Annotated in this window: 53 protein-coding genes and 3 pseudogenes (1 of these 56 running past the window's edge); 38 read left to right on the forward strand and 18 right to left on the reverse strand. The window is 74.7% G+C overall.

The window, feature by feature from the left end; all coding sequences use genetic code 11:
- Positions 1 to 69: 69 nt before the first annotated feature.
- The 12 genes and pseudogenes from ABZ340_RS25015 to ABZ340_RS25070 all read left to right on the forward strand — a co-directional run.
- Positions 70 to 1,389 (forward strand): annotated as a pseudogene (locus ABZ340_RS25015) (aldehyde dehydrogenase); the annotation flags it as partial.
- A gap of 126 nt (positions 1,390 to 1,515) precedes the next feature.
- Positions 1,516 to 2,550, forward strand: coding sequence for a VOC family protein (locus tag ABZ340_RS25020; protein WP_358784057.1), 1,035 nt, complete (start codon positions 1,516 to 1,518; stop codon positions 2,548 to 2,550).
- Positions 2,547 to 3,350 carry an aspartate dehydrogenase domain-containing protein gene (locus tag ABZ340_RS25025; protein WP_358784058.1) on the forward strand — a complete coding sequence of 268 codons (804 nt, stop codon included), beginning with the start codon at positions 2,547 to 2,549 and terminating at the stop codon, positions 3,348 to 3,350. The genes ABZ340_RS25020 and ABZ340_RS25025 overlap by 4 nt, the downstream gene beginning before the upstream one ends.
- On the forward strand, positions 3,347 to 4,165 hold the full coding sequence (locus ABZ340_RS25030) for an alpha/beta fold hydrolase (RefSeq protein WP_358784059.1): 819 nt from the start codon (positions 3,347 to 3,349) through the stop codon (positions 4,163 to 4,165). The genes ABZ340_RS25025 and ABZ340_RS25030 overlap by 4 nt, the downstream gene beginning before the upstream one ends.
- Before the next feature lie 4 nt (positions 4,166 to 4,169).
- The gene (locus ABZ340_RS25035; protein WP_358784060.1) at positions 4,170 to 4,691 is read left to right on the forward strand and encodes a cupin domain-containing protein; all 522 of its coding nucleotides are present in this window, start codon (positions 4,170 to 4,172) and stop codon (positions 4,689 to 4,691) included.
- Complete coding sequence (locus ABZ340_RS25040) at positions 4,684 to 5,427, forward strand: SDR family oxidoreductase (RefSeq protein WP_358784061.1); 744 nt, start codon at positions 4,684 to 4,686, stop codon at positions 5,425 to 5,427. Before ABZ340_RS25035 ends, ABZ340_RS25040 begins: the two co-directional genes overlap by 8 nt.
- A 22-nt stretch (positions 5,428 to 5,449) precedes the next feature.
- Complete coding sequence (locus ABZ340_RS25045) at positions 5,450 to 6,235, forward strand: SDR family oxidoreductase (RefSeq protein ID WP_358784062.1); 786 nt, start codon at positions 5,450 to 5,452, stop codon at positions 6,233 to 6,235.
- 12 nt (positions 6,236 to 6,247) lie between these two features.
- Positions 6,248 to 7,873, forward strand: a complete 1,626-nt coding sequence (locus ABZ340_RS25050) for a thiamine pyrophosphate-binding protein (protein WP_358784063.1) — start codon at positions 6,248 to 6,250, stop codon at positions 7,871 to 7,873.
- Between the two features lie 12 nt (positions 7,874 to 7,885).
- Positions 7,886 to 8,842, forward strand: coding sequence for a PDR/VanB family oxidoreductase (locus ABZ340_RS25055; RefSeq protein ID WP_358784064.1), 957 nt, complete (start codon positions 7,886 to 7,888; stop codon positions 8,840 to 8,842).
- 61 nt (positions 8,843 to 8,903) lie between these two features.
- Entirely contained in the window at positions 8,904 to 9,131 is a 228-nt protein-coding gene (locus ABZ340_RS25060) for a recombinase-like helix-turn-helix domain-containing protein (RefSeq protein WP_358784065.1), read from the forward strand.
- 1 nt (position 9,132) lies between these two features.
- Positions 9,133 to 10,164: an aromatic ring-hydroxylating dioxygenase subunit alpha gene (locus ABZ340_RS25065; protein WP_358784066.1), complete on the forward strand. Its 1,032-nt coding sequence runs from the start codon at positions 9,133 to 9,135 to the stop codon at positions 10,162 to 10,164.
- The gene (locus ABZ340_RS25070) at positions 10,161 to 11,438 is read left to right on the forward strand and encodes an MFS transporter (protein ID WP_358784067.1); all 1,278 of its coding nucleotides are present in this window, start codon (positions 10,161 to 10,163) and stop codon (positions 11,436 to 11,438) included. The genes ABZ340_RS25065 and ABZ340_RS25070 overlap by 4 nt, the downstream gene beginning before the upstream one ends.
- On the opposite strand, the gene ABZ340_RS25075 is transcribed toward ABZ340_RS25070, so the two are convergent.
- Complete coding sequence (locus ABZ340_RS25075) at positions 11,360 to 11,902, reverse strand: MarR family transcriptional regulator (protein ID WP_358784068.1); 543 nt, start codon at positions 11,900 to 11,902, stop codon at positions 11,360 to 11,362. The two genes, ABZ340_RS25070 and ABZ340_RS25075, sit on opposite strands and share 79 nt — an antisense overlap.
- A gap of 131 nt (positions 11,903 to 12,033) precedes the next feature.
- The gene (locus ABZ340_RS25080; protein ID WP_358784069.1) at positions 12,034 to 12,405 is read right to left on the reverse strand and encodes a hypothetical protein; all 372 of its coding nucleotides are present in this window, start codon (positions 12,403 to 12,405) and stop codon (positions 12,034 to 12,036) included.
- Between the two features lie 90 nt (positions 12,406 to 12,495).
- Here ABZ340_RS25080 and ABZ340_RS25085 point away from each other — a divergent pair, with 90 nt between their 5' ends.
- The 8 genes from ABZ340_RS25085 (at position 12,496) to ABZ340_RS25120 (ending at position 20,280) form a co-directional block, all read left to right on the forward strand.
- Positions 12,496 to 12,972 (forward strand): GtrA family protein, encoded by a 477-nt coding sequence (locus ABZ340_RS25085; protein WP_358784070.1) that lies wholly within the window; start codon positions 12,496 to 12,498, stop codon positions 12,970 to 12,972.
- A gap of 107 nt (positions 12,973 to 13,079) precedes the next feature.
- Positions 13,080 to 14,672: an ABC transporter substrate-binding protein gene (locus tag ABZ340_RS25090; protein ID WP_358784071.1), complete on the forward strand. Its 1,593-nt coding sequence runs from the start codon at positions 13,080 to 13,082 to the stop codon at positions 14,670 to 14,672.
- A gap of 32 nt (positions 14,673 to 14,704) precedes the next feature.
- A complete protein-coding gene (locus tag ABZ340_RS25095; protein ID WP_358784072.1) occupies positions 14,705 to 15,673 on the forward strand; it encodes an ABC transporter permease in 969 nt (322 codons plus the stop codon).
- Positions 15,663 to 16,550, forward strand: coding sequence for an ABC transporter permease (locus ABZ340_RS25100; protein WP_358784073.1), 888 nt, complete (start codon positions 15,663 to 15,665; stop codon positions 16,548 to 16,550). The genes ABZ340_RS25095 and ABZ340_RS25100 overlap by 11 nt, the downstream gene beginning before the upstream one ends.
- Positions 16,547 to 17,614: an ABC transporter ATP-binding protein gene (locus ABZ340_RS25105; protein WP_358784074.1), complete on the forward strand. Its 1,068-nt coding sequence runs from the start codon at positions 16,547 to 16,549 to the stop codon at positions 17,612 to 17,614. The genes ABZ340_RS25100 and ABZ340_RS25105 overlap by 4 nt, the downstream gene beginning before the upstream one ends.
- The gene (locus tag ABZ340_RS25110) at positions 17,607 to 18,341 is read left to right on the forward strand and encodes an ATP-binding cassette domain-containing protein (protein ID WP_358784075.1); all 735 of its coding nucleotides are present in this window, start codon (positions 17,607 to 17,609) and stop codon (positions 18,339 to 18,341) included. The genes ABZ340_RS25105 and ABZ340_RS25110 overlap by 8 nt, the downstream gene beginning before the upstream one ends.
- A 101-nt stretch (positions 18,342 to 18,442) precedes the next feature.
- Entirely contained in the window at positions 18,443 to 19,492 is a 1,050-nt protein-coding gene (locus ABZ340_RS25115) for an LLM class flavin-dependent oxidoreductase (protein WP_358784076.1), read from the forward strand.
- Positions 19,493 to 19,641: 149 nt separating this feature from the next.
- On the forward strand, positions 19,642 to 20,280 hold the full coding sequence (locus ABZ340_RS25120; RefSeq protein ID WP_358784077.1) for a class I SAM-dependent methyltransferase: 639 nt from the start codon (positions 19,642 to 19,644) through the stop codon (positions 20,278 to 20,280).
- A 37-nt stretch (positions 20,281 to 20,317) separates the two neighbouring features.
- Here ABZ340_RS25120 and ABZ340_RS25125 read toward each other — a convergent pair whose 3' ends face one another.
- Complete coding sequence (locus ABZ340_RS25125; protein WP_358784078.1) at positions 20,318 to 21,055, reverse strand: D-Ala-D-Ala carboxypeptidase family metallohydrolase; 738 nt, start codon at positions 21,053 to 21,055, stop codon at positions 20,318 to 20,320.
- A gap of 256 nt (positions 21,056 to 21,311) precedes the next feature.
- Here ABZ340_RS25125 and ABZ340_RS25130 point away from each other — a divergent pair, with 256 nt between their 5' ends.
- A complete protein-coding gene (locus ABZ340_RS25130) occupies positions 21,312 to 23,096 on the forward strand; it encodes a RecQ family ATP-dependent DNA helicase (protein ID WP_358784079.1) in 1,785 nt (594 codons plus the stop codon).
- 111 nt (positions 23,097 to 23,207) lie between these two features.
- Positions 23,208 to 23,495, forward strand: a complete 288-nt coding sequence (locus ABZ340_RS25135; protein WP_358784080.1) for a hypothetical protein — start codon at positions 23,208 to 23,210, stop codon at positions 23,493 to 23,495.
- Positions 23,496 to 23,789: 294 nt separating this feature from the next.
- Here the strand turns inward: ABZ340_RS25135 and ABZ340_RS25140 are convergent, their stop codons facing one another.
- Positions 23,790 to 24,980, reverse strand: coding sequence for an amidohydrolase (locus ABZ340_RS25140; RefSeq protein ID WP_358784081.1), 1,191 nt, complete (start codon positions 24,978 to 24,980; stop codon positions 23,790 to 23,792).
- 236 nt (positions 24,981 to 25,216) lie between these two features.
- Here ABZ340_RS25140 and ABZ340_RS25145 point away from each other — a divergent pair, with 236 nt between their 5' ends.
- From ABZ340_RS25145 to ABZ340_RS25170, 6 genes are all read left to right on the forward strand, one after another.
- Positions 25,217 to 26,680 carry an ornithine decarboxylase gene (locus tag ABZ340_RS25145; RefSeq protein WP_358784082.1) on the forward strand — a complete coding sequence of 488 codons (1,464 nt, stop codon included), beginning with the start codon at positions 25,217 to 25,219 and terminating at the stop codon, positions 26,678 to 26,680.
- Positions 26,681 to 26,885: 205 nt separating this feature from the next.
- Positions 26,886 to 27,074 carry a hypothetical protein gene (locus ABZ340_RS25150; protein ID WP_358784083.1) on the forward strand — a complete coding sequence of 63 codons (189 nt, stop codon included), beginning with the start codon at positions 26,886 to 26,888 and terminating at the stop codon, positions 27,072 to 27,074.
- 22 nt (positions 27,075 to 27,096) lie between these two features.
- Positions 27,097 to 27,813, forward strand: a complete 717-nt coding sequence (locus ABZ340_RS25155; protein WP_358784084.1) for a hypothetical protein — start codon at positions 27,097 to 27,099, stop codon at positions 27,811 to 27,813.
- On the forward strand, positions 27,810 to 28,865 hold the full coding sequence (locus ABZ340_RS25160) for a hypothetical protein (RefSeq protein ID WP_358784085.1): 1,056 nt from the start codon (positions 27,810 to 27,812) through the stop codon (positions 28,863 to 28,865). The genes ABZ340_RS25155 and ABZ340_RS25160 overlap by 4 nt, the downstream gene beginning before the upstream one ends.
- Positions 28,862 to 29,785: a hypothetical protein gene (locus ABZ340_RS25165; protein ID WP_358784086.1), complete on the forward strand. Its 924-nt coding sequence runs from the start codon at positions 28,862 to 28,864 to the stop codon at positions 29,783 to 29,785. The genes ABZ340_RS25160 and ABZ340_RS25165 overlap by 4 nt, the downstream gene beginning before the upstream one ends.
- Positions 29,782 to 30,873, forward strand: coding sequence for a serine hydrolase domain-containing protein (locus tag ABZ340_RS25170; RefSeq protein ID WP_358784087.1), 1,092 nt, complete (start codon positions 29,782 to 29,784; stop codon positions 30,871 to 30,873). The genes ABZ340_RS25165 and ABZ340_RS25170 overlap by 4 nt, the downstream gene beginning before the upstream one ends.
- Before the next feature lie 63 nt (positions 30,874 to 30,936).
- Here ABZ340_RS25170 and ABZ340_RS25175 read toward each other — a convergent pair whose 3' ends face one another.
- Positions 30,937 to 32,316 (reverse strand): alpha-lytic protease prodomain-containing protein, encoded by a 1,380-nt coding sequence (locus ABZ340_RS25175; protein WP_358784088.1) that lies wholly within the window; start codon positions 32,314 to 32,316, stop codon positions 30,937 to 30,939.
- Between the two features lie 225 nt (positions 32,317 to 32,541).
- A complete protein-coding gene (locus ABZ340_RS25180; RefSeq protein WP_358784089.1) occupies positions 32,542 to 34,206 on the reverse strand; it encodes an alkaline phosphatase D family protein in 1,665 nt (554 codons plus the stop codon).
- A gap of 225 nt (positions 34,207 to 34,431) precedes the next feature.
- On the opposite strand from ABZ340_RS25180, the gene ABZ340_RS25185 reads away from it, so the two are divergent.
- Complete coding sequence (locus tag ABZ340_RS25185) at positions 34,432 to 34,737, forward strand: hypothetical protein (protein ID WP_358784090.1); 306 nt, start codon at positions 34,432 to 34,434, stop codon at positions 34,735 to 34,737.
- Between the two features lie 197 nt (positions 34,738 to 34,934).
- Here ABZ340_RS25185 and ABZ340_RS25190 read toward each other — a convergent pair whose 3' ends face one another.
- The 4 genes from ABZ340_RS25190 to ABZ340_RS25205 form a co-directional block, all read right to left on the reverse strand.
- Positions 34,935 to 35,750, reverse strand: a complete 816-nt coding sequence (locus ABZ340_RS25190) for a class I SAM-dependent methyltransferase (RefSeq protein ID WP_358784091.1) — start codon at positions 35,748 to 35,750, stop codon at positions 34,935 to 34,937.
- Between the two features lie 83 nt (positions 35,751 to 35,833).
- The gene (locus ABZ340_RS25195; protein ID WP_358784092.1) at positions 35,834 to 36,790 is read right to left on the reverse strand and encodes a transporter; all 957 of its coding nucleotides are present in this window, start codon (positions 36,788 to 36,790) and stop codon (positions 35,834 to 35,836) included.
- Entirely contained in the window at positions 36,787 to 37,695 is a 909-nt protein-coding gene (locus tag ABZ340_RS25200) for an ABC transporter ATP-binding protein (RefSeq protein WP_358784093.1), read from the reverse strand. The genes ABZ340_RS25195 and ABZ340_RS25200 overlap by 4 nt, the downstream gene beginning before the upstream one ends.
- A complete protein-coding gene (locus ABZ340_RS25205; RefSeq protein WP_358784094.1) occupies positions 37,692 to 38,180 on the reverse strand; it encodes a GntR family transcriptional regulator in 489 nt (162 codons plus the stop codon). The genes ABZ340_RS25200 and ABZ340_RS25205 overlap by 4 nt, the downstream gene beginning before the upstream one ends.
- Before the next feature lie 261 nt (positions 38,181 to 38,441).
- On the opposite strand from ABZ340_RS25205, the gene ABZ340_RS25210 reads away from it, so the two are divergent.
- The 3 genes from ABZ340_RS25210 to ABZ340_RS25220 all read left to right on the forward strand — a co-directional run bounded on the left by ABZ340_RS25210 (position 38,442) and on the right by ABZ340_RS25220 (position 41,901).
- Positions 38,442 to 40,112: a glycosyltransferase gene (locus ABZ340_RS25210; protein WP_358784095.1), complete on the forward strand. Its 1,671-nt coding sequence runs from the start codon at positions 38,442 to 38,444 to the stop codon at positions 40,110 to 40,112.
- Between the two features lie 242 nt (positions 40,113 to 40,354).
- The gene (locus ABZ340_RS25215; RefSeq protein ID WP_358784096.1) at positions 40,355 to 41,332 is read left to right on the forward strand and encodes a pyridoxal-phosphate dependent enzyme; all 978 of its coding nucleotides are present in this window, start codon (positions 40,355 to 40,357) and stop codon (positions 41,330 to 41,332) included.
- A 209-nt stretch (positions 41,333 to 41,541) separates the two neighbouring features.
- Positions 41,542 to 41,901, forward strand: coding sequence for a cupin domain-containing protein (locus ABZ340_RS25220; protein WP_358784097.1), 360 nt, complete (start codon positions 41,542 to 41,544; stop codon positions 41,899 to 41,901).
- Positions 41,902 to 42,048: 147 nt separating this feature from the next.
- On the opposite strand, the pseudogene ABZ340_RS25225 reads toward ABZ340_RS25220, so the two are convergent.
- The 7 genes and pseudogenes from ABZ340_RS25225 to rhaI form a co-directional block, all read right to left on the reverse strand.
- Positions 42,049 to 42,198, reverse strand: a pseudogene (locus tag ABZ340_RS25225) (ABC transporter permease); the annotation flags it as partial.
- Positions 42,199 to 42,873: an LUD domain-containing protein gene (locus ABZ340_RS25230; RefSeq protein ID WP_358784098.1), complete on the reverse strand. Its 675-nt coding sequence runs from the start codon at positions 42,871 to 42,873 to the stop codon at positions 42,199 to 42,201.
- Positions 42,870 to 44,348, reverse strand: coding sequence for a LutB/LldF family L-lactate oxidation iron-sulfur protein (locus tag ABZ340_RS25235; RefSeq protein ID WP_358784099.1), 1,479 nt, complete (start codon positions 44,346 to 44,348; stop codon positions 42,870 to 42,872). The genes ABZ340_RS25230 and ABZ340_RS25235 overlap by 4 nt, the downstream gene beginning before the upstream one ends.
- Positions 44,345 to 45,106, reverse strand: a complete 762-nt coding sequence (locus tag ABZ340_RS25240) for a (Fe-S)-binding protein (protein ID WP_358784100.1) — start codon at positions 45,104 to 45,106, stop codon at positions 44,345 to 44,347. The genes ABZ340_RS25235 and ABZ340_RS25240 overlap by 4 nt, the downstream gene beginning before the upstream one ends.
- A 94-nt stretch (positions 45,107 to 45,200) precedes the next feature.
- On the reverse strand, positions 45,201 to 46,664 hold the full coding sequence (locus ABZ340_RS25245) for a rhamnulokinase family protein (protein WP_358784101.1): 1,464 nt from the start codon (positions 46,662 to 46,664) through the stop codon (positions 45,201 to 45,203).
- Complete coding sequence (locus ABZ340_RS25250; protein WP_358784102.1) at positions 46,661 to 48,700, reverse strand: bifunctional aldolase/short-chain dehydrogenase; 2,040 nt, start codon at positions 48,698 to 48,700, stop codon at positions 46,661 to 46,663. Before ABZ340_RS25250 ends, ABZ340_RS25245 begins: the two co-directional genes overlap by 4 nt.
- Before the next feature lie 313 nt (positions 48,701 to 49,013).
- Positions 49,014 to 50,174, reverse strand: a complete 1,161-nt coding sequence (gene rhaI / locus ABZ340_RS25255; protein ID WP_358784103.1) for an L-rhamnose isomerase — start codon at positions 50,172 to 50,174, stop codon at positions 49,014 to 49,016.
- Between the two features lie 357 nt (positions 50,175 to 50,531).
- On the opposite strand from rhaI, the pseudogene ABZ340_RS25260 reads away from it, so the two are divergent.
- From ABZ340_RS25260 to ABZ340_RS25285, 6 genes and pseudogenes are all read left to right on the forward strand, one after another.
- Positions 50,532 to 50,690 (forward strand): annotated as a pseudogene (locus ABZ340_RS25260) (ATP-binding cassette domain-containing protein); the annotation flags it as partial.
- A gap of 71 nt (positions 50,691 to 50,761) precedes the next feature.
- Entirely contained in the window at positions 50,762 to 51,082 is a 321-nt protein-coding gene (locus ABZ340_RS25265) for an L-rhamnose mutarotase (RefSeq protein WP_358784104.1), read from the forward strand.
- A gap of 128 nt (positions 51,083 to 51,210) precedes the next feature.
- Entirely contained in the window at positions 51,211 to 52,236 is a 1,026-nt protein-coding gene (locus ABZ340_RS25270; protein ID WP_358784105.1) for a LacI family DNA-binding transcriptional regulator, read from the forward strand.
- A gap of 119 nt (positions 52,237 to 52,355) precedes the next feature.
- The gene (locus tag ABZ340_RS25275) at positions 52,356 to 53,657 is read left to right on the forward strand and encodes an alpha/beta fold hydrolase (RefSeq protein WP_358784106.1); all 1,302 of its coding nucleotides are present in this window, start codon (positions 52,356 to 52,358) and stop codon (positions 53,655 to 53,657) included.
- A gap of 52 nt (positions 53,658 to 53,709) precedes the next feature.
- Complete coding sequence (locus tag ABZ340_RS25280) at positions 53,710 to 54,453, forward strand: PIG-L deacetylase family protein (RefSeq protein ID WP_358784107.1); 744 nt, start codon at positions 53,710 to 53,712, stop codon at positions 54,451 to 54,453.
- 155 nt (positions 54,454 to 54,608) lie between these two features.
- Entirely contained in the window at positions 54,609 to 55,451 is an 843-nt protein-coding gene (locus ABZ340_RS25285) for a pentapeptide repeat-containing protein (RefSeq protein ID WP_358784108.1), read from the forward strand.
- Here the strand turns inward: ABZ340_RS25285 and ABZ340_RS25290 are convergent.
- Positions 55,413 to 55,694, reverse strand: the final stretch of a protein-coding gene (locus ABZ340_RS25290) for a cytochrome P450 (RefSeq protein ID WP_358784109.1). 1,290 nt of this gene lie beyond the right edge of the window; 282 of the gene's 1,572 nt are visible here — the last part of the coding sequence; its start codon lies beyond the right edge, outside the window; it ends in the stop codon at positions 55,413 to 55,415. The two genes, ABZ340_RS25285 and ABZ340_RS25290, sit on opposite strands and share 39 nt — an antisense overlap.

The raw sequence follows: 55,694 nt of genomic DNA on the forward strand, positions 1-55,694 counted from the left end.
GGGCCCCCGCCCCCCCCCCCCCCCCGGGGGGGGGGCCGGGGGCGCCCCGGGCCGGCCCCCGCCCCCCCCGCCGACCCCCGGTGGCGGGATCTGCTCCCGCACCGGCGGGCGCGGTTCCTGCACCGCGTGGCCGAGCTGATCGAGGAGAGCGCCGAGGACCTGGCCGCCCTCCAGACCGCGGACACCGGCAAGGCGCTCGCCGAGACGCGCGCCCTGGTCGCCAGCGCGGCCGGCACCTTCCGGTACACTGCCGCCGCCCTGGAGACCGCCGAGGACGCGCTCACCCCCTCCCGTGGGGAGTACGTGACGATGAGCGTGCACGAACCCGTCGGCGTCGTCGGCGCGATCAACCCGTGGAACTCCCCGGTCGCCAGCGACGCCCAGAAACTCGCTCCCGCGCTCGCCGCCGGCAACGCGGTGCTGCTCAAGCCCGCCGAGTGGACCCCGCTGGTCTCGCTGGCCCTGGGCCGGATCGTCACCCGCGCCCTGGACGAACACGGCCTGCCCACCGCCCTGCTGGCGGTCCTGCCGGGGCCCGGCCGGGTGGTCGGCGACGCGATCGTACGGGACCCGCGCGTCGGGAAGGTCGCCTTCACCGGCGGCACGGCGACCGGCCGGGCCCTGGCCCGGACCGCCGCCGAGAAGCTGATGCCCGTCTCGCTCGAACTCGGCGGCAAGTCGCCCACGATCGTGCTGCCCGACGCCGACGTCGAACAGGCCCTGGCCGGCGTGCTGTTCGGCATCTTCTCCTCCAGCGGCCAGTCCTGCATCGCCGGTTCGCGGCTGTTCGTGGCGCGGACGGTCTACGACGACTTCCTCGGCGCCCTCGTCGAGCGCGTGCGCAAGCTGCGCGTCGGCCCCGGCACGGCACCGGACACCCAGGTCGCCCCCCTCGTCCACCCCGCGCACCGCGACCGCGTCGCCGCCTACGTCGACCTCGCCCGCGCCGAGGGCGCCCGGGTCCTGTGCGGCGGCGCCGCGCCCGAGGGCCCCGAGTACGCCGACGGCGCCTACTACCTGCCCACCGTGCTCGACGGGCTCGCCCACGACGCCCGCACCTGCCAGGAGGAGATCTTCGGCCCCGTCCTGGTGGCGCTGCCCTTCGACGACGAGGAGGACCTGATCCGCCAGGCCAACGCCACCGTCTACGGGCTGGCCTGCGGCATCTGGACCCGCGACCACCGCGCGGCCTGGCGGATCGCCCGCCGGATCGAGGCGGGCACCGTCTGGATCAACACCTACAAGCAGTTCAGCGTCTCCACGCCCTTCGGCGGCATGAAGGCCAGCGGACTCGGCCGCGAGAAGGGACGCGACGGCATCCGCGCCTACCAGCGCCAGAAGTCCCTGTACTGGGGCACCTCCGCCACCCCTCTGCCCTGGGCCGGCTGAACACCGCCGCCCCCTCCTCCCGCCCCGGGCCGGCCCCGCCCCGGAGAGATCCGGCCTCCCGCCCCCGGAGAGAGCCGGCCCCACCCCGGAGAGAGCCGGCCCCGCCCCCGGAGAGACCGGAGACCCATGTCCCACCACCCCGCCCTTCAGGACCCCCCGATCGCCCGCCTGCGGGCCCTGCGCTCCGTCGAACTGCTCACCCCGCACTTCACCGAGGCCACCGGCTTCTACGAGGAGGCATGGGGCCTGGAGGTCGTCGAGGCCGGGCACAGCGCGAGCTGGCTGCGCGGCACCGGCGAGGAACACCACGCCCTGCAGCTGACCCGCGCCGACCGGATCGGCCTGGGCCGGCTCGCCTTCGCCGTCGCCACCCCGGCCGAGATCGACGAGGCCGCCCGCCGCCTCGAACGCCGCGGCATCACACCGGTGACCGGCCCCGGCCCGCTCGACCAGGTCGGCGGCGGATACGGCCTGCGCTTCCACGACCACGAGGGCCGCCTGATCGAACTGTCCGCCGACACCTGGGCGGTCCCGCCGCGCGGCCGGGACGCCGCCGTGCCGGTCGGCGTGACCCACGCCGTGCTCAACACCCCCGACATCGACGCCTCCGTCGCCTTCTACCGCGAGGTCCTCGGCCTGCGCGTCTCCGACTGGTCCGAGCACCAGATGGCGTTCCTGCGCTGCAACAGCGACCACCACTGCATCGCCTTCAACCAGGCCGACTGGGTGTCCCTGAACCACGTCGCCTACGAGATGGACTCCCTGGACCACTTCATGCGCGGCATCGGACGGCTGCGCCACCACGGCGTCGTCCCCCGGTGGGGTCCGGGACGGCACGGCCCCGGCAACAACACCTTCTCCTACTTCACCGACCCCACCGGCCTGGTGTGCGAGTACACCTCCGAGGTCGCGCAGGTCGTCGAGGACCGCTGGATCTGCAAGGTGTGGCGGCGCGTGCCCGAACTGTCCGACCTGTGGGGCACCGCCGGCCCGCCCTCGAAGCTGATCCGCGCCCACATGGCCGGCACCCCCGACGGCAGCCCCGTCCGCCCGCCCGCCGAACCACCCGTCGATGCCGAACCGTCCACCGAACCACCCGTCGACGCCGAACCACCCACCGAACCGCCGCCCGCCGCCGCCCCGCAAGGAGCCCCCGCATGAGCCCCCTCGTCCCGCTGAAGGTCGGCCTGGTCGGCTGGGGCGCGATCGGCCGCGTCGTCGGCACGGCCCTCGCCGCCGGCGAGATCCCCGGCGCCACCCTGGCCTGCGTCGTCGACAACCGCCCCCTGGGCGGCGCCGCCCCGGCCGGCCAGGTCCCCTTCGAGACGGCCGTCGAACGCGCCGACCTGATCGTGGAGGCCGCGGGCCAGGGCGTCGTGCGCGAGTGGGGCGAGCGCGTCCTGACCGCCGGCACCGACCTGCTCGTCGCCTCCACCGGCGCCCTGACCGACGAGGACCTCGCCAAGCGGCTGCTGTCCGCCGGGCCGGGACGGGTGTACTTCACCGGCGGCGCCGTCGGCGGCCTCGACCTGCTCCAGGCCGTACGCGCCCTCGGCCCCCTCGACGAGGTCCGGCTCACCACCACCAAACTGCCCGCCACCCTCGAACAGCCCTGGATGGACGAGGAGTTGCTCGAAAGGATGCGCACGGCCACCGGACCGGTCGAGGTGATGGACGGCACCGCCCGGGACGTCCCGGTCAAGTTCCCCCGGTCGACCAACGTCGCCGCCTCCGTCGCCCTGGCCGTCGGCGACCTGGACGCCGTCCGGGTCCGCGTCGTCGCCGACCCGGCGGCGGTCCGCACCCGGCACGTCCTCGAAGCCCGTGGCCCGCACGGCGCCTACCGCTTCGAGGCGTCCCACACCCCGGACGCCGGCAACCCCGCCACCAGCCGCGTCGTCCCGCACGCCGTCCTGCGCTCCCTGGGCGCGCTCGCCGGACGGCCGGGGCAGATCCTGTGAGCGCCGCGACCGGGGTGCACGTGGAGGAGGCGGGCGCCGACGGCCCGCTGCTGCTCTGCCTGCACGGCATCGGCTCCTCGTCCGCCTCCTTCGCGCCCCAGCTCGCCGCGCTGTCCGAGGACTTCCGCGTCGCCGCCTGGGACGCCCCCGGCTACGGGAGGTCCCCCGACCCCGACGGCCCGCTCGGCCTGGACGACTACGCGGACGCGGCGGCCGGCGTCATCCGCGCCCGCGGCGGCCGGGCCCACGTGCTCGGCGTGTCCTGGGGCGGCGTGATCGCCCTCCGCCTCGCCGTCCGCCACCCCCGCCTCGTCGACTCCCTGATCGTCGCCGACTCCAGCCCCGGCTCCGGCACCGACCCGGCGAAGGCCGCCGCCATGCGGGCCCGCGTACCGGAACTGGAGGCGCTCGGCCCCCGGGCGTTCGCCGAGAAACGCGGCCCCCGCCTCCTGTCGGACGACGCGCCCCCCGCACTCGTCCGGCGCGTCGTCGACACCATGGCGGCCTCCGTACGCCTGCCCGGCTACGCCCACGCCGCCGAGTCGATGGCCACCGCCGACCTGCGCGCCGACCTGGCGCACGTCACCGCACCGGCCCTCGTGCTCTGCGGCGACCGGGACCGGGTCACCGGACCGGACGCCGCCCAGGCGCTGGCCGGGGGCCTGCACAGGACGGCCTACGTGATCGTCAAGGACGCCGGTCACCTGGCCCACCAGGAACAGCCCGAGCGCTTCAACGCCTGGGTCCTGTCCCACCTGCACATCGTCACCGACCCCACCCGCCATCACACCCACCCCACCCACCGGAAGGACTGACCCCATGCCTCTGACGACCACCGAGTACGACAACGGCGGCGACCTCTCCCAGTACACCGACTCCCTCATCGCCACCCGCGCCTCCCGCGAGCCCGACTGGGGCACCCTCTCCTTCCAGGAGAAGGCCGGCCCGCAGTACCGCCGCGCCCAGATCCGCTACGTCGGCTCCGGTGCCACCGGCAACCACGAGGACGACCGGCGGATCCTCCCCTCCGGCGGCTTCACCTTCTCCAACATGCTGCTGCCGCCGGGCGCCGAGGGCCCCGCCCACACCCACCACGACGTGGAGGAGGCGTTCTTCGTCCTGGAGGGACAGGTCCGCGTGGGCATCCACCGCGGCCCGGACGAGGTGGAGTACCGCACCCTCGGCTACCGCGACATGATCGTGGTGCCGGCCGGGGTGACCCGCTCGCTGAAGAACGAGGGCGACACCGACGCGCTGTTCTGCGTCATCATCGGCACGCAGAAGCCGCAGGTGCCGACCTACCCCGAGTACTCGCCGCTGTACGGCGTCAGCCGTGACTGACGACGTGCGCACGGTCGTCGTGACCGGGGCGGGCCGTGGCCTGGGGGAGGCCATGGCCCGCCGGGCCGCCGCCGACGGCCACCGGGTCGTCGTCGCGGAACTGAACGAGGAGTGGGGCGAGCGCACCGCCGCCGCCGTCCGCGCCACCGGGGGAGAGGCACGGTACGTGCCCTGCGACGTGGCGGACCCCGCCTCGGTGGCCCGCCTCGCCGACGCCGTCCGCGGCCTCGGCCCGGTCTGGGGCCTGGTCAACAACGCGGCCCTCGCCAACGGCGTCGGCGGCAAGGAGTACCAGGACATCGGCGTCGAGGAGTGGGACCGCCTGATGGCCGTCAACGCGCGCGGCCCCTGGCTGGTCGCCAAGGCCCTGCACCCGCTGCTCACCCGCCCCGGACGCATCGTCAACATCGCCTCCGACGCCGCCCTGTACGGCTCCCCGCGCCTGGCCCACTACCTCGCCTCCAAGGGCGCGGTCATCGCCCTGACCCGCGGCATGGCCCGCGAACTGGGCGAGCACGGCATCACCGTCAACGCCGTCGCCCCCGGGCTCACCGAGTGCGAGGCCACCGAGTCCGTCCCCGCCGCCCGCCACGCCCTCTACGCGGCCCACCGCGCGATCCCCCGCCCCCAGCAGCCCGACGACCTCGTGGGCCTCGTCTCCTTCCTGCTCGGCGAGGAGTCCCGCTACCTCACCGGGCAGGTGATCGCCGTCAACGGCGGCTTCACCACGCACTGACACCGACCTTCAGGAGAATCCCATGGATCTGGGTCTCGCCGGCCGGACCGTCCTGGTCACCGGCGGCAGCTCGGGCGTCGGCCTGGCCACGGTCCGCGCCCTGCTCGACGAGGGCGCCAACGTCGCCGCCTGCGGCCGGGACGCGGACCGCCTCGCCGCGGCGGCGGCCCGCCTGGGCGGCGGCGACCGGCTGCTGACCGCCGTCTGCGACGTGCGCGACGCGGACGCCGTACACGGCTTCGTCCGGCGGGCCGCCGAACGGTTCGGCCACATCGACGGCCTGGTCAACAACGCGGGCCAGTCGCGCATGAAGCGGCTGGACGAGACCACCGCCGAGGACTGGCGCGACGAGCTGGAACTGAAGTTCGCCGGCGTCCTGCACCCCCTGCGGGCCGCCCGCCCGCACCTGCGCGCCTCCGACGCGGCGAGCGTCGTCAACGTCAACGCCGTCCTCGCCAAACAGCCCGAGCCCCGCCTCGTCACCACCAGCGCGGCCCGCGCCGGCATCCTCAACCTCTCCAAGTCCCTCGCCGCTGAACTCGCCGCGGAGGGCATCCGCGTCAACTCCGTCTGCCTGGGCCTGATCGACACCGGTCAGTGGACCCGCCGCCACGCCGCCGACGGCTCCGGCCTGGCGTACGAGGAGTGGCAGGCCCGCCTCGCCGCCGACCGGGGCGTCGCCCTCGGCCGTCTCGGCCGCGCCGAGGAGGTCGCCTACGCGATCGTGACGCTGCTGTCGCCGCGCGCCTCGTACATCACCGGAACCGCCATCGACGTCTGCGGCGGGGTCGGCCGCGGCATCCTCTGAGAGGCAGCACGCATGACGTACCGCACCGGAGGCGACCTGCTCGTCGCCGTCCTGAAGGAACTCGGCATCGACACGGTCTTCGGCATCGTGTCCGTGCACAACCTCCCCCTCGTCGAGGCCGTCGACCGCGACCTGCGCTTCGTGCCCGTACGGCACGAGGCGACCGCCGTCAACGCCGCCGACGGCTGGGGCCGGGCGCGCGGCACCCTCGGCTGCGCCCTCACCTCCACCGGCACCGGCGCCGGCAACGCGGCCGGCTCCCTCGTGGAGGCGCTCGCCGCGGGCACCGCCGTCCTGCACGTCACCGGGCAGATCGAGAGCCGCTTCCTGGGCGGCGGACGCGGCTTCATCCACGAGACCAGGGACCAGCTCGGCATGCTCGCCGCCGTCTCGGCGTACGCGGCGACCGTCCCGGACATCGCGAGCGCGGGCCGCCTGCTGCGGGAGGCCGCCGCCGCGGCCCTGGCCACCCCCGGCGGACCGGCCAGCGTGGAATGGCCCGTCGACCTCCAGTACGCCGCCCAGCGCGACGACGGCACGACACCCCCCGCCACCTCTGTCCCCGAGCCCGACCCCGCACAGCTGGCCGCCGCACGCGACCTGCTGAGCACCGCCCGCCGCCCGCTGGTCTGGGCGGGCGGCGGCGCCACCCGGGCCCGCCGCGAACTGCGGGACCTCCTGGAGGCCACCGGCGCCGGACTGATCACCTCCAACTCCGGCCGCGGCTCCGTCCCCGAGGACCACCCCCAGGTCATCGGCAACTTCGCCACCACGCCCGCCGTCCGCGCCCTGCTCGCCGACGCCGACGCGCTGGTCACGGTCGGCACCCACTTCCGCTCCAACGAGACCGCCGACTACACCCTCACCCTCCCCGGCGCCCACCTCCAGATCGACGCCGACGCCGCCGCCCTCGGCCGGGTCTACCCGGCCCGCCACGCCCTGCACGGCGACGCCGCCCGCGTCCTGCCGCACCTCACCGCCCGCGCGACCCGCGCCGAACCGGCCTGGACCGCCCGCGTCCACGCCGTCCGCGACGAGGTGCGCCACGCCCTGCGCGACGCCATCGGCCCCCAGGCGGCGATCTGCGACGCGCTCGCCGCCGCCCTGCCGCCCGGCGCGATCGTCGCCCGCGACGTGACCATCCCCTCCTCCACCTGGGGCAACCGCCTCCTGCCGATCCACGATCCGCGCGCCAACGTCTTCCCGCGCGGCGGCGGCATCGGCCAGGGCCTGGGCATGGGCATCGGCGCCGCCCTCGCCCGCCCCGACGTCCCCACCGTGGTCGTCGCCGGCGACGGCGGACTCGCCGTCCACCTCGGCGAACTGCTCACCCTCGCCCAGGAGAAGCCCCGCCTCGTCCTGCTCGTCTTCAACGACGGCGGCTACGGCGTCCTGCGCAACACCCAGGACCGCTACGGCGACCGCCGCAGCGGCGTCGACCTGCACACCCCCGACTTCGCACGGCTCGCCGCCGCCTGCTCGCTGCCGTACGCCCGCATCGCCGCCGAGACCGACGCCCGGCCGGTGATCGAGGAGGCGCTCACCTCCGGCGGGCCGGTCCTCGTCGAGGTGGACCTCGCCGCACTCGGCCCGATGAAGACCCCGTTCACCCCGCCCGTGAAGATCCCCACCGCGTAGGGAGGCCCTCCGATGAGCGTCACCGAAGAAGCAGCGGAACAGGAACGCGCACTCCTCGTACGCCGTATGACGTGGGAGGCGGACGGCGTGCTCTCCGTCGAGCTGGCCGACCCGGCCGGCAAGCCCCTGCCCGCCTGGGACCCGGGTGCCCACATCGACCTGCACGTGGGCGGCCTCGTCCGCCAGTACTCCCTGTGCGGCGACCCGGACGACCCCGCCGTCTACCGGATCGCGGTCCTCGACGAGCCCGCCTCGCGCGGCGGTTCGCGGTACGTGCACACCCGGCTGCGCCCCGGCCAGATGGTCCGCACGGCCGGTCCCCGCAACCACTTCGCGCTGGAGGCGGCCGGGTCCTACGTCTTCCTCGCCGGCGGCATCGGCATCACCCCGATCCTCGCCATGGCCCGGCGGGCCGACCGCGACGGCGTCCCCTACCGCCTGGTGCACGGCGGCCGGACCCGCGCCTCCATGGCCTTCGGCGGCGAACTCGCCCTCCTCACCGGCGGCGACGTCACCCTCGTCCCGCAGGACGAGCGGGGCCCCATCGACCTGGCCGCCGCCCTCGACGGCCTCCCGGACGACGCGCTCGTATACGCGTGCGGCCCCGAGCCGCTGCTGGCCGCCGTGCAGGAGGCGTGCCCGCCGGGGCGGCTGCGGCTGGAACGCTTCACCGCCCCGGCCGTCGAACACACCGGCGACGACACCGCGTTCGAGGTGGAGTGCCGCGCCTCCGGGCTGACCGTCACCGTCGGCGCCGGCACCTCCGTCCTGGAGGCCGTGGAGGCGGCGGGCGTGTCCGTCCCCTCCTCCTGCCGCGACGGCATCTGCGGCACCTGCGAGACCCGCGTCCTGGCCGGCACCCCCGACCACCGCGACTTCCTGCTCTCCGAGGCCGAGCACGCGGCCGGCGCGACCATGATGATCTGTGTCTCGCGCTGCGCCTCCGACCGCCTCGTCCTCGACCTCTAGCAGGACTTCCGACGGATCCACCAGAAGCCCCGGACCACTTCACCGCCCCATGGAGGCCCCGATGACCACCCCCGCCTGGCCGTACCTCGACCCCCACCAGTCCCGCACCCGCGAACCCACCCCGTACGAGCTGAAACTCGCCCACACCCTCGAAGAGATCTTCACCCAGGACGGCCACGGCCTCGCCGACGTGGTCGCCGGGCTCAACGCCCGCCAGGTGCGCACCCCCGACGGCACGCCCTGGACCGAGGACACCTTCCGCGCCGAGATGCACCGCCTGGGAGCCTGACATGACCCTCACCACCGACGTCACCGCCGACCACGTCTACGCGAACGGCCTGCGCAACCAGTGGCACCCCGTCGTCCCCTCCCGCTTCGTCGAACCGGGCGGCATGCGCAAGGTCACCGCCCTCGGCGAGAACTGGCTGCTGCTGCGCGCCGCCGACGGCACCCTCTCCCTCCTCGCCGACCGCTGCCCCCACCGCGGCGCCCCGCTCTCCCTCGGCAAGCACCTCGGCGACCGGGTCGCCTGCTGGTACCACGGCGTGGAGGTGAAGGGCGACGGCACCGTCTCCTCCGTCCCCGGCCTGCCCGGCTGCACCCTGGAGGGCAAGAGGCTCGTCACCTCCCTGCCCGTGCGCGAGGTGGCCGGCGCGATCCTCGCCTGGTTCGGCGACGAGCGGCACCCCGAACCCGCCGCCCTCACCCTCCCCGAGCCGCTCACCGACCCCGAGACCGCGTCCTTCCTCTGCTACGCCGAGTGGAACGTGCCGTGGCGGTTCGCCATGGAGAACCTCCTCGACCCCATGCACGGCGCCTTCCTGCACCACGAGTCGCACACCATGTACGACGGCGACACCCAGGCCAAGTTCCGCATCCGCGAGACCGACCGCGGCTACTTCTTCGAGAAGACCGACCAGCGCGGCGTCAACTTCGACTGGGTGGAGCTGTGCCGCACCGGCGTCGACTGGGTCGACCTGTCCATCCCGTACCCGCCCTCCGCGGGCCCCGGCGGCGCCTTCGGCATCGTCGGCATGGCCTGCCCGGTCGACGCCGCACGCACCGGCGTCTTCTTCTGGCGCTACCGCAAGGTGTCCGGCTGGCAGCGCGACACCTGGCGCTTCCTCTACCGCACCCTCATCGAGGAACGCCACTGGCAGGTTTTGGAGCAGGACCGCGTGATGCTGGAGGCCATGCCCGCCGACGCCGACCGGGCCGAGAACCTCTACCAGCACGACCTGGGCGTGGTCCGCCTGCGCCGCCTGTACCGGCAGCAGGCCGAGGCCCAGGCGTCCGGCGGCCGGGACCGGTCGGCGGGATGAGCGGGGGCGCCGGCCGCTGGGCGGGCGTGCTGAGCCTGCTCGTGATCGTCCTGGTGTCCTACGTGGACCGGGTGAACGTCTCCGTGCTCGTCACGGACCGGGCGTTCACCGACCACTTCGGCATCACCGGCGACACGGTGGCGCAGGGCGCGCTGACCACGGCCTTCCTCCTCGGCTACGGCATCGCGGCCTTCCTCCTCACCCCGCTGTACGAAGCGCTGCTCGGGGTGCGCCGGGGCCTGTTCGCGAGCATCGCGCTGTGGGCGGCGCTCACCCTGCTCTCGCCGTACGCGCTCGGCGCCGTCACCCTCGTCCTCCTGCGGGCCCTGCTCGGCGCCTCCGAGGGACCGCTGTTCTCCCTCAAGACGATGTACGTGCGCGAGCACTTCGCCCCCCACGAGTCCGGCACCCCCAACGCCGTCGGCTCGATGGGGGTCTCGCTCGGCACGGCCGTCGGCCTGCCTCTGATCACGTACCTCGTCCACCGCTTCGACTGGCACGCCTCGTTCCTGCTGCTCGCGTTGCTCAACGCGGCGATCGGCCTGCCGCTGGTGTGGCTGTTCGTCCACGGGCGGGGCCGGCGCGCCCCGGCGCACGGCGGCGGTCTGCGCGCCACCCTCGCCCAGGCGCTGCGCACGCCGCGCCTGGGCGTGATCCTCCTCGTGGAGATCGCCACCCTCGCCTACCTGTGGGGCTCCACCGCCTGGCTGCCCGCCTACCTGCTGCGCGAACGGCACTTCTCGCTCTCCGCCATGGGAGCGGTCTCCGCGCTGCCGTACGTGATGTCGCTCGCCTCCGGCTTCCTGGGCGGCCGGCTCCTGGACCGGCTGCCCGCGCGGCTGCTGCCGCTGCTGTTCGTCGTCGGCGCGGCGGGCACGGCGAGCTGCGTCGCCGTCGTCATCGGCGCGGACTCGGACGGGGCCGCGGCCACCGGCCTCGTCCTCGCCAACGGCTTCTGGGGACTCCAGGGCCCCGCCATCCCCACCCTCGTCCAGCGCTGCGCGCCCGCCGACGCGGTCGGCAGCGCGTACGGCGTCGTCAACGGGGCCGGCAACCTGGTGTCCGCCTTCATGCCGACCGCGATGGGAGCCGTCATGGCGGCGGCCGGCAGCGGCTTCGGCGCGGGCTTCGCCCTGCTCGCCGTCACCCAGGGCGTGACCCTGCTGTGCGGGGCCTGGCTCCTGCTGCGCGGCCCTCAGCCCTCGCCGCCGTCCGCCGTCTCGCCCGAGGCGACGATGGACCGCTCCAGCTTGGACAGCAGCCGGGCCAGTTGACGCCGCTCCGCCGGAGTCAGCTCCGCGAGCATCCGGCGCTCGTTCTCCAGGTGCTCGGCGAACACCTCGTCCACCTTGGCGAGCCCCGCCTCGGTGAGCCGCGAGTACACCACCCGGCGGTCCCCGGTGTCCCGCTCCCGCACGATCAGGCCGTCCTTCTCCAGCCGGTCGATGCGCAGGGTCACCCCGGCCGAGGAGATCAGACCGGAGTCGGCGAGCTGCCCCGCCGTGAGCCGGTAGGGCGCGCCGGCCCGGCGCAGGGCGGTGAGCACGTCGAAGCCGGCCACGGCGAGACCGTGCCGCTCGATGGCGTCGGTCAGGCCGGCCTGGTAGCGCAGGAAGGTGCGGTGCAGCCGGGCCAGGACCTCCAGGGGGGAGGTGTCCAGTTCCGGCCGCTCCCGCGCCCAGTCCTCGATGATCGACGCGACGGCGTCCCGCCGGACCGCCGTCTTCTTCCCGGCCATGTACCGCCCCTCCCGGTGTCGCGAGCGTGCGCGTGTCCCCGCGCCACGCACCGGAAATCTTAGCCCTGAAATATATGCGGGTCCGCCCCGCGCGGGGGGATGACCGAGGCCGCGACGACCGGGGCGGACGGTCACTTCCGGGTGGCGACCAGGGTGACCGTGTCGCACGCGTACTGGTAAACGCTCCCCGGCGGGCGGACGGACTCGGTGAACGCGTAAGCGGTGAGGGTCGGGTGAGGGGAGGGCTCCGCCTTGAACTCCGGTCCACTGGTTCCTGCCGGGGACGCCTGCGGGGTCGCCCGCGGCGGGCAGCCGGCGCCGGGCAGGGGGCAGTCGGCCGGCCGTTCCTCCGGTTCCGTGCAGTCGGGCGGCGGGGGCTCGGAGCCGTAGGGGCTGGGCGGTGCCGGCGTCGGTAGGGTGCTGGTGATGTACTCGGTGGCCGCGTAACCGGCGGCGCTCACGACCAGGACACCGACCCCGAAGACACGCAGTAACCGGCTCACTTCGCCTTCCACCCTCCCTCGGTCGACCGCGCGTTCACCGTACACGCCCCCTTGCCCGCCTCTCCGTCCCCGTCCGCCGAGGAACCGCCGATGCCCACCGGGATACCGCCGACGCCGCCCGTCCCCACCTCCACCTCCGAGCGCACGCCGCCCTCGCGCCGCTCCGTCCTGTCGTGGGAGGCCGGCTGCTTCGTCGCGATCGGCGTCGTCTCCACCGCCGGGCAGGCGCTGCTGTACTGGCTGCTGCGCGGCTGGTGGCCGCCGGCCGCGGCCAACCTGGTGTCGCTGCTGGTGCTGACGGTGCTGAACACCGAGGCGAACCGGCGGCTGACGTTCCGGCACACCGCCGCGCCGCCGCTCCGCGCCCACCTCGGCGCCGGCGCCCTCTTCCTCCTCGGCTACCTGCTCACCTCCGGCGCGGTGCTGGGCTTCCGCCGCGCCGTGCCCGGCGCCTCGCCGGCCGCCGAGACCGCGGTGCTGGCCGCCGCCTCCGTCGCGGTCACCGTCGTACGGTTCGCCGTGCTGCGGCTGGCCGTCTTCCGCCGCCCCGCCCGCCGCCGTACCTGACCCCTGTCCGCCTGGTGACCTGGAGCGTCGTCCTCCAGTACTCTGTTGACGCTTTAATTGCGAGCGATTCGCAACAACCGTTTTCAGGCAATAAGGGTGTGAGGTACATGACGTCCCGTCGGATACGTGGAGCCGCCGCCGCGGCGGCGCTGGCCGCCGGGGTCGCCGCCTGTTCGGCGCCCGGAGGCGGAGCGGACGGCGGTGACGGCAAGTCCGCCGAGTCCGTCGTCATCGGGGTGGCCACCGAACCGGACACCCTCAGCCCGCTGCTGGGCTACGGCAAGGACGGCAACTCCAAGATCTTCGACGGGCTGCTCGCCCGCGGCGCCGACCTGAAGCTGAAGCCCGCCCTGGCGGCCACGCTGCCGAAGGTCGGCGACGGCGGGCGCACGTACACCTACACCCTGCGCGACGGGGTGAAGTTCAGCGACGGCGAACCGCTGACGGCACGGGACGTGGTCTTCACCTACCGCACCGTCCTGGACGCCAGGACCAACAACACCGCCAAGAGCGAGCTGGACGCCGTCAAGGACGTCCGGGCCGTCGGCGACGACAAGGTCGTCTTCACGCTCAAGTACCCCTACGCCGCCTTCGCCGCCCGCACCGTGCTGCCCATCGTGCCCGAGCACATCGCCGGCAAGCAGGACCCCAACACCGGTTCGTTCAACACCGAGCCGGTCGGCACCGGCCCCTACACCCTGGCGAACTGGAGCAAGGGCGAGAAGCTCACCTTCAAGGCCAACCCGCACTACTGGGGCGGCGCGCCGAAGGTGAAGACGCTCACCGTGGCGATCGTCCCGGACGACGACGTCCGCGCCACCCGGCTGCGCTCCGGCGACCTCGACGGCGCCGTCCTGCCGCCCAACCTGGCCGCCACCTTCGAGGACGACAAGGACCGGCGCACCTACGAGGCGAAGACCTACGACTTCCGCGCCGTCACCCTGCCCACCGCGGGCAAGGTCACCGGCGACCCCGTCATCCGGCGGGCCCTGGACGCCGCCGTGGACCGCCGGGCGATGGTCGACAAGATCCTCGACGGTGCGGGCAGCCCGGCGTACGGGCCGCTGCCCGGCGACGACCCGTGGTTCGCGAAGGACATCGCGCGCCCCCACGACCTCGCCAAGGCCAAGCGCCTCCTGGACGAGGCGGGCTGGAAGCCGGGCGGGGACGGCGTCCGCGTCAAGGACGGCCGGCGCGCCGCCTTCACCCTGCTGTACCCCTCCGGCGACAAGGTCCGCCAGGACCACGCCCTCGCCTACGCCTCCGACGCCAAGAAGGCCGGCATCGAGGTGAAGGCGGAGAGCGCCACCTGGGAGGTCATCGAGCCCAGGATGGGACGCGACGCGGTCCTCGCGGGCTTCGGCAGCGTCGGCGACCCCGACTTCGGCCTGTACACCCTGCTGCACTCCTCCCTCGCCGGCGACGGCTTCAACAACATGGCCCGCTACGACAACCCGGCGGTGGACGAGGCGCTCGACGCGGGCCGCCGCGGCCAGGACCCCGCCGAGCGCGAGGCCGCCTACGGCAAGGTCCAGCGCGAACTCGTCGAGGACCCCGGCTACACCTTCCTCACCCACATCGACCACCTCTACGTGCTCGCCGACCGCTGGAAGGGGCTGACCACGCAGCTCGAACCGCACGAGCACGGCTTCGCCAGCGGCCCGTGGTGGAACGTCGAGGACTGGCAGCCCAAGCGATGACCCGCACTCCCGGGACCCTTCCCTGGGGAGCGATGGCACGCCTGGCGGGGCGGCGGGCCCTGTTCGCCGCCCCCGTCCTGACCGTCGTCACCTTCGGCGTGTTCGCGATCGCCGCCGCCTCCCCCTTCGACCCCGTCAAGGCGTACGGCGGCACCGCCGCGCTCGGCGCCGACCAGGAGACGCTGGACCGGCTGCGGGACAACCTCGGGGTGGACGAACCCTTCACCGCCCGCTGGTGGCACTGGCTGACGTCCGCGCTGAGCGGCGACTTCGGCCACTCCACCGTGATGCGGCAGCCGGTGGCGCAGGTGATCGGCGAACGCCTCGGCTGGTCGGCGCTGCTGTGCGCCGTCGCCTTCGCCGTCGCGGTGCTGCTGGGCACCCTGCTCGGGGTGCTGGCGGCCCGCCGCCCCGGCTCGGTCACGGACCGGGCCGTCACCTCGCTCGCCTACTGCCTGGAGGCGGCACCGGTCTTCTGGATCGCGCTGCTCGCCGTCTGGCTGTTCGCCCTCCAGTGGGACGTGCTCCCGGCCGGCGGCCTCACCGACACCGCCAGCGAACGGGTCACGGCGGGACAGGTCGCGAGCCACCTCGTCCTGCCCGCCGGGGTGCTCGCCGTCTCCCAGCTGCCGTGGTTCGCCCTGTACGTCCGCCAAGGCGTCGCCGACGCCCTGGCGGAGGACCCCGTACGCGGCGCCCGCGCCCGCGGCCTCGCCGAACGCACCGTCCTGCTCGGCCACGCCCTGCGCTGCGGACTGCTGCCGGTCCTCACCCTGATCGGCTCCCGCGTCCCCGAACTCATCACCGGCGCCCTGCTGGTGGAGAGCGTCTTCAGCTGGCCGGGCATCGCCGCGGCCACCGTCGAGGCGGCCACCGCCGTCGACTTCCCGCTGCTGGCCGCGCTGACGACGCTGGCCACCGCCGCCGTCCTCGCCGGGAACCTGCTCGCGGACGTGCTGTACGGACTCTTCGACCCGAGGGTGAAGCTCAGTGACATGTGACCCTCCCGCACCCGCCGGGACCGCCTGGCGCTCCCACGGCACGGACCGCCGCTCCACCCGCGCCCTGCGCGTGCGCACCTCGGCCGCGCTGGTGGCCGCGACCGTCCTCGCCGTCCTGCTCGTCCCGCCGCTGGTCCAGCTCGACCAGCAGGCCGTCGACCTCGCCGCGAAGCTTCAGCCCCCGTCCTGGGAGCATCCCTTCGGCACCGACGACGTCGGCCGCGACCTGCTGCTGCGCTGCGTGTACGGCCTGCGCGTGTCCCTGCTGGTCGGCGTGGCCGCCGCGCTGACCGCGACCGTGGTCGGCACCGCGGTCGGGGCCGCCGCCGGGGCCCTCGGCGGCTGGGCCGACCGCGCGGTCATGCGGGTCGTCGACACCGTCTCCTCCGTGCCCCACCTGCTGCTCGGCATCTTCATCGTCGCCATGTTCCGGCCGGGCGTGTGGCCGGTGGTCGTCTCGGTGGCGCTCACCCACTGGCTGTCGACCGCGCGCATCGTCCGCGCCGAGGTGATGTCCCTGCGCGCACGCCCCCACATCGACGCGGCCGTCTCCGGCGGCGCCTCCCGGTGGCGTGTCGCGGTACGGCACCTGCTGCCCGGCGTGCTGCCCCAGGCCGGCCTCGCCGCCGTGCTGATGGTGCCGCACGCCATGTGGCACGAGTCCGCACTGTCCTTCCTCGGGCTGGGACTGCCCGCCCACACCGCCAGCCTCGGCACCCTCGTCCAGACCGCCCGGGGCTCCCTGCTGGCCGGCCAGTGGTGGCCCACCCTCTTCCCCGGCCTGTTCCTCATCCTCCCCACCCTCGCCATCGCCGGACTCGCCGGGGCCTGGCGGGAGCGGATCAACCCCCGCCGGCGATCGGAGCTGATGCTGTGACCGAGCGAGCCCCCGTGCTGTCGGTGCGCGGTCTGTCGGTGCGTTTCCTGATGCCGGGCGGGCGCCGCGTCGCCGCCGTCACCGACGCCCACTTCGACGTGGCGCCCGGCGAGTGCCTCGCCCTGATCGGCGAGAGCGGCTGCGGCAAGTCCGTCCTCGCCTCCGCCCTGCTCGGCCTGCTCCCCGGCAACGCGCAGACCGCCGGGCAGGCCCTGCTGGGCGGCCTGGACCTGCTCGCCGCCGACGAGCACACCCTCGCCCGCACCGTACGGGGCCGGCTGATCGGCCTCGTCCCGCAGAGCCCCGCCGCGCACCTCACGCCCGTCCGCACCATCCGCTCCCAGCTGGAGGAGACCGTCGCGGAGCTGACCGGCGTCCGGGGCCGCGCCGCCCTGCGCGCCGCCGCCGAGGCCGCCGCCGAACGGGCCGCCTTCCCGGCCGGCCACCTCGACCACCACCCGCACGAACTCTCCGGCGGCCTCGCCCAGCGCGCCGCCACCGCCCTCGCCCTCGTCGGCGACGCCCCGCTGCTGCTCGCCGACGAACCGACCACCGGACTCGACCGCGACCTGGTGGACCGCACCGTCGACGAACTGCGCCGGCACGTCGACGCCGGAACCGGCGGAACCGCCGGAGGCACCGGCGACGGCGGGGGCACCGGCGGCGGGGGCACCGGCGGCGGCCGGGCCCTGCTGATGATCACCCACGACCTGGCCGCCGCCGAGCGCATCGCCGACCGGGTCGCCGTGATGTACGCCAGCCGCATCGTCGAACTCGCCGACGCCGCCGCCTTCTTCGGCACGCCCGGCCCTCGCCACCCCTACAGCCGCGGCCTGCTCCAGGCCCTGCCCGACCGGGCCTTCACCCCCATCCCCGGGCTGCCGCCCGAACTGGGCGACCTCCCCGACGGCTGCGCCTTCGCCGCCCGCTGCGCACGCGCCACCGACGTCTGTGTCCTGCCGCCGCCGGCCGGCACGGTCGCCTGCCACCACCCGCACGGGGAGCCCGCCGCCTGGACCCTCGATGCCGACCGACTCGCCCCGGAGGGCGCCGACCGTGCTTGAACTGCGCGCCATCACCGCCGGATACACCCGGAACGCGCCCGTCGTCCGGGACGCCTCCCTGACCATCGCCCCGGGCGAAGCCGTAGGCCTGCTCGGCCCCAGCGGCTGCGGCAAGTCCACCCTGGCCCGGGTCGCCGCACTGCTGCACCGCCCCGACTCCGGCACCCTCGTCCTCGACGGCGCACCCGTACGCCGCTGGCGCCACCGCGCCCCGCGCGAACAGCGCACCGCCTTCGGCGTCGTCTTCCAGCAGCCGCGCCTGTCCGCCGACCCCCGGCTGCCGCTGCGCGACCTCATCGCCGAGCCGCTGCGCGCCACCGGCCGGCGCGAGGGCCTGGCCGAGCGGGTCGCCGAACTCGCCGCCGGCGTCGGCCTGACCGCCGACCTGCTGGGCCGGCGCCCGCACGAGGTCAGCGACGGCCAGCTCCAGCGCGCCTGCCTCGCCCGCGCCCTCGTCCTGCGCCCGCGCTGGCTGGTGTGCGACGAGATGACCGCGATGCTGGACGCCTCGACCACCGCCGCGCTGGTCGCCGTCGTCGAGGACTACCGCGCCGCCACCGGCGCCGGCCTGCTCGCCGTCGGCCACGACCGCGTCCTGCTGGACCGCTGGTGCGACCGCACGGTCCACTGGGAGACGCTCACGGCGTCGCCGGCCTCCACCACCGGCGCACCGGCCGGCGCGACCCCACGGGAGGCAGTCAACTCGCGTGTCCCTCTGGACAGGTGACGCGCCCGTTCCACATCCTCGGGGGAGACAGGAGCGCGACTCCGGCAATTCCGGCACGACTCACCCGCACCGCCGATCGCACCATCGGAAGGTAGGCGTCCGTGAAGTTCAGCTACGCCATGCTCCCCGACTACCCCCTCGCCGACTCGCTCGACTCCATCCGGCTCGCCGACGAACTGGGCTTTTACGCCTGCTACGCCGCCGACGAGACCTGGCACAAGGACCTGTGGCTCCTCTTCGCCGCCGCCGCGGCCCAGACCCGCCGCATCCGCCTGGGGCCGAGCGTCTCCCCGGTGACCCTGCGCGAGCCGACGCTGATCGCGCAGGCCCTCGCCACCCTGGACGAACTGACCGGCGGGCGCGCCGAAGGAGTCCTTTCCAGCGGCAACTTCGGACTGCTGGCCCAGTACCGCATCGACTGGGCCCGCACCCGGCCGCTGTCCCGGGTCAAGGAGGCCCTGCACGTGGTGCGCACCCTGCTGGACGAGGGCAGCATCACCTTCGACGGCGAGTTCCACGCGTACGACGGGCTGTTCACCTTCGCCCGGCCCGTCCAGGACCGGGTGCCGCTGAAGCTGGGCGCGATGCGCGGGCCGAAGTCCTTCGAGGCGGCGGGGGAGCTCTCCGACGGCTGCCACCACGCCCTCGGCTACACCCGCGAGGCATACGACTACGCGGTGCGGCACATCCGCGCCGGCGCCGAACGCGCCGGCCGGGACTGGCGCTCGCTCGACATCGGCGCCTGGGTCGTCTTCGCCACCGGGCCCGACTCGGCCGCCGCCAAGGACGCGGCGCGCAGCATGGTCGGCATCTACGCCTCCTCCATGCCCGAGGAGCAGCTGCGCCGCAACGGGGTGGAGCCGGGCGAGCTCAAGCCGGTCGTCGAGGCCATCGCCGCCGGCGATCTGGCCCGCGGCATCGAACTGACGACACCGGAGGTCGCCGAGCGGCTCTCCGTGGCGGGCACGCCCGAGGAGTGCCTGGAGAAGATCCGGCGCGAGATCGCCCCCGCCGGGGTGAACCACGTGATCTGCGCGCTCACCGACCGCACCCTGGTCAAGGCGTTCACCGGCCGCGACCTGCCGGACGTGGCCGACGTGAACACCCAGCTCCGCCTGATCCACGAGCGGATCATGCCGGCGTTCGCCTGATCCGGAGCAGGCCGGTTTTGCGGAAACGGCAAAGCCGTTCGTCGGCGCGGGGCGGTCGGGTGCAGGCTCGGAGGCAGGGCGCCGGGGCCGCCCCCGTGCGCGCCCCGGCCCACCGGCCAACCCGTCCGACCGCCCTTTCAGGAGGCGCCATGAGCGACACCCCCGCCCCGGTCCGGCCCGCCGACTTCTGGGAGGCCCGCTACCGCGACGCCGACCGCGTCTGGAGCGGGCGTCCCAACGCCCTGCTCGTGCGGGAGGCGGCCGGCCTCGCGCCCGGCACCGCCCTCGACCTCGGGTGCGGCGAGGGCGCCGACGCCGTGTGGCTCGCCTCCCGCGGCTGGCGCGTCACCGGCGTGGACATCTCGGCCACCGCCCTGACGCGCGCCGCCCGGCACGCGGCCGAGGCCGGTGTGGCCGACCGGGTGACCTGGGAACGCCACGAGCTGGGCCGGTCGTTCCCCGAGGGCACCTTCGACCTGGTCAGTGCCCACTACCTCCAGTCGCCCGTCGAGCTGGACCAGCGGGCGGTGCTGCGAAGCGCCGCCCGTGCCGTCGCCGTGGACGGGACCTTGCTGGTCGTCCTGCACGCCGGCTGGCCGTCCTGGCAGACCGAACCGCCCTTCGCCCACGCGTTCCCGACGCTGGAGGGGGTCCTGGCCGACCTGGACCTGCCCGACGGCAGGTGGACGGTGGAGACGAAGGAGACGGTCCGCAGGGAGAGCGTCTCGCCCGACGGGACCGAGGGCTTCCGCGACGACCACGTGTGGCGCCTGCGGCGGACCCGGTAGGGGCCGGCGGGGATCGGCGGGGAAGGTGGGGAAGGGGTCAGACGCCGCAGGTCGGCGCGGACCAGAACCGGCCGCCCCGGTGGTCGAGGTGGGTGTGGTCGTCGTGCCCCGGGTAGCCGGGGCCGAGGATGCCGTTGAAGCCGTGGTTGCGGGCCTGCCTGGCCAGGGTGCACAGGGAGTGCGGCCCCGCCCCGAGGTCGGCGGCGTCCCCGTACAGGTGGCGGCTGTCGCTCGCGCCGCCGACGGCGTCGTTGCAGGCGCGGGAGCGGAAGCCGCTGGTCACCGTGATCGGCTGGTCGCCCAGGGCGTGCCGCAGGGCCTCCAGCTTCCACATGGTGCGCAGGGCGTTGGCCTTGGCGGTCGCCGCGTCGACCGCGCCGCCCGACCAGGTGGTGTTGCAGTCGTTGAGCTCGGCGTACGTGAAGTGGACCGGGGTGCAGTCGTCGTCCTGGAGGGCGTAGAGCTTGCTGAAGGTGGCCGGACCCGCGACGCCGTCCGCGGTGAGGCCGTACGCCGACTGGAAGCGCTTGAGGGCGGCCGCGGTGGCCGGGCCGAACTGCCCGTCGACGGCCAGGACGGAACCGTACCCCGGGTAGCCGCCGAGCCGGATCTGGAGCTGGGTGACGTCGGCGCCCGAGGAGCCCTCGGACAGGGTGCGGCTCCAGGTGTAGCAGCCGTCGGCGTGCGCGGTGCCGGCGGTGACGAGGGCACCCGCCGTAAATCCTGACACGATCATGACAAAAGCGAGAATGGTTCTGACGGCGCGAGCGACCATGTGATCTCCCTGCGGTGAAAGCGTGGTCCGGCGATGTCGTGGGACGCGCGTCAACGATGGGGCACGCGGCGGGGCGCGGGCAAGAGCCGGGAGCAGCGGCACGGCCGGGCACGGGCAAGAGCCGGGAGCGGCGGCGCGGCCGGACGGCGCGCCGCGGTGCCGCGCCCGTGGCGGGCGGGCCGCCCGGCGCGGGGCCGACTGGCGGGCACCGCCCCGGGTACCCGCGTGCCCGCAACCGGCGAGCGAGGGAGCGGTCATGGGTGTCCGGAAGGGGGCGTCGAAGGCGCAGGGGGAGAAGGGCCGGAAGGGCGGGAAAGGCGGGAAAGGCGGGAAGGGTGCCGCGCGGCTGCGGGAGACCGCCGCCGAGGTGTTCGGCTGGGATCACCTGCTGCCCGAACAGCTCCGGGCCATGGAGTCGGTCCTGGCGGGCTGCGACACCCTCGTCGTCATGCCGACCGGGTCCGGCAAGTCCGCCGTCTACCAGGTCCCCGGCGTCCTGCTCTCCGGCCCGGTCGTCGTGGTCTCCCCGCTGATCGCCCTCCAGCGGGACCAGATCGCCGGCCTGCCGGACGGCGACCGGGCGCCCGGCGCCGTCGCCGTCAACTCCGACCTCACCGCGTCCCAGGCGGAGGCCGCCTGGGACGCGGTGGCGCGAGGCGGCGCCCGCTTCCTGTACCTGTCGCCGGAGCAACTGGCCAAGGACGACGTCGTGGAGCGGCTGGCCGCCGCCCGGCCCGCCCTGTTCGTCGTCGACGAGGCCCAGTGCGTGTCCTCGTGGGGCCACGACTTCCGGCCCGACTACCTGCGCCTGGACCAGGCCGTACGGCGCGTGGGACGGCCCCCGGTGCTCGCCCTGACCGCGACCGCCGCCCCGCCCGTGCGCAAGGAGATCGCCGAACGGCTCGGCATGCGCCGGCCGCGGCTGACGGTGGCCGGATTCGACCGGCCGAACATCCGGCTGGAGGTCCGCCGGTTCCTCGACGAGGACGAACGGCGCCGCGCCGTGGTGGAGCGCGCGGCGGCCGAACCCAAGCCGGGCATCGTCTACGCCGCCACCCGCCGGGACACCGAGGAGTACGCCGGCGAGCTGGCCGCGCTCGGCCTGGCCGCCGAGGCCTACCACGCCGGGCTGCGCGCCGCCGAACGCGCCCGTATCCACGACGCCTTCCTCGGCGGCGAGGCCGACGTCGTGGTGGCGACCTCGGCCTTCGGCATGGGCATCGACAAGGAGGACGTACGGTTCGTGCTGCACGCCGCGCTGCCGGGCTCGCTGGACGCCTACTACCAGGAGATCGGCCGCTGCGGCCGGGACGGCCGCCCCGCGCTCGCGGTGCTGCACTACCGGTCCGAGGACACCGGCATGCAGACGTACTTCGCCGGCCGCACCCCCGGCCACGAGACCCTGTCCGAGGTCGCCGACGCCGTGCACGGCCACCGCGACGACCCCGCCGGGCTGGACCGGCTGCGCCGGGAGACCGGGCTGTCCCGCAACTGGGTCACTGCGGCGGTGAACCTGCTGGAGGAGGCCGGTGCCGTCGCCACCGGCGAGGAGGGCGAGATCCGCCCGGAGGGCGGCGCCCCGCCCGAGGAGGCGGCCGAACAGGCCGAGCGGGCCGCCGAGGCGCACCGGCGCACCGACCGCTCCCGGGTCGACATGGCCCGGGCGTACGCCGAGACCACCGGCTGCCGGCGGCGGTTCCTGCTCGGCTACTTCGGCGAGGAGTACCGGGCGCCGTGCGGCACCTGCGACGTGTGCGAGGCCCGGGAGGCCGAGGGGACCGAGGGGCCCGAAGGGGCGGGCGGTGGAGAGGAGGCGGAACGGTCCCGGCACCCCGCCGCGTCCGCCTTCCCGGTCGGCGCCCGGGTGCGGCACGCGGAGTGGGGCGAGGGCTCGGTGCTGAGCGAGGACGGCGACCGCATCACCGTCCTGTTCGACCGGGCGGGCTACCGCACCCTGTCCCTGAAGGCGCTGTCCGGACGCGACGACCTGCTCGCGGTGGTGGGGGAGGAGCCGGGAGCCGGGCCGCCGCCCGGGCGGTGAGCAGCCCGGCCCCTTCCGCGGCGGCCGGCCGCACCCGTTCCCGTTTCCGGCCGGGGCCGGGGGGAACCCCGAACCCCGCCACCACCCGCGACACCGACCGGAGGTGCGGAGATGACCGGCCACGACGATCACCGGGAGCCCAGGGAGAACCGGTACACCCGGGCCCGGGACCACGACGAACCGGGCGCCCACTCGGGCTCCGAGAGCCAGGCGCGCGAGCGCACGGTGCCCGGCACCGCGAGCGCCAAGGAGGGATACCAGACGGAGCACGGCACGACCGCGGGCAACCCCTTGGAGGGCATCGAGACCAGGGAGCCCGGGGCCGTCCGTCCGGAAGGCGCCGACGAGGGGCGGAAGACCCGCGGGAGCGGCCGGGGCGAGAAGTCCGGCGGCACCTGAACGGGCCGCCTGAACGGGGTCGGCCGAGGCCGTGGCGCGCTTGAACGGGGTCGGCCGAGGCCGTGGCGCGCTTGAACGGGGTCGGCCGAGGCCGTGGCGCGCTTGAACGGGGTCGGCCGAGGCCGTGGCGCGCCTGAACGGGGTCGGCCGAGGCCGTGGCGCGCCTGAACGGGGTCGGCCGGGACCGTGGCGCGCCTGAACGGGACCGGGCCCGCGCCCTGCCCCGGGCCGCGTCGGCCGCCTCGACGGGGTGTGTCGCGCCGACCGCCTCAGCCCTCCACCACGCCGGCCGCCTCAGCACTCCGCCGCGGCGGCTGCCCGGTGCCCCGCCCACGCCTCCTCGCGCAGCCCCGGCCGGAGCAGGACGTCCGCGGCGGTGCACGCCAGGGCCTGCGCCGCGGCGAGCAGCACCTCACGGGCCCGCCCGGAGGCGGCGGCCGCCGCGAACTCGGGGGTGTGGTCGGAGCCGTCCTCGTCCATGATCGCGACGAACGGGTGGATGGCGGGCACCCGCGTGCTGACGTTGCCGATGTCCGACGAGCCCAGGTACACCCCGGGTGCGGGCGGCGTCAGCGTGATCCCGGAGTGCGCCAGGTGCCCGGCGAACCGGCCGGACAGGACACCGCTGTCCCGGAAGTGGTCGTAGCGGACCGTCGCCCGCTCCACCTCGGCGCGGGTGCCCGTGGCCCGGGCGACGCCCTCCGCGGCCTCGCGCAGCCGCCCGGTCAGCTCGTCCAGGGCCCGCGTGGTGGCCGCGCGCAGCCCGAACCGCCCCTCCGCGTACTCCGGGACGATGTTGGTCGCCGTGCCGCCGTGCGTGACGATGCCCTGTATGTGCGAGGCCGCGGGCAGGCGCCGCCCCAGCACGGCGAGCACGTTGAACAGCTCGATCAGCGCCGCCAGCGCGTCGACGCCCTCCGTCGGGTTGCCCGTGGGGTGGGCGGCGCGTCCGTGGAACGCCACCTTGTACTGCACCTGCGCGGTCAGCGGCGCCCACTGCCAGCCGTACACCCCCGGGTGGAACATCAGCGCCGCGTCCACGCCGTCGAACACCCCGGCGTCCGCCTCGACGGCCTTCCCGCCGCCGCCCTCCTCGGCGGGCGTGCCCACGGCCGTCACGCACCCGGCGGTGCCCTCCAGCACGGCGTGCAGCGCGAGCGCCGCGCCCAGTCCCGCCGCCGCGATGAGGTTGTGGCCGCAGGCGTGGCCGAGGCCGGGCAGGGCGTCGTACTCCAGCAGCAGCGCGACGGCGGGACGCCCCTGGCCCGAGCGCGCGGCGAACGCGGTCGGCAGACCCGCGACGCCGCGGTCGACCACGAAACCGGCGCGTTCCAGCTCGCCGGTGAGCAGGGCCGCCGCCCGGTGCTCGGCGAAGGCGTACTCGGGGTCGGCGTGCAGGCGCAGGGCGACGTCCCACAGCGGGCCGGCCCGGTCGGTCACGGCCTGGCGGAGGTCCCGGTGGACCTCGTCGAGCGTGCGGGCCACGCGGCCTCCTCGATGTCGGGGATTCGGGGGTTCGGGGATCCGGGGCGTCGGGTGCGCCGGATCCGTGCCGTCGTACCGGCCACGGGTTCCACCGCCCGGCCGGTGCGACACCCCCCGGGTTTCGACGGTCGCGCAGCGTCAACACGGACGGTGTCCCCGGAAGAGACCACCGGCGGCCGGGACGGCCCTGCCCGGGGACGGGCCGGAGGGCGCCGGGATACGAGGCGGGAGGAACGATGGATCACTCGCGGGTACCCGTGCTGGAGGCACTGCAGGAGTTCCGGCGCCGGGGGGACGTGGCCTACGGCCCGCCCGGCCACAAGCAGGGACGCGGGGTCGATCCGCGGGTGGCGGACATCGTCGGGCTCGACGTGTTCCGGTCCGACGTGCTGTCCCTCAACGGACTGGACGACCGCCGCCAGTCGCAGGGCGTGCTGAGCCAGGCCCAGGACCTGATGGCGGACGCGGTCGGCGCGGACCGGGCGTTCTTCTCCACCTGCGGCAGCTCTCTGTCGGTCAAGACCGCCATGCTGGCCGTGGCCGGGCCCGGCGAGAAGCTGCTGCTGTCCCGCAACGCCCACAAGTCCGTCATCGCGGCCGTCGTCGTCAACGGCGTCGAGCCGATCTGGGTCCACCCGAAGTTCGACGGCGAGCGGCACCTGGCCCATCCGCCGGAGCCCGACGACGTACGCCGCCGCCTTCAGGAGCACCCGGACGCCAAGGGCATGCTGCTGATCACGCCCACCGACTGGGGCACCTGCGCGGACATCGCGGGGGCGGCCCGGGTCTGCCACGAGTTCGACGTGCCCCTCATCGTGGACGAGGCGTGGGGCGCCCACCTGCCCTTCCACCCCGGCCTGCCCGCCTGGGGCATGGACGCCGGGGCCGACCTGGTGGTGACCAGCGTCCACAAGATGGGCGGCGCGATCGAGCAGAGCTCCGTCTTCCACCTCCAGTACGACCGGGTGTCGCCGGAGGCGCTCAAACAGCGCGAGGACCTGCTGGGCACCACGAGCGCCTCGTCCCTGGTGTACGCCACGCTCGACGGCTGGCGCCGGCAGATGGTGGAGCACGGCCACGAGCTCCTCGACGGCGCGCTGCGCCGCGCGGAGCGGATCCGGGCGACGGCGGCGGACATCCCGGGGCTCGCCCCCATGGGCCAGGAGGTCGTCGACGCCGGTCTCGCCGCCGCCTTCGACCCGCTGAAGATCGTGATCGACGTACGGGGGCTCGGGATCAGCGGCATGCAGGCGGCCGAGTGGCTGCGGGCGAACCGGCACGTGGACGTCGGCGGCTCCGACACCTGCCGCATCAGCGCCTCGATCACCCACGCCGACGACGACGAGACGGAGAAGATCCTCGTGGACGCCCTGCGCGCGCTCGCGGACGAGGCCGGCTCCCTCGAACGGCGCCCGCCCGTACGGCTGCCGCAGCCGTCGGCGCTGGAGCTGGAACAGGCCATGCTGCCGCGCGAGGCGTTCTTCGCACCGGCCGAGCACGTGCCCGCCGAGCGCGCCGCCGGCCGGATCGCCGCCGAGATGATCAGCCCCTACCCGCCCGGCGTGCCGGTGGTGGCCCCCGGAGAGGTGATCACCGACGAGGTCCTCGACTACCTGCGCAGCGGTGTCGAGCACGGTGTCCTCATCCCCGACGCCGCCGACCCCTCGGTGCGGACGCTGCGCGTGGTGGCGCGCACCTGACGCCCCCGCCCCTCAGTACCCGTCAGGCCCCGCCCTCCGGGCGGGGCCTGACGTATGTCCGGAACTCAACCATCGCATCACGCAGAAACTGTCTCCGTCGTTGAAAAAGTTATTTCTGTACTTTTTTGGGAAGTTAGACATGTTTTGTGATGTGACGGACACTTGGAGGACGAAGGCAATTGGCGAACATGAGGGAGATGGTCATATGCCTTCCACCGACAAGCTGACCGAGGAAGTCATCGGCATCCAGGGCATCGACCTGGAAGCGGAGCTCGACCCGGCGGAGCCCGAGGGCATCTACCGCGACAGCCGGCAGAACGCCGCGCTGGCCTTGTTCGGCGGCGCGTTCAAGCTGCTGCTGTCGCCGCCCACCCCGCGTCCGAAGAAGGGCTGACCGGATCGGCAGGAGCAACCGAATGGAACAGTCAGGCACTTCGTCCCTCTTGCAGGGCGCGGTGCAGGAACTGGCTACCGGCGTGGCCTCCGCCCTTCGGGGCGGGGGCCACCGCCGGATGACCGGTGACGCACTGGTGGCAGGGACCGAGGAGGGCATCGCGGTCGCGGCCGTGCGGGTACTGGGAGCCGACCTGCTGCTGCCGCACCTCCTCTTCCGCACCCCGCCCGCCCCCGAGGACCTCGCCGCGTTCCGCGAGGCCGTCGGGTCCTACCCGCCCCGGGCCGGCGTCGCCCCCACCGTCCAGTGGAGCCACTGGGCCATGCGGCGCACACTGCGGCGGCTCACCGTTTCCCCCGGCGGCCCGGACGCCGACGCCCGGGACGCGGAACCCGACGCCGTCTGGCTCGACGACGCCACCTGGCAGACCCTGACGCACCAGCTGTCGGTGCTGGCCCCCCTCGCCGTGCCCGGCGAGGACTGCGCCGTGGCCCGCGCGGCCCGGCGCCGGCCGGTCGACGTCGCCCGGGGTTTCGTCCGGGCGGTACGCCGCAGGGACTGGAGGCAGGCGGCCGGCGCGGGCCGCTGGCTGTCCCTGCTCGACGGGGTGCCCGACACGCTGGGCCTGGAGGCCGGGCTGGACTTCGTGGAGCTGATGGGCGGCGGCGATCCGCGGGTCGTACTCCAAGTGCGGGCGGCCCGGTTGATGCGGGTCGAAGCGCTCGTGGGCCGGCCGTGAACACCGGGGAGATCCGCGAGGTGGCGGAAGGGGCGCTCGCCTGGGTGTCCGCGCACCGTGACGGCTTCGCGCTGGGTGACGACGCGCTCGCCGCCGACGGAGAGGTGGACCGCACCTGGAAGCCGCTGGGCGAGCTCGCCCAGGTGTGTGCCACGGTGACGCGGCGCACCCCCTCGGCGGACCCGCTCCACACCCGCGCGTCCGACCTGCTGGCGTTCGCCTGGCGGCAGACCGGGCGGGGCGAGCTGTTCCTCCGGATGCAGCACGAGGAGCCCTTCGCGACCTATCCCCTGGAGGTGTACGCGGCCTTCGCCGCGGCGGGCCTGCGCCACCCCGGCTACGAGGCGTCCGCCGCCAAGGTGGCCCGCACCCGCAGCTGGCGGCTCACCGAGCAGGACCCCACCCGCCGGCTGGGCGTGCTCGCCGCCGAGCGGCGCAGTCACCTCGACGGGCATCCGCCCGCCGGGCGGACCGAGCACGCCCTGCGCAGGACATGGCTGGGCGGACTGCCCGAACCGTGGACCTTCGAAGTCCCCTCCGGATACGCGCTCACCCACGTGGTCTTCCACCTCACCGACTGGGGCCGCGCCGACCGGGGCGTACCACCGGACCTCGCGGCCTACCTGTCGCAGTGGCTGCCCCCCTGGCTCGACACCTGCGGGGAGGCCCGGATGTGGGACCTGACCTGCGAGCTGCTCGCCGTGGCGGCGAGCGTGCCGGGTCCGGACGCGGCGGCCGGGTCCCGGGACGTACAGGAGGCGTGGCGCCGGATCGCGGCGGCCCAGGACGGCACGGGCGGGCTTCCCGAGGTGGGCGGAGCCGGGGCAGGCCGGGCCGGCGCGTCCGGTGGCGGCGACACCACGGCGGATTCCGGCGAGGACTTCACCTTCACCTACCACTCCACCCTGATGGCCGCCTTCGCCGCGACCCTGACCATCGGGCACCCCGGCACGGCCCGGACGGGCGGTGCCCGGCCGGACGCCCTCGACGGCCGCGCCCGGCGCCCGGCGCCGGCACGGTACCCGCACGGCGGACAAGGAGCGCTCGGATGACCGACACGCGTCTGATGCACACCGTCGGGGTCCGCGCCATGGAATGGCTGTGGGCCCACCGCGACGGTTTCCGGCTGGAACCCGACGTGGACCCCGAAATAGGGTTCCTGGAGCGTTTCAAACCGGTCGGTGAACTGGCCCTGATCTGCAAGGTGCTGCTCCGCGAGGGAGTGGCCGGAGCACGCCAGGCCCAGCTGGCCCGGCAACTGGTCGACCACATCTGGCGGGAGACGCTGGACGGCGGCCGCATGCTGGTGCGCGGGCAGCGGACGGAACCCCTCTCGCCCATCCCGGCCGAGGTGTACCTGCCCTACAAGGAGCTCGGCTACAGCCAGCCCGAGGTGGAGCGGGCCACCGTCCTCAACCACCGCCTCGACAGCTGGCTCTTCTTCGACGCGACGCCGACCCGGCGGCTCGGGCTCTCCGCGTTCCAGCGCCGCTTCGGCCTGCGCCCCGTGCAGCCGCCCGAGGCCGAGGCGCTGGCCCTGACCTGGCTGGAGCACACGCCCGAGCCGTGGACGGTGGAGGGCCGCATCGGGTACGACATCACCCACACGGTCTTCCACCTCACCGACTGGGGGGAGAACCCGGACGGGCTGCCGCCCCGCCTCGCCGACTACCTCGCCACCTGGCTGCCGGCCTGGCTCGACGACTGGCTGGACCTGGAGCGGTGGGACCTGCTCGGCGAACTCCTCGTCGTCGACGCCTGCCTGCCCCGCCCCACCTTCGACGAGCGGGCCTGGGAGGGCTTCGCCGCCGCCCAGCAGCCCGACGGTGCCATGCCTGCCCTGCGGACCATGCCCGACGGCGACCCCGACGAGGTGTTCGACGTCGTCTACCACCCGACGCTGGTCGCCGCCTTCGCCTCGGCGCTGGCCACCTCCCGCGCCTTCAGCGAACTGACACGGGCTGCCTCATGACGGTGCCCGCCGCACCCTGGCCGGGCGACCCGCCCGACGACGGCGGCGTCGGCACCGCTCCGGCGCCGGACGCGGACGAGGAGGCACACCTGCGAGAGCGGCTCGCCGCCGTCGCCGACGCCGCCGACGCCCCCGACGTCGTCCTCGCCCTCTCCCGGCACGGCCGCCGCGTCGTCCACAGCGGCGGCACCGCACCACCCCCCGAGGTCCCCAGGCCGGACCTGCGCTACGAGATCGGATCAAGCAGCAAGACGTTCACCGGGCTGCTGCTGGCCCAGCTGATCCGGCGCGGCGTGCTCACCGGGGGCGAGCCGGCCGCCGCCTGCCTGGACCCCGGCCGGCCCACCGGCCCGGACCCGGTCACGCTCGCCCACCTCGTCACCCACACCGCCGGACTGCCCGCCCTCCCGCGCGACTTCCTCCCCCGGACCCTGCCCGCCTGGCGCACCAACCCCTACGCCCGCTACCCGGCCGCCCGCGTGACCGACGCCTTCCTGCGCCACCGCCCCCGCCACCGCCCCGGCACGCGCTGGGGCTACTCCAACTTCGGCGTCGCCGTGCTCGGCCACGCCGTCGCGGCGGTCACCGGCACCCCCTGGGAGGACCTGCTCACCGCGCACGTCCTGCGCCCGCTCGGCCTCGGCGGCACGGCCCTCGCCGCCGAGGACCCCAAAACCGACGCGACCGGGCACCGCAAGGACGGCCGCACGGCCGTCCCGCCCTTCGACGCGGGCGGCTTCCAGGCGGCGGGAGCCGTCCGGGCCACCCCGCTGGACCTGCTCGGCTTCCTCGAAGCACACCTGCGCCCGTCCGGCTCACCCCTGGCCGGTGCCCTGCGGGCGGTGCGCACCCCCGTGATCCGGCGCGGGACCGGGCACCGGCACGTGCACACGGTGGCGTGGTTCCGGCACCCCACCGACGGCGGGCCGATGTACTTCCACTCCGGTGCCACCCTGGGACAGCAGGCGTTCCTGGGCTTCCGGCCCGACACCGGCACGGCCCTGGCCGCGGTGTGCACCCGCCGGGTCCGCGGCGGCGCCCGCGACCCGTTCCTGTCCGGCGCCTACGCGCTGCTCGCCGAGGGGTGACCGAGGGGAGCCGGCCGGGCCCGCGGTGGTATGGGAGCACCGCCCCGCACCACCGCGGGACACCTACAGCCGCTGCCACAGGGCGGGCGTGCCGTCGGGCGCCCAGGCGCCCTGCGCCTGGTGGTCCTGCAGGCACTGGTAGCGGGCGCCGCCGTGCGTCACGGTGGTCCCGGCCTCGTAGACCCGGCCCGCCGCCCACGCGTCGGCCGCCGCGCCGCTGTGCGGAGCGGACGGCGCGGCCTGGGCGGACGCGGTCTTCAGGGTGAGGCCGAAGTCGCCGAGCAGCGGATTGACGGGCTGGTAGTACGTGGTGCCGCCGCTCGTGCAGTCACCGGAGCCGCCGGAGGTGACGCCCTGCGCCTGGACGCCGGTGACGAACGGGCCGCCGGAGTCGCCGGGTTCGGCGCACACCGTCGTCTCGGTCAGCCCGTCGACGGTGCCCTGCGCGTAGCTGACGCTCGTGTCGTGCTGCTCGATGGTGCCGCAGCGCCAGCCGGTGGTGGAGCCCGAGCGGCACACCGACGCCCCGACGAGCGCCTGGACCGAGCCGGCGACCTGCACCTTCCGGCCCCCTGCCGCCTTGACGTCCGGCGTGGCGGTCCAGGCGCTGTTGACGCCGACCCAGGCCATGTCCTTGCCGGGGAAGACGGAGCCCTGGAACGTGCCCTGGGCCACCTGGTTGTAGCCGGTCGTCCTCGCGCCGGGCCTGCCGCAGTGGCCGGCCGTGGCGAAGCCCTGCTGCTGGCCCTTGGTGACGGAGAAGCCGACGGAGCAGCGGGCCTTGTCGTCGATGTAGTACGGGTCGCCGCCGACGACGTCGTCCAGCACCCGCGGCCGGTTCGCCGACACCCGGACGCCCACGTCCCCGTCCTTCAGGCCGGCCTCCCGCACGAACGCCGCCGCGGCCGGCTCGCTCACGGCCTGGACGACGACCCGGTTCGTCCGCACGTCGATGTACCAGACCGGGGTGTCGGGGGTCTGGACGCGCCGGGCGGTGGAGTCCAGCCGCGCCTTGACGGCCCGCAGCCTGCTCAGCCCCCGGCCGACGACCGCCGCCTTCGCGCCCTGCGCCTCGATGGCGGGCACGTCCGCGGCGTCGGTGGTGGCGACGGTGAGCTCGGCGGAGGTCGCGCCGCTCACCCAGGCACCGGCGAAGTGCTCGCCCAGCGTGTTGCGCAGCAGGCCCGCGCGGGTGCCCGCCTCCGCCTCGTTGACCAGCCGGGCGGCGGCCTGCTGCGGCGTCAGCTTCAGGTCGCGCTGCAGCGCGCGCAGCAGCTGTGCGGGGGGCCGGTCGGCGCCGAGCGTCCGGGCGGCGCCGGGCAGGGGGCCCGGCGCGGGCGGCGGCGCGGCGGACGCGGCGGCGGGGGCGGCGGTCAGGACGAGGGCGCCGAGGGCGGTCAGGGCGGCGGCGCGGCGCCGGCCCGTGGCATGTCTGCCGACCATGCGAAGCAACTCCTTCTCCATGAGGGTGAGACTGCGGCGAGGTCCTAGGGGCCTTGCCGCAATGGCCCGGACCGATGCCCGCGACGGCCGTCTTTCGCGCTTTGGGGGACGCCGGGGGGTGCCATGTGCAGTACGCCGGTCACGCGGGCACACGGCGGTGCCGCACGGGCCGCCGGCCTGGCTCACGCGGGCATACGACGGTGCCGCACGAACCGCCGGCCCGGCTCATGCGGGCTTCAGACCGGGGGAACCCGCCTCGGTGACGAAGGACGCGGCCGTGGTGACGGGGGCACCGGGCGTGGTGACGGCGGACACCGTCCGGAAGTCGATCCGGGCCGCCTCCTGGTCGAACGCGACCCGCACGTAGCCGCGCTTGCCGTTGTAGAACTTCAGGTGCGGGTTGGCCTTCATGTACGTGTCCCAGTTGGCGGGTTTCTCCACGCCGTCCTTGCCGCTGGCCACGGAGGTGGAGGTGATCTCCGTGCCGAGGGTCTTCGACTGCGGGTCGTCGAAGTCCTCCTTGATGTCGAAGGCGTAGGCCACGTGCACGTCGCCGGTGAGGACCATCCAGTTGTCGACGCCGGCCGCCTTCGCCCCGGCGACGATCCGGTCGCGTGAGGCCCGGTAGCCGTCCCAGGCGTCCATGGACATGCTGGCGTCGGCGGTCACGTCGAACTTGCGCTGCGAGAAGCACACCTGCTGCGGCATCACGTTCCACAGCGCGTTCGAAGCCCGCCAGCCGTCGATCAGCCAGCGCTCCTGCGCGTCCCCGGTCATGGTGCGCGCGGGGTCGTCCGATTCAGGCCCCGGCGGATGCGGCCGGTCGGCGTAGGCCTGGTCGGAGCGGTACTGGCGGGTGTCGAGGATGTCGAACTGGGCGAGCGTGCCCCAGTGGAGGCGGCGGTACAGCTGCGCGTCGGGCCCCTGGGGCAGCTGTGCGGCGCGCAGTGGCTGGTTCTCCCAGTACGCGCGGTAGGCGGCGGCCCGGCGCACCAGGAACTCCTGCGGCGGGACCCCGTTCTCGGGGATGCTGCCGGCGTAGTTGTTCTCGGTCTCGTGGTCGTCCCAGGCGACGACGAACGGGTGCGCGGCGTGGGCGGCCTTCAGGTCGGGGTCGCTCTTGTAGAGGGAGTAGCGCAGCCGGTAGTCCGCGAGGGTCATCGTCTCGCGGTTGAACACGTCCGGGAGCGTGCGGTCGGTGTACCGGCGCTCGCCGCCGACGGAGTTCACGGCGTACTCGTACAGGTAGTCGCCGAGGTGGAAGACGACGTCGACGTCGTCCTCGGCGAGGTGCCGCAGGGGCGTGTAGTAGCCGTCCTGGTAGGCCTGGCAGGCGACGGCGGCCAGACGGAGCGTGGACGTGCCGTCACCGGCCTCCGGCGCGGTGAGGGTGCGGCCCGCCGGGCTGATCCAGGACCCGGTGCGGAAGCGGTAGTAGTACGAGGTGCCCGGCTCCAGTCCCCTGACGTCGACGTGCACGCTGTGGGCGTACTCCGGATGGGCCTCGGCGGTGCCCCGCTGGGCGACGAGGGCGAAGTACTCGTCCTCGGCCACCTCCCACTCCACGGTGACGCGCTGCTCGCCCAGCCCGCCGTCCGCCTCGAACGGCTCGGGGGCCAGCCGCGTCCACAGCACCACGGAGTCGGGCAGGGGGTCGCCCGAGGCGACACCGAGGGTGAACGGGTCCTTGTTGATCCGGGCCGCTTCGAGCCGGGGGGCGGCGACGGCGCCCCGGGCCGGCAGGTTGGTGGTGAAGGCGAGCGCGGCGGTCGCCGCGGTGACGGTGAGGAAGCGCCGGCGTCCGAGGTGCCGGGCGGCCGCGCGCAGGACGGCGTCGTGCGGGGAGAAGGCGTGCTCGGCCAGTGCTCTGTGACGGCCCGTGGGCGCCATCTGGTGTCCTCTCGTACGGGGCAGGACGCGGATCATGCATGCTAAGCAGACAAAATGCCTAAATCCGTCATGGCGTGCGGGATGATCACACAAGAGGCGGTACGGGCGAGGGAACCCGCCGGGGTTCGTCCCCGGCCGCGTGTGGGTGCCGTCCCCGGAGGGCACCCGGGCCGCGGGGGCGAAGGGGCAGGCGAAGACGGGGAAGAGAGGGCGGTCGCGGAACCGATGGCCAGGACACGGCGCTACGAGGTGGCGGCCTCCCGTCGCTGGTGGGACGAGGAGGACGGGCGCTGGCTGCCCGCCGGGGAGGTGCACGCCTGGGAGCAGGGCATGAACCAGACCGTGTGCGGCCTGGCGTTGCACCGCTCGCAGCTGTCCCGCTTCCCCGCCGTCCCCTGGACCGAGATCCTGCCCGAGACGGGCGGCGCCGCCGACGCCGTCCAGCGGGTCTGCCCGCGCTGCGCCGCCGCCGCGGGCCGCCGCGACCCGGGCGCCCGCCGGTCCTGGCGGCGCACCAACCCCCGGCCCTGAGGCGCGGGACCGGCGGACGGGCCCTCCGTGAGCACATGACGGCACCGCCGGACGTCCTGGTGGCCGGCGCCGGCCCACCGGTCTCGCGCTCGCCGTCCCATCCCGCCCGCGCGCCGGCCCGCCCCGACGGGCACCTCGGGCATGCCGCCCGCGGCACCGGCGCGGGCGGGCGTGCGCGTACGCGGCCCGTCGGCCGCCTACCGGCCGGCCGGGTCCCCCGGAAGCGGGCCGCGGCTGACACGGATCTTGGACTGGCCGTGCGGGCGGGTCTCCCAGTCCTCCATGAACCGCGCGTGCAGCCCGTGCTTGCGGGCCAGCGCGAGGAGGGTGTCGGTGCGGTAGTAGAAGTCCTCGCGCAGCACCTGGTGCTCGGTCCCCTCGGTGCGGTCGAAGGTGAAGTCGAAGAACCCGGTGCCGGTCAGGACGCGGCCGACGTGGGCGAGGCACTCTTCGATGACGTGCAGCGGCGAGTGGGAGAAGACGCTGTGGGCGTGCACGACGTCGAAGTGGCCGTCGGGCAGGAAGTCCAGCGTCAGGTCGCCGGTGATGGTCAGGTGCGGCAGCTTGTCCTGGAGCCCGCGCTCGGTGAGGGTCTTCTTGGCGGCCACCAGGATGTCCGGCGAGATGTCGATGCCGTAGTAGTTCCCGGCGTCGAGGTGGTCGATGAAGCGCCAGCCGCCACGCAGGTTGCCGCAGCCTATGTCGAGCATCCGGTGCTCGGGGCGCAGCCCGTGCTCGATCAGGTAGTCGAACTGCATCCGCCCGAGCGCCAGCCAGCGGTCGTGGGTCCGGCTGCCGACGGCGGCCTCGGGGTTGCGGCGGGTGTCGGAGGCCATCACGGCCCGGTAGTAGCCGATGTGGTCGGGGTGCTTGAGGCGGAGCCAGGCGTCGCGGCCGGCGCGGCGGAGGTAGGGGCCGACCCGGTCGGGGTGGCGCAGCGCGTACCCGACCTTGTGGGTGAGCGCGGCGCGGTTGCTGCGCAGCTTCTTCGGGGACTTTGCGTCCTGGGGCATGACGGAACGACCTCCGTGCGAGGGACGGGAAACAAAGGGACGGGAAACGACGGGAAACAAGGGGGAGCGCGCCGGGGCGCGGGTCAGACGCGGCGGCGCAGCAGCAGCACCGTGACGGCGGTGAGCGCGAGGGCGAGACCGCCGAGGACGGCGGTGTCGGTCCACTGGAAGGCCCAGTAGTCGCCGGCCGGGCTGGCCTCGTAGAACCGGGCGACGTAGCCGTGGTGCGTCATGCACTCCCGCAGCTCCGCGCCGGAGGGGAAGGGGCAGTTCAGGACGTCGTCGCGGCGGCCGGAGGCGGTGATCAGGCCGTAGCGGCCGGTGGACCACTTGTCGCCCATGGGCGGCTTGGGCTGCCAGCCGGAGCTGACGTAGCGGTGCGGCGGCACCAGCAGGCGGGAGCGGTGCAGCCACTGCACCAGGGCGGTCGCCGCCGCCGTCACCAGGATCGTCCAGGCCATCGCCGACAGCACCCGGCGCACCAGCAGGCCGGCGAGGGTGCCGGCGGCCAGGCCGAACAGCGCGGCGGCGACCGTGCCGGGGCCGGAGCCGGTGAGGGCGGTGGCCTCGTACCAGAAGAGGCCGTAGCTGCGGTTGGCGGCCGGCTCCCACCACCAGTGGAACAGCAGCGCGAGGCCGCCGGAGACCGTCACCGTGCCCGCCGCGGCCAGCGCGAACCGGGTGGTGAACCACTCCGTCCGGCTCACCCCCTGGGACAGGACCATCCGGTGCGTGCCCAGTTCCCGGTCGCGGCCCAGCAGCGGGGCGCCCCAGAACATGCCGATGAGGACGGGCAGGACGATGTTGAAGCCGCCGAGCAGCTTCAGCGGCTCGACGTCCAGGAACAGGGGGGCGGGGCTGTCGGGGCGGGTGCAGTACAGCGGGCCCGGGGCGCAGTGGTCGAACAGCCCGCTGCGCAGGTCGTCGAGGATGCCCGAGCGGTAGGAGGCGGCGAGCACGGCGGCGACCGCCAGGACGGCGGCGCCGCAGGCGAACAGCGCCCGCTGCTGGCGCCAGGCCAGCCACAACGAGCCCTTCACGCCGCCTCCCCGGGGTGCTCGGGGTGCTCGGCGTGCTCGGCGCCGCCGGACCGGAGGTGACCGAGCAGGATCTCCTCCAGGCTGGGCCGTTCGACGTGCCAGTCGCCGCCGAGCGGGCCGCGCGGCCGGACCAGCGCGGTCAGCTGCCGGCCGTGCGTCCGGCGGTGCACCACGGTGTGCCCGCGCAGCGCGGACGCCTGGTCGGCGCGCCCCGTCACCAGGACGTGCTCCTCGCGGAGCACGTCGGCGTCCTCGTTCAGCGCGACGCGGCCGTCGCGCAGCAGCAGCACCCGGTCGCAGGTCTGCTCCAGCTCCGGCAGGACGTGCGAGGACAGCACGATGCTCACCTCGCGGTCGGCCGCCTCGGCCATCAGCGCCGCCATGATCTCGCCCCGCACCACGGGGTCGACGTCGGCGAGCGGTTCGTCCAGCAGCAGCAGGTCGGGCCGCTTGCCGAGGGCGAGGGCGAGCGCGACGCGGGTGCGCTGCCCCGGGGACAGCTCGCCCACGCGGGCGGCCGGGGCGATGCCGCCCTCGCGCACGACGCGCTCGGCGGCCTCCTGGTCCCACACGGAGTTCAGCCTGCCGCCCATGCGCAGGGTGTCCGCCACGGAGAAGCGGGGATAGAGCGGCTTGTCCTGGGTGAGCAGGGAGACGCGGGCGCGGGCCGTGGCCGTGCCCGGCACGGTGTCCAGGACCCGGATCTCCCCGTGTGTGGGGCGCAGCAGCCCGCCGGCCAGGTGCAGCAGTGTGCTCTTGCCCGCGCCGTTGCGTCCGACGAGGGCGATGATGCGGCCCCTCGGCACCGTGACGTCGCAGTCCCGCAGGGCCCAGCCTCCGCGCGCCCGGTACCGGTGGGCGAGTCCCGTGGCGCGCAGCGCTGCGGACTCCTCAGGCCCGGTCATGCGTCCTCCTGTCTCCGTCCCCGGTCACCGGGGTCGTGCTCGTGTTGCTCGTGGTGCTGGTGTTTCTGGTGTCGCTCATGTCGCCGGCCCTGCTCCCGCTGTTCGTGTGCGTCGAGGGCGGCGGTGACCAGGGCCAGGACGTCGTCCCGTTCGAGCCCGGCCTGGCGGGCCCGCGCGATCCACTCGGCCAGGTCCGTGCGCAGGGAGTCGTCCTCCGCGCCGGGCCGCGCCAGCGACCGCGTCACGAAGGTGCCCAGGCCGCGCCGCGACTGGACCAGGCCGGCCTGCTCCAGGTCGCGGTAGGCCCGGAACACGGTGTTGGGGTTGATGGCGGTGGCCGCCACGACCTCGCGGGCCGTCGGTAGCTTGTCCCCGACCCGCAGAACGCCCATCCGCAGGGCCTGTTCGGTCTGCCGCACGATCTGCACGTAGGCCGGGATGCCGCTCTGCCGGTCGATCCGGTACTCGACCACGTCACCTTCCATGCTTTCATTAATTGATTAGTACAAGCATGAAGAGGGGAGGCGCGGATGTCAACCAGCGCCGGGCCGAGGGAACACCGGGGGAGCGGGACCGGCCCCCGCGCGGGGCGAACGATCCGGCGGAGCGGGCGTACGGCGGCGCGGCGCGACGCGTCCGGGATGCGGCCCCCGCCCTCCCGGACGGAGCGGCCCCTGCCGCCCCGTGGGGAAAGGGACCGGGGCGGCGCTCCGCTCCCGCCCGGAGGGGAGGAGGGGACCGCGGGCGTGTCCGCCCGCCGGACGACGGCCTGGGCCGTCACCGCCGCCGCCCTGACCCTCGCGGCCGTCGCCCAGCACCTGCTGCTCGTCCTCGGCCTGGGCGGTGTGCTGCCCGGCTGGCAGCCGTGGCCCTTCCTGCTGGGCGCGGCCCCCGCCTGGTGGCTGGCCCGCCCCCACCGCCGTACCGGGCTTCCCCGCCTCTGCCGAACGGCCGTGCGCGGGCTGCGCCGGGTGCCCGGAGGGGCGTACTGCGCCGCCGTCCTGCTGCTGGCGGCGGCCGTCTGGGCCGTCCTCCAGGACCACGAGCCGTACCTGGGGCACGAGGAGGCGGTGTACGCGAACAAGGCCCGCGCCTGGGCCGACGGCACGCCCGACGCGGGCTGGGGCCCCTACCGCCCCATCGGCCTGCCCGCGCTGGGCCGCCTGGCGCTGGCCGTCCACGACGGCGTGGGGGCGCTGCGCGCCGTGGCGCTGCTGCTGACGCTGTTCACCCTCACCGTGACCTACCTCGTCGCCGCCCGCTGGACGACGCCGCGCCGGGCCGCGCTGGTGACGCTGCTGGTCCTCGGCGGCCTCGGATTCCTGCGCCGCGTACCGGAGTTCCTCAACGACATCGGCACCACCGGCCTGCTCCTGGCGGTCGTGTTCCTCCTCGTCCGCGCCCAGGAACGGCCCGGCTCCCGGGCGCTGCCCGCCGCGGCCCTCGTCGCCCTCGCCGCGTTCCACCTGCGCTACGGAAGCCTCGGCAACCTGCTGGCGATCGCCCTCGCCGCCCTGGTCGCCTACGGCCCCCGCGCCTGGCTGGCCCAGGGGCGCCGGCTCGCCGTCGCGGCCGGGGTGTTCGCCATCGGCCTCGTCCCGCACCTCGTCCACGCCACCCAGGTCACCGGCTCGCCCCTCGGCCTGATCTTCTGGGCGACCTCCCAGGCCAACCGCGCCTACGTCGGCGACGGCCTCGTCTACTACGCCGCGATCTTCCCCTACCGCCTGGCCGGGGACCTGGGCGCCGTGGTCATGACGGCCGGGCTGCTGTCGGCCGCCTCCGCCGCACGGCGCCGCATACGTGCCCGGCGGGCCGGGCGGGCCGAGACGGACCCGCGCCTGGCGCGGCGGGTGTTCCTCGGCGCGACGGCCGTCCTCGTCTTCGTCGTCCTCGGCGTGGTGACGGACGGCGAGCCCCGCTTCGTCTATCTGCCGGTCGTCCTCCTCACCATCCTCGGCGTCGAGGCGATACCGCGGTACGCCGGGCGCCACAGCGCGCCCGTCCTCGCCGTGACCGGGGCGCTCGCCGCCCTGACCGTTGCGGGCACCGCCCAGGTGGTGGCCCACGGCGCGATGCCCGGCCCCACCGCCCTCGCCCGCTCCACCGTGCCCGTCGCCGAGCGGCTCTCCGCCACCGGCCCCTGTCTCCTCGTCACCGGCTACGAACCGGAGGCGGGCTGGTACTCCGGCTGCGACGCCGTCACCTACGCCCGGTACCGGACCATGACGCCACGGCCGGGCACCACGGTGCGCCTGGTCCTCTTCGAGCACGGCCGGCTCCAGCCGTCCGGAGCGGAGCTGCGCCGGCTGACCGGCGGCCGGCACGTCCGTACGCGCACGATCCCCACCCACGGCTCCCTGGGCACCGCCACCGTGCTCACCCTGCCGCCGGCGCGCGGCCCCTACCGGGGCTGAGAGCCCCGGACGGAAGGGGCGCCCGGCACGCACGCTCGCCGCGTCGCCGAAACGCCCACGTGGCTCCGCCACGAGGGCGCTTCGGCGCCTTGCGCTCGCACGCACCGGGCGCCGCGAGCCGATCGGACTCCCCTTCTGCCCGGGGCTCCGAGAGCCCCGTGATGGGATGGGTGGCTCCACGCGGCGGCCCGGACACCGCCCCGGCGCCCCCGTACGCCCGACACCCCTGACGGAGGACACGCGTGACACACTCCACCCCGCCGGTCACCCTCGACGACGTCCGCGACGCCGCCGCCCGCCTGAAGGGCGTCGCCCACCGCACCCCCGTCCTGCGCTCCCGGACCCTGGACGCGCTCGCCGGCGCCGAGACCCTCCTCAAGTGCGAGAACTTCCAGCGCGTCGGCGCCTTCAAGTTCCGCGGCGCCTACCACGCGGTCTCCCGCCTCACGCCCGCACAGCTCGCCCGGGGCGTCGCCGCCTACTCCTCCGGCAACCACGCCCAGGCCGTCGCGCTCGCCGCCCGCGAACTCGGCACCACCGCGGTGATCGTCATGCCCGAGGACGCCCCGCCGTCCAAGCGGGACGCCACCGCCGCCTACGGCGCCGAGATCGTCACCTACGACCGCTACACCGGCGACCGCGTGGCCCTCGCAGAAGCCCTGGCCGCCGAGCGCGGCCTGGCCCTGATCCCGCCCTACGAGCACCCGCACGTCATCGCCGGGCAGGGCACCGCCGCGCTCGAACTCGTCGAGGAGACGGGGGAGGTGGACGCGCTGATCGCGCCCGTCGGCGGTGGCGGGCTGATCGCCGGAAGCGCCACCGCGGTCAAGGGACTGCACCCGGCGACCCGGGTGATCGGCGTCGAGCCCGAGGCCGGCGACGACACCAAGCGGTCCCTGGAGGCGGGCCGGCGCGTCGCCATCGAGGTCCCGCACACCATCGCCGACGGCCAGGCCCTGCACACCCCCGGGGAGCTGACCTTCTCGCTCAACCGGCGGCTGCTCGACGAGGTCGTCCTCGTCTCCGACGACGAGATCCGGCACGCGATGCGATTCGCGTTCGAACGGCTGAAGATCGTCCTCGAACCCAGTGGCGCCACCCCGCTGGCCGCCCTGCTCACCGGCCGCGCGGGCCGCCTCCCGCGCCGCGTCGGCGTGATCCTCTCCGGCGGCAACATCGACGCCGGCCGCTTCGCCCGGCTGTGCGGCACCGGCGGCTGACACCGCCCGGGCGTCACCCGAATGGCGGTCCCGGCTTGACGGACGGACGATGAAGTGGTGAGGCCGACCCCGCCGATGCCGCCCGTCGAGGATGCCGTGGCAGACGGAGACCGGCCCCGGCCCGGCCGCGGACGGACGCGGCCGGGAAACCGGAAAGATCCAGGAGACTCCGGGGAATTCCGGGGAGTTCCGGGAAAAGGAGGAGCGTCATGTTCGAGGTCAAGACGCTCGACAAGCCCGACGAGCGGCGCGACTTCCCCCGAGGCCACCTCGAAGCCGTCCACCTCACGGGGCTCGACTTCGCCGTGGCCACGTTCGAACCCGGCTGGCGCTGGTCGGAGTCGGTCGGGCCGATCGCGGGCACCGACAGCTGCCGGATCCACCACAACGGCTATGTCGTCCAGGGACGGCTGCGCATCCGCATGGACGACGGTGCCGAGGGCGAGGTGGGCCCGGGCGACGTCTTCGTGTGCGCGCCCGGACACGACGCCTGGGTCGTGGGCGACGAGCAGTGCGTCGTCTACGACTTCGCGGGCGCCATGGCCCAGGAGTACGCGAAGGCCGGGTAGCGGCACGGCCCCGGACGCCTTCCGGGGCCCGGACACACCGTCTCCGTACGCGGCGGGCGTACGAGCGGCCCGCCCGGCCGCCGCACACCGCCGCCACCCGTGGCCGGCCCGCACCGCGGAACCCTCCGCGGTGCGGGCCGGCCGCACTCAAGCCGCCACCGCGACCGCCGTCACCGCCGGGGTCCGCGGCACCCGCCGGGCCGTCGCCAGGCTCGTGCCCGGCGTCACCGCCACGGCCACGGACACCACCGCCGCCCGGATGCCGAACACCCACCCCGGCAGCACGCCGTCGGCGCGTCAGGTCACCAGCACGACCTCCAGCGTCCGCGGCCCGTGCACCCCCTCCACCCGGTCCAGCTCGATGTCGCTGGTCGCCGACGGGCCGGAGATCCAGGTCAGCGGGCGCACCGGATCGAGGCGTTCCAGGGCCCGGGGCACGGAGGAGACGACCTGGTCCGGGACCCGCACCACGCAGATGTGGTGGTCGGGGATGAGCGTGATCCGGCGGCGGCCCTGGTCCGGTCCGCCGTCCAGCACGATCGTGCCGGTCTCGGCGATCGCCACCGCGCACCCGGTGATCACGCTGTCGACCCGGTCGAGCTCGTACGGGGTGCTCGTGGCGCGGTCGTCGACGCGGGTGGCCTCCACCGCCCGGATCCAGGACGGCGGCAGCCCCGGCGGGACGAGCACGCTGCGCGAGCCGCGCTCGGCCATGAGCCGCGCGAGCAGGTCCGGCAGCTCCCCGTCCGCGCAGCGGTGCACGACCGCCCGGTAGTCCGCCAGGTTCTCGGCGAGCAGCTCCACCGTCTCCCCGGCGCTCCGCTCACCGTGCTCGCGCAGATAGCCGCGCACGACCGCCCGCTCGTACCAGGGGTCCCTCCCGGGCCGTTCGGGTACGGGGGGAGCGTCGTCGCGCGGGACGTCGGCGAGGGCGCGCCGTACCCGGCCCAGGATCCGTTCCCTGCTGCTCACTTGGCGTCGTCCTTTCCACCGCGCGTGCGCTGCCACCAGTCGCGGAACGGTTCCGCGGGAAGTGCCGGGAGGTCTCGGCTGCCGGTCCAGGCCCGGCCCGGTCCGGGCAGCGTCCGCGGATGGAAGCGGCGGGTGCGCGACGCCAGCCGCTGGCCCGTGCGCAGCACTCCCGGATGCGTGAACGCCCACTGCGCCGCCCGCATCGCCGCCCGCTCGGCGGCGTGCCCCTTCGCCGGCTTGAGGACGACCTTGTTGCCCCGCCGCATCGCCGCCCCGCCCTGCACCACCCGCTCCCGCAGGTGCACCAGCACCTCCGGGATGTCGATGGCGACCGGGCACACCTCGTAGCAGGCGCCGCAGAGCGAGGACGCGTAGGGGAGGGAGGCGTCGATCTCGCTGCCCGTGCCCCGCAGCTGCGGGCTGAGGATGGCGCCGATCGGCCCCGGGTAGACCGAGCCGTAGGCGTGGCCGCCGGCCCGCTCGTACACCGGGCACACGTTCAGGCAGGCCGAGCAGCGGATGCAGCGCAGCGCCTGGCGGCCGACCTCGTCGGCGAGGGTGTCGGTGCGGCCGTTGTCGAGGAGGACCAGGTGGAAGGTCCGCGGTCCGTCCCCGTCCGTGGTGCCGGTCCAGGTGGACGTGTACGGGTTCATCCGCTCGGCCGTGGAGGAACGGGGCAGGGTCTGGAGGAACACCTCCAGGTCCCGCCAGGTGGGCACCACCTTCTCGATGCCGACGACGGAGATCAGCGTCTCGGGCAGGGTCAGGCACATCCGCCCGTTGCCCTCGGACTCCACGACCACCAGCGTGCCGGTCTCGGCGACGACGAAGTTCGCGCCGGAGATGCCGACCTTGGCGCGCAGGAACTTCTCCCGCAGGTGCAGCCGCGCCGCCTCCGCCAGTTCGGCGGGCGTGTCGGTGAGGCCCTTTGGTGCCGGGCGGCCCCACGCGCCCATCTCGCGGGCGAAGATGTCCCGGATCTCCCCGCGGTTGCGGTGGATGGCGGGGACGAGGATGTGCGAGGGCCGGTCCTTGCCCAGCTGCACGATCAGCTCGGCCAGATCGGTCTCGTAGGCGCGGATGCCCGCGGCCTCGAGGGCCTCGTTGAGGCCGATCTCCTGCGTGGCCATCGACTTGACCTTGACGACCTCGGTCTCGCCGGTCTCCTTGACCAGATCGGTCACGATCCGGTTGGCCTCGTCGGCGTCGGCGGCCCAGTGCATGGTGCCGCCCGCCGCCGTCACCGCCTCCTCCACCTGTACCAGGTAGCGGTCCAGGTGCCGCAGCGTGTGGTCCTTGATCTGCTTTCCGGCCTCGCGCAGCGCGGCCCAGTCGGAGACCTCCGTGACGGCCTTGGCCCGCTTGGCGCGGATGGTGTGCGTGGCGTGGCGCAGATTGCCGCGCAGGGTCCGGTCGCGCACGGCGGTCCGCGCCGCCCGCGGAAAGGCCGGCATCCCCAGGTACGTGCCGCTCATCCGGCCGCCCCCTCCTCTTCCTCCGTGCTCGCCAGGATCTCCGCGATGTGCACCGGCCGCATGCCGACCCGCAGCCGGGACATCGTCCCGCCGAGGTGCATCAGGCAGGAGTTGTCCGCCGCGCACAGCACCTCGGCGCCCGTCGACTCCGCGTTGCGCACCTTGTCCGTCCCCATCGCCGCCGACACGTCGGCGTTCTTCACCGCGAAGGTGCCGCCGAACCCGCAGCACTCCTCGGCACCCGGCAGCTCGACCAGCTCCAGCCCCTTCACGGCCCGCAGCAGCCGCAGCGGCCGCTCGCCCAGGCCCAGGGAGCGCAGCCCGTGACAGGTCGGGTGGTACGTCACCGTGTGCGGGTAGTACGCCCCGACGTCCGTCACCCCCAGCACGTCCACCAGGAACTCCGTCAGCTCGTACGTCTTCGGCACCACCGGCGCCACGGTGGCCGCGAGCGCCTCCCCGCGGCCCTCGGCCCGCGCCCGCTCGCCCATGCGCGGATACAGCTCCCGCACCATCGCCCCGCACGACCCCGACGGCGTCACGATCGCCTCGTACTCCCCGAACACCTCGGCGAAGTGCCGCGCCAGCGGCTCCGCCTCGTGCCGGTACCCGGTGTTGTAGTGCGCCTGCCCGCAGCAGGTCTGGGCCGTGGGGAAGTCCACCTCGACGCCCAGCCGGGTCAGCAGTCTCACCACCGCGCGGCCGGTGTCCGGATAGAGCGTGTCGTTGACGCAGGTCAGGAACAGGGCGACACGCATCGCGGCTCCTCGTGGGTCGATCATCGGACGTTCGCAGGGTAATCGGCGGGCCGGGACCGGGACAGACCCCGGTCCCCGGTCGGCGCGTCGGTGCTCACCGGCCGGTGAGCCGGGCCTCGGCCGCCCGCCAGCGCGCCGTGCCGCCGCGCGGCTCGTACCGGGTCAGCGGCTGGGTGCGGACGAGCAGTTCACGCATCCCGGCCAGGTCGCCGGCGATCCCGTGCGCCCGGGCCTGGACGAGGACGTTGCCGAGGGCGGCGGCCTCGGCCGGGCCCGCCACCACCGGCAGCCCGCAGGCGTCCGCGGTCAGCTGGCACAGCAGGGCGTTGCGGGTGCCGCCGCCCACGACGTGCACCACGTCGACCGGATGCCCGGCGAGCCGCTGGGCGTCCTCGACGGCCCTGCGGTGGGCCAGGGCGAGGGAGTCGAGGATGCAGCGCGTCACCTCGGCGGGCGAGGCGGGCACCGGCTGCCCCGAGGCGCGGCACGCCTGCCCGATCCGCTCCGGCATCCGGCCCGGCGCGAGGAACGCCGCGTCGCCCGCGTCCACCACCGACCGCAGCGCCGGCACCTTGGCCGCCTGGCGCAGCAGCCCGCCCAGGTCCGTCCCGCCCCAGGCGCGCACGCACTCCTGGAGCAGCCACAGCCCCATGATGTTGCGCAGGTAGCGGACCGTGCCGTCCAGCCCCAGCTCGTTGGTGAAGTTGGCGGCGCGGCTCTCCTCCGTCAGCACCGGCGCGGTCAGCTCCAGACCGGCCAGCGACCAGGTGCCGGTGCAGATGTACGCGAACCGCTCGCCCGTGGCGGGGACGGCGGCCACCGCGGAGGCGGTGTCGTGCGAGGCGACCGCCGTCACCGGCACCGGCCCGGTCAGCCCCGTCTCCTCCAGGACGTCCCCGCGCAGCAGGCCCGCCGGGTCGCCGGGCCGCCGCAGCGGCGCGAACAGGCCGAGGTCGATGCCGAGCCGGTCCGCGACGCCGTACGCCCAGTCCCGGGTGCGCGGGTCGATCAGCTGGGTGGTGGAGGCGTTGGTCAGCTCCGTGCCCTGCTCGCCCGTCAGCCAGTACGTCAGCAGGTCCGGTATCAGCAGCAGGCGCCGCGCCTGGGCGAGCTGGGCGGTGGAGCGGGCGGCGGTCAGCTGGTACAGGGTGTTGAAGGGCGCGTACTGCACCCCGGTCGCCGCGTACAGCTCCTCGGCCGGCACGGTCGTCCACACCTTCTCCGCGACGCCCTCGGTGCGGCCGTCGCGGTAGTGCACGGGGTTGCCGAGCAGCGCCCCGTCCGCGTCGAGCAGGCCGTAGTCCACCGCCCAGCTGTCGATGCCGACGGAGTCGATCCGGCCGTCGCACAGCGCCCCGGCCGCCCGCAGCCCCTCCAGGACCCCCGCGTACAGCGCGAGGACGTCCCAGCGCAGCCCCTCGGGCACCCGCACCGGCCGGTTGGGGAAGCGGTGCGCCTCGGTCAGCTCCAGGGTGTCGGGGCCGGCGCGGCCGGCCATGACGCGCCCGCTGGACGCGCCGAGGTCGACCGCGGCGTACGACTTCACGCGGGCGCTCACCGCAGGAAGGCGGCGGCGACGCCGGCGTCGACCGGGACGTGCAGGCCGGTGGTGTGGGTCAGGTCGCCGCCGGTCAGCGCGAACACGGCGTTCGCCACGTGCTCCGGCAGCACCTCGCGCTTCAGCAGGGTCCGCTGCGCGTAGAACTCGCCCAGCTTCTCCTCCGGCACCCCGTACACGGCCGCCCGCTGCGCGCCCCAGCCGCTCGCGAAGATCCCGGAGCCGCGTACGACACCGTCCGGGTTGACGCCGTTGACGCGGATGCCGTGCTCGCCCAGCTCGGCGGCGAGCAGCCGCACCTGGTGGGCCTGGTCGGCCTTGGTGGCGGAGTAGGCGATGTTGTTCGGGCCCGCGAACACGGCGTTCTTGGAGGCGATGTAGACGATGTCGCCGCCCAGCCCCTGCGCGATCATCACGCGGGCCGCCTCGCGGGAGACGAGGAAGGAGCCGCGGGCCATGATGTCGTGCTGGAGGTCCCAGTCCTTCGCCGTCGTCTCCAGCAGCGGCTTGGACAGGGAGATGCCCGCGTTGTTCACCACCAGGTCGACGCCGCCGAAGGCCAGCACCGCGGCCCGGAACGCCTCGGCGATCTGCTCCTCGGAGGTCACGTCCACGGTCACCGCGACGGCCTTGTCCGGGCCGCCCAGCTCCTCGGCGACGGCCGCCGCGCTCTCGCCGTTCAGGTCGGCCACGACGACGCACGCGCCCTCGGCCGCCAGCCGGTGCGCGATCGCCTTCCCGATGCCGCTGCCCGCGCCCGTCACCAGCGCCACCCGCGTGGCCAGCGGCTTCGGCTTCGGCATCCGACGGAGCTTGGCCTCCTCCAGCGCCCAGTACTCGATGCGGAACTTCTCCGCCTCCTCGATCGGGGCGTACGTGGAGACCGCCTCCGCGCCGCGCATCACGTTGATGGCGTTGACGTAGAACTCGCCGGCCACCCGCGCGGTCTGCTTGTCCTTGCCGAAGCTGAACATGCCGACGCCGGGGACGAGGACGATCGCCGGGTCGGCGCCGCGCATCGCGGGGGAGTCCGGCTCGGCGTGCCGGTGGTAGTAGGCGGCGTACTCCTCGCGGTAGGCGGCGTGCAGCTCCTTCAGCCGGGCGACGGTCTCGTCCAGCGGGGCCGTCGGCGGCAGGTCCAGGACGAGCGGGCGGACCTTGGTGCGCAGGAAGTGGTCGGGGCAGGAGGTGCCGAGCGCGGCCAGCCGCGGGTGCTCGGCGCGGGAGACGAAGTCCAGCACCACGCCGGAGTCGGTGAAGTGGCCGACCTGCGGCCGGTCCTGGGAGGCGAGCGCCCGCACGTACGGCGCCAGCGCCGCCGCCCGCGCCCGCCGCCCGTCCTCGGGCAGCGGCTCGTACCCCTCGATCACCGGCCCGAACGGCTCCGGGCGGCCCCGCTCGGCGAGGAACCTCTCGGCGGTGCGGATGATGTGCAGCGAGTTGCGCTCGCACTCCTCGGAGGTGGCCCCCCACGCCGTGATGCCGTGCCCGCCCAGGACGCAGCCGATCGCCTGCGGGTTGGCCTCCTTCACCGCCGCGATGTCCAGGCCCAGCTGGAAACCGGGCCGCCGCCACGGCACCCACACCACCGTGTCGCCGAAGCACTCGGCGGTCAGCTTCTCCCCGTCGGCCGCGCAGGCCAGCGCGATCCCGGAGTCGGGGTGGAGGTGGTCGACGTGCGCCGCCTCGACCAGGCCGTGCATCGCGGTGTCGATGGAGGGGGCCGCGCCGCCCTTGCCGTGCAGGCAGTAGTCGAACGCGGCGACCATCTCGTCCTCGCGCTCGACGCCCGGGTAGACGTCCTTCAGCGCCCGCAGCCGGTCCAGCCGCAGGACGGCCAGGCCCGCCTCGGTCAGCGTGCCGAGGTCGCCGCCGGAGCCCTTGACCCACATCAGCTCCACGTCGCCGCCGGTGACGGGGTCGGTGGCGGTGCCCTTCGCGGAGGCGTTGCCCCCGGCGTAGTTGGTGTTGCGGGGGTCGGCGCCGAGCCGGTGGGAGCGGGCGAGGAGAGCGGCGGCTTCGGGGTGGGGTGTCATGTCTGCTCAGTCCTTCTCGAAGGAGGGGGAGGGAAGCGCCCTGTCAGGGGTGCGGGGCTGGTTCGGGGCGCGGCTTCGCCGCGTGGGTGTGTTGCCGCGCGGGCGCGTGGGCGCGACCGGCCGGGTCCGCCCGTGCCGGGCCGGGTCCGCCCGTGTCCGGTCGTGTCCGGCCCGCGGTCCGAGGTCCGAGGTCCGTGAATACGCGAATACGTGAATACGCGAATACGCGAATACGTGAATACGCGAATACGCGGACGACACGACACGACACGGATGGCGCGGACGGCACGGGCGCCGCGGACCCGGCGGGCGCCTACGCCCCCCACCCGGCCTGCCGGCCGCCGACCCGCTCGGCCACGATCTTCTCCGCCCAGCCGGACCGGCGGTAGGCGGCGAGGGGGTCGGGGTCCAGCCCCATCTCCTCCCGCACCTCCCGCAGCAGCGGGCGCACGTCCGTGTCGTACGCGTCCATCAGCACGGCGTTGGCCTCCAGCACGTCCCCCGCCCGCTGCGCCGCGGCCAGCGCCTCCCGGTCCACCAGCAGCGCCTTCGCCGTGGCCTCCTGCACGTTCATCACCGAGCGGATGATCGCCGGGATCTTGGCCTCGATGTTGTGGCACTGGTCGAGCATGAACGCGACCCCGGGCGTGAACCCGCCGCCGCGCACCACCTCGTACATGATCCGGAAGAGCTGGAACGGGTCGGCGGCCCCGACCATCAGGTCGTCGTCCGCGTAGAACCGCGAGTTGAAGTCGAACCCGCCGAGCCTGCCCGCCCGCAGCAGGGTCGCCACGATGAACTCGATGTTCGTGCCGGGCGCGTGGTGCCCGGTGTCGACCACGACCTGCGCCTTGGGGCCGAGCGTGAGGCAGTGGGCGTAGGCCGTGCCCCAGTCCGGCACGTCGGTCGTGTAGAAGGACGGCTCGAACAGCTTGTACTCCAGCAGCATCCGCTGCCCGTCGCCGAGCCGCCCGTACACCTCGGCCAGCGCCTCGGCCAGCCGGTCCTGCCGCGCGCGGATGTCGTCCTGCCCGGGGTAGTTGGTGCCGTCGGCGAACCACAGCTTCAGGTCCCGCGACCCGGTCGCGTCCATGATGTCGACGCACTCCAGCAGGTGGTCCACCGCCTTGCGGCGCACCGCCGCGTCCGGGTGGCAGACGCTGCCCAGCTTGTAGGCGTCGTCCTGGAAGGTGTTGGAGTTGATCGCCCCCACCCTCACTCCGCGCTCCTCGGCGTGCCCGGCCAGGGCGGCGTAGTCGTCGACCCTGTCCCACGGGATGTGCAGGGCCACGGTCGGGGCGACGCCGGTGAACTCGTGCACCTTCGCGGCGTCGTCCAGCTTCTCGAACGGGGTGCGCGGCACGCCCGCCTGCGTGAACACCTTGAAACGGGTGCCCGAGTTCCCGTACGCCCACGACGGCGTCTCGACGGCCTGGGTCTTCAGCGCGGCCTTCACCGCGGCGAGCTCGGTCACTGGGGGCTCCTGTGGCATCGGGTCGCCGTGACCACGGGCACGGCGACGGGAACAAGCGGGGAACGATGCGGGGGAACAAGCGGAGGGCCGGCGTGCGGACACACGTGAGGACCCGCGCGAGCACACGCCGCGAGTGAAACGATTCAGAAGGTGAAGCTATGAGCCGCCCGGAAAGGTGTCAACCCCAAAGACTTCGCGCACTCTCCCCAACATGATTTCTCTGTCCGGCAGTCGAGAGTTTTTCGAGCCGGACCCATTGACGCGCGGTGTCGGCCTTGCCTAACGTCCCGGCCAGCCTGCTTGAAACCTTTCACGATGTCGTGAGGGCTGTCACGCCGACGTCGTCGAGGAGCCCTCATGACCCACCCGTCCGACACGGCTCCGGCCCCGGTCCTGACGCTGAGGGACGTCTCCAAGTCCTTCGGCGCGGTCCGCGCCCTGCGGGACGTCCGCCTGGAGCTGTTCCCCGGCGAGGTGCACGCCCTCGCCGGGGAGAACGGCGCCGGCAAGTCGACCTTCACCGCGAAGAACATCGACCGGTTCGGCTTCTGACCGCCGGTCCACCACCGCAGAAGGAGCGGTACGTCATGCAACGCGTCTGTTTCCTGCTCAAGGTCCGCCGGGACCGGATCGCCGAGTACCGCGCACGCCACGCCGCCGTGTGGCCGGACATGTGCGCGGCGCTCACGGCCACCGGCTGGCACAACTACTCCCTCTTCCTGCGCGACGACGGCCTGCTCGTCGGCTACCTGGAGACGGAGGACTTCGAGGCCGCCAAGGCCGGCATGGAGGCGACCGAGGTCAACGCCCGGTGGCAGGCCGAGATGGCCCCGTTCTTCGAGGCTCTCGACGGCGCCCGCCCCGACGAGGCGATGAAACCCCTCACCGAGGTCTTCCACCTCCCCTGACCCGCGGCCGGCGGGCAGGCCCCACCGGGCCGCGGCGGGGCGGCGGCACGGCGGTAATGTGAAGGCCGTCCGGCCGCGCCGCCGCCCGTCACCCAGCTCCACAGCCCGACCCTGGAGGTCCCTGCCCGATGGCCCAGTCGGTGGGTATCAAGGACGTCGCCCGTGCCGCCGGGGTCTCCGTCGGCACGGTCTCGAACGTCATCAACCGGCCGGAGACGGTCGCCACCGAGACCCGCGCGCGCGTGCTGTCCGCGATCGACCGGCTCGGCTACGTCCGCAGCGAGTCCGCGCGCCAGCTGCGCGCGGGCCGCAGCCGGATCATGGGGCTGCTCGTCCTCGACATGGGCAACCCGTTCTTCGTCGACGTGGCGCGCGGCGCCGAGCGGGCCGCACGCGAGGCCGGACTCGGCGTGATGGTCTGCAACAGCGCCCAGAGCCCGAGCGAGGAGGCCGAGTACCTGTCGCTCTTCGCCGAGCAGCGGGTGCGGGGCGTGCTGCTCACCCCGGCCGACGCCACCGGCCGCACCATCGAGGGCTTCCGGCGCCACGGCATCCCCTTCGTGCTGGTCGACCGGGTCGCCGAGGGCGCCACCGGGTGCTCGGTCTCCGTCGACGACGTGGCGGGCGGCGCCCTCGCGGTGCGTCACCTGGTGGACGCCGGCCACCGGTCCCTCGCCTACGTCAGCGGCCCTCCCGGCCTCCACCAGGTGCGCGACCGCCGCACCGGCGCCCTGAGCGCCCTCGCCGAGGCCGGCCTCGGCCCCGAGGCGCTGCGCGAACTGCCCACCGAACGGCTCGACGTGGCCGCCGGGCGCGACGCCGGCGCCCGCCTGCTGGGCCTCGCCGACCGCCCGACCGCCGTCTTCTGCGCCAACGACCTGCTCGCCCTCGGCGTCCTGCAGGCCATGTACGCGGCCGGGGTCGACGTCCCCGACGACCTCGCGATCGTCGGCTACGACGACATCGAGTTCGCCGCCGCCGCGGCCGTCCCGCTCACCTCCGTACGGCAGCCCGCCGTCGCCATGGGCGCCCTCGCCGCCGGACTGCTGCTGGAGGAGACCGAGAGCGAGGACGCGGCGCGGCCGCACGAACACCGCCGGGTCGTCCTCCAGCCGGAACTGGTGGTGCGGCGCTCCAGCCTGTCCGCCCGTTGACCCGTCCGCTGACCCGCCCGCGCCCGGCGGGTTCCGGCAGGTCCCGGATCCGCCGGCCCGGCGGCCGTGTGCTGAACTGGGGCACGGCCACATGATCCGTCCGTCACCGGGAGCCCTCGTTGAGCGTCAGCTACCGCCAGCCCGGCGTCGTCCTCACCGACCGCCGCTTCACCGTGCCCCTCGACCACGACGACCCCGCGGGGGAGACGATCGAGCTGTACGCGCGTGAGGTCGTCGCGAGCGACAAGGCGCACCAGGACCTGCCGTGGCTGCTCCACCTCACGGGCGGCCCCGGCTTCGGGGCGGCCCGGTTCGTCGGCCGGCAGAGCTGGCTCGACCGCGCCCTGCGGGAGTACCGCGTCCTCCTCCTCGACCAGCGCGGCACCGGAGCCTCCACGCCCGCCAACCGGCAGACGCTCCCGCTGCGCGGCAACCCCGCCGCGCAGGCCGAGTACCTCACGCACTTCCGCGCCGACTCCATCGTCCGCGACTGCGAGGCGATCCGGCCCGAGGTCACCGGCGGCGCCCCCTGGACCGTCCACGGCCAGAGCTTCGGCGGCTTCTGCACCGTCACCTACCTGTCCCTGGCCCCCGAGGGCCTGGACACCGCCCTGATCACCGGCGGCCTGCCCTCGCTCGACGCCCACGCCGACGACGTCTACCGGGCCGCCTACCCCCGCATGGAACGCAAGACGGCCGCCCACTACGCCCGCTACCCGCAGGACGTCGAACGCGCCCGCCGCATCGCCGGCCACCTGCTCACCCACGACGTGACCCTGCCCGGCGGCTACCGCCTCACCGCCGAGGCCTTCCAGTCCCTCGGCATCCTGCTCGGCAGCGGCGAGGGCAGCCACCGCCTGCACTACCTCCTGGAGGACGCCTTCGTCCGCACCCCGCACGGCACGGAGCTGTCCGACGCGTTCCAGGAGCAGGCGCAGAGCCTGCTGTCGTACGCGGGCCATCCGCTGTTCGCGCTGGTCCACGAGGCGATCTACGGCCAGGACGAACGCCCCACCGCCTGGTCGGCCGAGCGGGTCCGGGCCGAGTTCCCGCGGTTCGACGCCGCGCGCGCCCTGGAGTCCGGGGAACCGCTCCTGTTCACCGGCGAGGCGGTCCAGCGGTGGATGTTCGACTGCGACCCGGCGCTGCGCCCGCTGCGCGAGACCGCCGAACTGCTCGCCGCCCGCACCGACTGGCGGCCCCTGTACGACCCCGCCCGCCTCGCCGTCAACGAGGTGCCGGCCGCGGCGGCCGTCTACCACGACGACCTGTTCGTCGACACCGCCCACTCCCTGCGGACGGCCCGCGCCATCCGCGGCCTGCGCACCTGGATCACCGACGAGTACGAGCACGACGGCGTCCGGACCGACGGGCCCCGCGTCCTGGACCGGCTGCTCGCACTCGCCCGCGACGAGGTGTGAGTCCGGGGCGGTCCCCGGGTGCGATGCCGGCGGCCCGGGCTAGTCTGCGGGCATGACCGAGCCGACGCTCACGCGACTGGAGCCCATGCCCGGCGACTGGCGGCGCGCCCTCGCCGTGGTGGCCCACCCGGACGACCTGGAGTACGGCTGCTCGGCGGCGATCGCGGCCTGGACCGACGAGGGCCGCGAGGTCGCCTACGTGCTCGCGACCCGCGGCGAGGCGGGCATCGACACGCTGGCACCCGACGTATGCGGCCCGGTGAGGGAACGGGAACAGCGGGCGAGCGCCGCCGTGGTCGGGGTGTCGCAGGTGGAGTTCCTCGACCACAAGGACGGCGTCGTCGAGTACGGCGTCGCCCTGCGCCGCGACATCGCCGCCGCGATCCGCCGCCACCGGCCCGAGCTGGTGATCACCCTCAACCACCGGGACACCTGGGACGGCACCGCCTGGAACACCCCGGACCACGTGGCCGTCGGCCGGGCCACGCTCGACGCGGCGGCCGACGCGGGCAACCGGTGGATCTTCCCCGACCTCGCGGACCAGGGTCTCCAGCCCTGGGACGGCGTGCGCTGGGTCGCCGTCGCCGGTTCCGGCACGCCCACCCACGCCGTGGACGCCACCCCGGGCCTGGAGCGCGCGGTCCGCTCCCTGCTGGAACACCGCACGTACATCGAGGCGCTGACGGACGAGGACCCCGAGACGTACGCCCGCGGATTCCTCGTCCCGTACGCGAAAGCCATGGGGGAGAGGTTCGGGGGCAGGCCGGCGGTGGCGTTCGAGCTGTTCGGCAGATGAGGCCCGCGGACGAGGGGGCCTTTACGGGAAACCCGTGAGCCCGTGAGCCCGTGAGCCCGTGCCCCGGTGACTCCGTGACTCCGTGCCTCCGTGAACTGGTGGGCCGGTGAGCGGGCCCGGCAGCCCCGCACCCCCGGCGACCTGCACTGCTCCCTATGCTGAACGGCATGCGAGATCACACGGTGGACCAGGCGGCACTGCGCGGCGACTGCGAGCGGTGCTTCGGGCTGTGCTGCGTCGCCCTCCCGTTCGCCGCCTCCGCGGACTTCGCGCGGGACAAGAAGGCCGGCACGCCGTGCCCCAACCTCCAGGGCGACCACCGCTGCGGCATCCACGCGCGGCTGCGGCAGCAGGGCTACACCGGCTGCACGGTCTACGACTGCTTCGGCGCCGGGCAGCAGGTCTCGCAGGTCACCTTCGGCGGGCGGGACTGGCGGTCCGGCCCGCCCGAGCACGCCCGCCGCATGTTCGACGTCTTCCCCGTCGTGCGCCGGCTGCACGAACTGCTGTGGTACCTCACCGAGGCGCTCACCCTGCCCGCCGCCCGCCCCGTCCACGCCGACCTGCGCCGCCTGCGGCAGCGCACCGAGCGGCTCACCGGCGGCACGCCCGAGGAACTGGCCGCGCTGGACGTGGCCGCGCACCGGCAGGAGGTGAACGTGCTCCTGCTGCGCACCAGCGAACTGGTCCGCGCCGGGGCGCGCGGCCGGAAGAAGAACCGCCGCGGCGCCGACCTGATGGGCGCCCGTCTCAGGGGCGCCGACCTGCGCGGCGCGGACCTGCGCGGGGCCTACCTCATCGCCGCCGACCTGACCGGCGCGGACCTGCGGGGCGCGGACCTGATCGGCGCGGACCTGCGCGACGCCGACCTGACGGACGCGGACCTGACGGGCGCGTTCTTCCTGACCCAGCCTCAGCTGAACGCGGCCCGGGGCGGCGCCGGCACCCGCCTGCCGGAGTCAGTCACCCGCCCGGCGCACTGGGCAGCGGGGCGCTGAGCCGCTCTCCCCGGCGGCCGGTTCCGGTTCCGTGGCCGGGAGCGGGGGCGCGGCCCGCGCGGTCCGCCGCTCCAGGTGGAGCCGCAGCCCGTCCGGCATCAGCGTGAGCCGCTCGGTGACCCGCAGCCGGTAGCCGGGATCGGGCCGCAGTTCGTAGCGGCGCAGCAGCAGCCCGAGGACCAGCGTCGCCTCGTGCAGCGCGAACTGCCGCCCGATGCACGCCCGCGCACCCGTCCCGAACGG

It is taken from the genome of Streptomyces sp. NPDC006134, assembly GCF_040628835.1.
In the GTDB taxonomy this organism is placed as follows: domain Bacteria; phylum Actinomycetota; class Actinomycetes; order Streptomycetales; family Streptomycetaceae; genus Streptomyces.

Bases quoted from the DNA above. Each gene is read 5' to 3' on its own strand.
- ABZ340_RS25020 (WP_358784057.1), top strand. From the start codon at position 1,516: ATGTCCCACCACCCCGCCCTTCAGGACCCCCCGATCGCCCGCCTGCGG.
- ABZ340_RS25025 (WP_358784058.1), top strand. From the start codon at position 2,547: ATGAGCCCCCTCGTCCCGCTGAAGGTCGGCCTGGTCGGCTGGGGCGCG.
- ABZ340_RS25035 (WP_358784060.1), top strand. From the start codon at position 4,170: ATGCCTCTGACGACCACCGAGTACGACAACGGCGGCGACCTCTCCCAG.
- ABZ340_RS25045 (WP_358784062.1), top strand. From the start codon at position 5,450: ATGGATCTGGGTCTCGCCGGCCGGACCGTCCTGGTCACCGGCGGCAGC.
- ABZ340_RS25050 (WP_358784063.1), top strand. From the start codon at position 6,248: ATGACGTACCGCACCGGAGGCGACCTGCTCGTCGCCGTCCTGAAGGAA.
- ABZ340_RS25055 (WP_358784064.1), top strand. From the start codon at position 7,886: ATGAGCGTCACCGAAGAAGCAGCGGAACAGGAACGCGCACTCCTCGTA.
- ABZ340_RS25060 (WP_358784065.1), top strand. From the start codon at position 8,904: ATGACCACCCCCGCCTGGCCGTACCTCGACCCCCACCAGTCCCGCACC.
- ABZ340_RS25065 (WP_358784066.1), top strand. From the start codon at position 9,133: ATGACCCTCACCACCGACGTCACCGCCGACCACGTCTACGCGAACGGC.
- ABZ340_RS25070 (WP_358784067.1), top strand. From the start codon at position 10,161: ATGAGCGGGGGCGCCGGCCGCTGGGCGGGCGTGCTGAGCCTGCTCGTG.
- ABZ340_RS25075 (WP_358784068.1), bottom strand. From the start codon at position 11,902: ATGGCCGGGAAGAAGACGGCGGTCCGGCGGGACGCCGTCGCGTCGATC.
- ABZ340_RS25085 (WP_358784070.1), top strand. From the start codon at position 12,496: ATGCCCACCGGGATACCGCCGACGCCGCCCGTCCCCACCTCCACCTCC.
- ABZ340_RS25090 (WP_358784071.1), top strand. From the start codon at position 13,080: ATGACGTCCCGTCGGATACGTGGAGCCGCCGCCGCGGCGGCGCTGGCC.
- ABZ340_RS25095 (WP_358784072.1), top strand. From the start codon at position 14,705: ATGGCACGCCTGGCGGGGCGGCGGGCCCTGTTCGCCGCCCCCGTCCTG.
- ABZ340_RS25120 (WP_358784077.1), top strand. From the start codon at position 19,642: ATGAGCGACACCCCCGCCCCGGTCCGGCCCGCCGACTTCTGGGAGGCC.
- ABZ340_RS25125 (WP_358784078.1), bottom strand. From the start codon at position 21,055: ATGGTCGCTCGCGCCGTCAGAACCATTCTCGCTTTTGTCATGATCGTG.
- ABZ340_RS25130 (WP_358784079.1), top strand. From the start codon at position 21,312: ATGGGTGTCCGGAAGGGGGCGTCGAAGGCGCAGGGGGAGAAGGGCCGG.
- ABZ340_RS25135 (WP_358784080.1), top strand. From the start codon at position 23,208: ATGACCGGCCACGACGATCACCGGGAGCCCAGGGAGAACCGGTACACC.
- ABZ340_RS25145 (WP_358784082.1), top strand. From the start codon at position 25,217: ATGGATCACTCGCGGGTACCCGTGCTGGAGGCACTGCAGGAGTTCCGG.
- ABZ340_RS25150 (WP_358784083.1), top strand. From the start codon at position 26,886: ATGCCTTCCACCGACAAGCTGACCGAGGAAGTCATCGGCATCCAGGGC.
- ABZ340_RS25155 (WP_358784084.1), top strand. From the start codon at position 27,097: ATGGAACAGTCAGGCACTTCGTCCCTCTTGCAGGGCGCGGTGCAGGAA.
- ABZ340_RS25165 (WP_358784086.1), top strand. From the start codon at position 28,862: ATGACCGACACGCGTCTGATGCACACCGTCGGGGTCCGCGCCATGGAA.
- ABZ340_RS25170 (WP_358784087.1), top strand. From the start codon at position 29,782: ATGACGGTGCCCGCCGCACCCTGGCCGGGCGACCCGCCCGACGACGGC.
- ABZ340_RS25175 (WP_358784088.1), bottom strand. From the start codon at position 32,316: ATGGTCGGCAGACATGCCACGGGCCGGCGCCGCGCCGCCGCCCTGACC.
- ABZ340_RS25180 (WP_358784089.1), bottom strand. From the start codon at position 34,206: ATGGCGCCCACGGGCCGTCACAGAGCACTGGCCGAGCACGCCTTCTCC.
- ABZ340_RS25185 (WP_358784090.1), top strand. From the start codon at position 34,432: ATGGCCAGGACACGGCGCTACGAGGTGGCGGCCTCCCGTCGCTGGTGG.
- ABZ340_RS25190 (WP_358784091.1), bottom strand. From the start codon at position 35,750: ATGCCCCAGGACGCAAAGTCCCCGAAGAAGCTGCGCAGCAACCGCGCC.
- ABZ340_RS25200 (WP_358784093.1), bottom strand. From the start codon at position 37,695: ATGACCGGGCCTGAGGAGTCCGCAGCGCTGCGCGCCACGGGACTCGCC.
- ABZ340_RS25205 (WP_358784094.1), bottom strand. From the start codon at position 38,180: ATGGAAGGTGACGTGGTCGAGTACCGGATCGACCGGCAGAGCGGCATC.
- ABZ340_RS25220 (WP_358784097.1), top strand. From the start codon at position 41,542: ATGTTCGAGGTCAAGACGCTCGACAAGCCCGACGAGCGGCGCGACTTC.
- ABZ340_RS25235 (WP_358784099.1), bottom strand. From the start codon at position 44,348: ATGAGCGGCACGTACCTGGGGATGCCGGCCTTTCCGCGGGCGGCGCGG.
- ABZ340_RS25240 (WP_358784100.1), bottom strand. From the start codon at position 45,106: ATGCGTGTCGCCCTGTTCCTGACCTGCGTCAACGACACGCTCTATCCG.
- ABZ340_RS25250 (WP_358784102.1), bottom strand. From the start codon at position 48,700: ATGACACCCCACCCCGAAGCCGCCGCTCTCCTCGCCCGCTCCCACCGG.
- ABZ340_RS25265 (WP_358784104.1), top strand. From the start codon at position 50,762: ATGCAACGCGTCTGTTTCCTGCTCAAGGTCCGCCGGGACCGGATCGCC.
- ABZ340_RS25270 (WP_358784105.1), top strand. From the start codon at position 51,211: ATGGCCCAGTCGGTGGGTATCAAGGACGTCGCCCGTGCCGCCGGGGTC.
- ABZ340_RS25280 (WP_358784107.1), top strand. From the start codon at position 53,710: ATGACCGAGCCGACGCTCACGCGACTGGAGCCCATGCCCGGCGACTGG.
- ABZ340_RS25285 (WP_358784108.1), top strand. From the start codon at position 54,609: ATGCTGAACGGCATGCGAGATCACACGGTGGACCAGGCGGCACTGCGC.